Here is a 54404-nt window from a genome sequence, read left to right as displayed (position 1 = left end):
CTGGAAGGAATGCCGACGTCGCTTGCGCGATGACGGAGCGACACGCCGCGCGTCGTACCACCGCGGCGCTAGCACTAGCACTAGGTTCGTGGCCATGACCAGCACTCCGACCAGGGCACGCCGCCCTCGGGGGTCGCTTGACCCTCGCACGACGGCCGCGCTCTACGCGCGCGTCGACGAGGGCACGAAGGCTGTCTTCGACCAGATGGCAGACGCGGCCGGCGAGTCGCTTGGCGTCGTGCTCGAGCGCGTCGCTCGTCACATCGAACTTGACGATTCGGGCCTGCCCGCGTGGTGGCCCGAGCAGCCGAGCCAGCAGGAGGAGCTGCCTCTCAAGACTGCATAACCGCATAACGCAGAGCGGCCCGCCCCCGAAGGGGCGGGCCACGATACGAAGCTCATCACCCTCAAGCTTGGCGGCGACGGAGGTGATGGGCCCCGATTGACGCACCCTCAGGTGCGTCGCTGTCTGGAGACCATCATAAGCACCCAGCGGGCGCCCGCACACGAAGGCGAGCGCGACACACCGATCGACGCAACCGTGCTTGCGTCCGTTTCTGGACGTTCGTCCAGAGAGTCCCAGGCCGCCGCGGCTGCGGAGTGGGCAGCCTGCGCGCCCCTGCTAGCCGGTGCGCTTCGCGTGCGACTCGCTTCTCGCCGCGCCAGCGGGATCCAGTACCGCGACCGTGACGAGCGGGCCCTGACGGCGGTGCTGCCGTCGATGCCGGCGGCCGTGCGCGTCTACGGCGACGACGGCACCTGCCGCGCCCTGTGCTTCGACCTCGACTCCTCACGCGGTGGTGCGGCACGCGTCATGGCAGACGCGTCCCGGCTCGTGCGCGAACTCGAGTCCGCCGGCGCTCGGGTGATCACCGACGTCTCCCCCAACGGCGGCCGCCACGTCTACGTTCCACTGGCCGAGCGACTGGACTACACCAGCGCCCGCGAACTCGTCGAGGCCATCGCCACCGCCTACCCCACGATGGACCCCGGCCCGCACCAGTCTCTTCGCACCGGGTGCATCCGCGTCCCCGGTGCCGCCCACGCGAGCGGCGGGCACCAGGCGCTGACGATGAGCCTCAACATTGCCGTCGACGTCCTGCACCGGCCCAGCCCACGGGAGGTCGTCGCTGCGCTGCAGGAGACGTACCGCGCCCAGATCGGCGCCCGGCGAGCCACCCAGGCCCCTCTACAGGCCGCTGAACCCTCTACGGAACCCCGCAGCTCGGCCGCCCACGGCCGGGCCCTCTCGGCCCGCCTGACGCGCATCGCCCGCGACGGCGTCTACGACACCGACCGCTACGACTCGCCGTCCGAGGCACGCCAGGCCGTCATCGCCGGCGCCGCCGCCGCTGGCTGGCGCCTGGCCGACGTCGCAGCCCGACTCAGCGACGGACGCTGGCCCGGCCTGGCTGCGCTCTACGCGCGCTACTCCCCCACACAGCGCCACGGCGCCCTCGCCCGCGACTGGCACAACGCCCAACGCCTCGTAGCCCAGCACGCCGAACAGTCCGCCACGACGCGGAATGTCACTGTGCACAGATCCAACACAAGCGCCCAAGAGTCACAGGGGGGTGCTCCAGGCCTTGGCGACGAACACGCGTTCATCCGCACCTGGCGAGCCTGCCTGCGCACGAGCGAGCAACACCGGTTCCCCGGACGGAAGTGGTACGGGGCTCGGTTCCTCCTGCGCGCACTGGGAGAAGCCGCCCACAAGACCGGAAGTCGCTACGTCTCGTTCGGCACGCGCTCCCTCGCCATCGCATCCGGGATGGACCACTCGACTGTCTCTGTCCTGCTCCACGAGCTAAGCAAGGCCGGCTGGATCGACCGACTCGAGCAAGGGCGCGGCGAGTACGCCGACCTGTACGCGCTCACGCTGCCCTCCGACCTCATCGACCGCGCTGCGGACCTGCGCTGGGACCGCGGGCGGATCCACGCGCTGCGCCCCGTGTTCCGCGAACTCGGCCACGTGGCCGCCCTCGTGTTCGAGGCCGTCGAGAACGGCCGAGCAGAGACGGTCACGCAGCTCGTGGACACCACTGGCATCTCCCGCAGGGCGGTGCACGAGGCCGTCGACCTGCTCACGTCGTGGGGACTCCTCGACCGCGCACGCGGCGCCCTACTCCCCCGGTCTGACGCCCTGCTTCGGGTCGCCGAGCATCTCGGGGTTCTCGAGGCCGTCGCGGCCCAGCTGCGTCTCTACGCCGCACAGCGCGGGGCCTGGCGTACCTATCTCAGCCGGCACGAGTCCATCGAGCCCGGAGACCCCGCAGAGTCCTGGTGGTGGCCGCCGGACGACGCGCAGGCGAGCGAGTGGACGCTGGTCGACGGTCTCGCGACGTAGGTGCGTCGCACGCAAGACTTGTATGTATTGTAAGCAGTGCAAGTCTTGCAATACATACAAGGAATGCAAGCATTCGATTAGTTGCTATCCTGTCTGACAGCGCTGCGGCGCGCCCAGCAACGAACGCAAGCATTGCAATGCTTGCATTGCACCTGGAGGTGCCAAGATGCCCGTCACGATCCTCTTCGCCAACAACAAGGGTGGAGTCCAGAAGACCGGATGCACCGTGCAGACCGCAGCCGGTCTCGCGCGCCAGGGCCTCAACGTCCTGGTGGTGGACATGGACCCCCAGGCGAACGCAACCCGACGGCTCGGGATCGAGTGGGACCCGGCGAACCCGATCCCGAGCGTGTCAGAGGCGATCGCCGCGAACGCCGAGGGCGCGGGGGAGGGGGCCGTCGTCGAGTGCGGTTGGAGGAACGCCGCGGGCGAGCTGACAGCAGAGGCCAAGCACATCGACGTGATTCCCGCCCGCTTCGACCTAATCAACCGAGAAGCCGAAGCCGGCACCGTCGGTGCGTTCCGCCGTCTGCGCAAGGCGTTGACGGGATGGACTGACGACTACGACGTCGTCCTCATCGACTCCCGTCCCGACCTCGGCCACCTCGTGCAAATGTCGATGAGCGCGGCTGACGTCGTGATCATCCCCTCGGACACCGGGTATGACTCCGTCGAGGCGGCGATCCGCGTCAGCGACTTCGTGACGCAGCACGCGGTCGACCTCGCCAACCCTGAGTTGCGGGTCGGTGGCGTCCTCGTGACACGTCGCCGCCAGACCGCAGAGGGAGACTTCCAGATCGAGGGCCTCCGAGAGCGCTTTGGAGACCTCGTGTGGAACCTGCGCACCGTCAAGATCATCCCTGGCGACGTCGAAGTGGAGCTCACACCGCCGTACGTGCCCGAGTGGACGAGGTTCGCCGAGGCCGACGCCGCCGGCGTCTCCCTTACAGCCTGGAACGACGAGCGCGGCCGCACCACGGTGCGGATCTTCGACGAAGTCGCCCAGCGCATCATCGACCGGATTCTGCCCGCGTACGCCGAGAGGATCGCATGATGGTCGAGCGCAAGCGGCCTAGCGGAACGAGCCCCATCTCCTTGACTCCTCGCGTCGAGCCCATCGCGACCCCCGCCGCGCCAGCACCGGTCGCCGAAGCATCAGCCGGGCCCACAGCCCCGCCGACGCAGTCGCCCGAACCGGCAGCCAGTGCCGAGGGTCCGCCCGCAGCTTCCGCGAGGCGACGCCTCCCCGCGCCGCGAACGCGCTCGGCCGAACCTCCGACGCCGGCACCGGTCGGCGGAGCGATGGTCTCCCGGACCTTCCGATTCCAAGAGGACCTGATCCGCCGCGCCGAGACGGCCGTGCTGCGCACCGGCGGCCTCGAAGGCGGTCACGTCTCCATGACCGCACTCCTCAGCACCGCGCTCGAGCGCGAACTAGCCCGCCTCGAGCACGAGCTCAACGACGGCGAACCGTTCCCCGCGAACCGAGGAGAGTTCCGCAGGGGCCGGCCCATCGGATCATGACCGCCACCGACCGAAGGAGCAGCGCATGACCATCGACCTCACACACCCCCACACGGTCCAGGTGACGATCGCACCCGCGAGCCCAGGCGTCGAAGGGAGCCTGCTCAGTCTCGTGATGGACGGTCACAGCAGGCCGGTCGTCGGAGACCTGATCTGGCCCAACACTCCGGCAGGAGACCAGCGTTAGGAACCCCGCTCACCGCCCCGGTGCCCTCGGACGAGGGACACCGGGGCGATGTCGTTCCCGGGCCCGGCCGGTGGCCGGTGGGGGAGCGGTGGGGCCGGCTGTGGTCGTCGAGCTGGGCGGGTGTGTGGTTCTCCCGGCCTGCGGCCGGGACCTGAGCGGTGCCGCTGCGCGGCGCGTTGTCCGCGCTGCGCGCGGTTTTCTTCCCCTCCTGGCTCTCCATCATCGCCCGCGCGACCCTGCGCGCAACCGACCTCGCTGCGCGTCCCGGCCCGTCGAAACTCGTCGGCCTGCGGTCGCTGCGCTCCCTGAGCTCGGCCGACGAGCCCCGCCGTTCCGGGACCGGTCGGTTGCACTCCGGGCCGCTTATGCGGGCGGTGATTACGGCGCCAGGAGGGGGCGAAAAACGGTCGGGACCCCGGCCACCCACCACCTGGCGGGAAGGAGCCCTACGTGGCTCAGCAGATCACGCTCCGCGCACGATCGGTCGTCGACGTGCTCGCCTACATCCCCTACCGCATCGGCTACGCGCCGACCGAGAGCCTGGTGATCGTCGCGCGCCGGTCCAACACCGGCACGGTCGGCCTGGTCGCGCGCGTCGACCTGTCCGACGTGAAGCCCGAGACGGCCGACATGCTCGCCGTGCACATCGCGAACGACCGCGCCGCGTCGGCCGTCGTCGCCCTCTACACCGAGGACCGGGAGGAGGCCGACCGCGCCCTCGCCAGCATGACCGAAGCGCTGCACGGCCAGGCCGTCGACGTGCACGACGCCGTCCACGTGAGCACCGCCGGGTACGTCGACATGCACGCCGCCCTCGCCGTCGTGCGCCCGTTGTCGGACGTGACGACGAGCGTGCTCGCCGCCGAGATGGTCGCCCTCGGCGTCGCCCCCGCCAGCGACCGCGCCGGGCTCCTGCCCGGCGAAGCGTCGCCCGAGGCGCAGGCAACGGCCCGCCGGGCCGCCGAGAAGCACGCCGCGAAGAACGTCGACGAGCAGACCACGCACGCCCTGGCGACGTGGCGGCTCGCGCTCACCGGACTGGTCGACGGCCCGGGGATCTACGGCGAACTGGCGCAGATGCTCACGCACACCAAGGTGCGTGACGCCGCGCTGCTGTCCATGGTCCCCGGGATCGACCCGGACACCGTGACCCAGACCGCCGCAGGGAACGCCCCCGACGACGCCACCGGGCGAGCCGTCGCCGCGATCGCGGACCAGAAGGTCGGCGTGCAGCCCGGCGACGCTGCCGACGCGGCGCGCGACCTGCTCGCCCAGATCGTGGCCCACGTGCCGACCAGCGCCCCCGCGTGGACCCTGTGGGGCCTGGTCGCCTGGTGGCACGGCAACGGCGTGGCAGCGGCCGACGCGCTCGCCCGCGCGCTCGAGGCCGATGAGACCTACAGGCTCGCGCTCCTGCTCAACTCCGCCGTCCAGTTCGGGATGGCCCCCGGTTGGGTCGTGCGCGAGCGCGACACGAAGTAACCGCCCGGCGTGCGGCCCGTGGGGGAGACCCTGCGGGCCGCGCGCCGTCGCGCGTGGTGCTGCCCGTACCGGCCCATCGAGGGCCGGTACGGGCACCGGGGAGCTGCCGCCCCCCGAGCCCCCGCCTCAGTCGTCACCGACCCATGTAGCCAGGCTCGCCGCCCTGGGCCTGTCACAGACCCGGGCAACTGGAGACCTTCCCCGAGTAAGTGGCGGCACAGACGACCGGCGCGCCGAGGACGACGACAGGGGAACACGATGACGAACCGCCACGACACGAACGACGAGCTCACGCCTCGCACGAACCGGACCGAAGCCGAGTCGCGCCGCGGTCAGCGCTGGACGGTCGGGGCCTGGACGCTGCTCCTGACCGCCCTCCGGGTCGTCGTCGCCCTCGCCCAACTCCTCGTCGAAGTCACGTGATCCGGCCGGTGGCCGGTGGGGGAGCGGTGGGGCCGGCTGTGGTCGTCGAGCTGGGCGGGTGTGTGGTTCTCCCGGCCTGCGGCCGGGACCTGAGCGGTGCCGCTGCGCGGCGCGTTGTCCGCGCTGCGCGCGGTTTTCTTCCCCTCCTGGCTCTCCATCATCGCCCGCGCGACCCTGCGCGCAACCGACCTCGCTGCGCGTCCCGGCCCGTCGAAACTCGTCGGCCTGCGGTCGCTGCGCTCCCTGAGCTCGGCCGACGAGCCCCGCCGTTCCGGGACCGGTCGGTTGCACTCCGGGCCGCTTATGCGGGCGGTGATTACGGCGCCAGGAGGGGGCGAAAAACGGTCGGGACCCCGGCCACCCACCACCTGCGCAGGAAGGGTCACCATGACCACCACCACCGAAGCACCCGCTACGCAGGCCGAGGCGAGCACGGCCCCCGAGAGCGTCGAGTTCGCCCACGTCGACCCGCGCACGCTCGTCGTCGGCGTCAACGTGCGGGCCGACGCCGACCTCACGCCCGAGTTCGTCGGCTCGATCAAGCAGCACGGCGTCCTGCAGGCCGTGCGCGCCCGCCGCGCTGAGGACGGCACCCTGGTCGTCCTCGAAGGTCAGCGCCGCACGCTGGCTGCCGTGGAAGCCGCCCGGGAGACGATCCCGGTGCAGATCATCGACGGCACCGAGGACGAGGCCCGGCGTATCGTCGAGCAGTTGGCCGAGAACGACCACCGCAAGGACATGCGCGACAGCCACCGCACCGCCGCGTTCCAGCAGCTGGCCCTCATCGGCCTGAGCGCTGGGCAGATCGCCAAGCGCACCGGCACCGACAAGGGCGCCGTGGCGAGCGCACTCACGGTCGCAGGATCGAAGGTCGCCGCTGCCGTCCAGGCCAAGTACGACCTGCCGCTCGACGTCGCCGCCGCCCTGGCGGAGTTCGAGGACGACACCGAGACCGTCAAGACCTTGACGGCCGTCGCGATCAAGGACCCGGGACGCTTCGCGCACGAGGCCCAGCGGGCGCGTGACGAGCGCCAGCGCGCCGCCGAGGTCGCCGCCGCACGCGAGACGCTGGCCGCGCAGAACGTGACCGAGGTTCCCCGGCCCGACTACAACGACGCCAAGATCAAGCGTCTGGACAGCCTCAAGCCCGCCGCTGACGACGCCAACGGCACCGATCTCACCGTTGAGAAGCACGCAGCGTGCCCCGGCCACGCGGCCTACATCTTGTCGCAGTGGCAGCGGGTCGAGGTCGTCTACGTCTGCACGAACTGGCGCAAGCACGGCCACGGCGACCGGTACAGCACCGGCAGCACCCAGCGCTCCGGGCCGATGAGCGAGGCGGAGAAGGCCGAGCGCCGCCAGGTGATCGAGAACAACAAGGCGTGGAAGTCAGCCGAGGTCGTCCGGCGGAAGTTCCTCGCGGAGTTCGCCCAGCGCAAGACCGCCCCCACGGGCGCGGCAGCGTTCATCGCCGCCCAGATCGCGACCGCCACCCACACCCTCGGTCACGGGGCGGACAAGGACCACGAACTGGCCGCGCAGTGGCTCGGCATCAAGCCCGGCGCGAGCGCGTACCGGGCACGCAGCCAGGGCATCGCGCAGGCCGCCGAGAAGGCCACGGCGGGTCGGGCGCAGCACATCGCGCTCGTCCTCTGCCTGGCAGCGTGCGAGACCGGGACGGGAGTCCAGTCCTGGCGGAACCAGGGCAGCCTGCGCGAGTACCTGACCGCGCTGGAGTCCTGGGGCTACACCCTGAGCGACGTGGAGAAGATCGCCCGGGGCAAGGCGCCCAAGAAGTAGCCCGGCCCGGCGCGCGGCCCGTGGGGGAGACCCCGCGGACCGCGCGCCGTCGCGCGTGGTGCTGCCCGTACCGGCCCATCGAGGGCCGGTACGGGCACCGGGGAGCTGCCGCCCCCCGGACCCCCGCCTCCAGCTCGGGCCGGCGTCGGCGTCGACGGGCAGCGAGACGAGTTGCCGGTGGGCAGGTGGGTCGGCCGGTGGCCGGTGGGGGAGCGGTGGGGCCGGCTGTGGTCGTCGAGCTGGGCGGGTGTGTGGTTCTCCCGGCCTGCGGCCGGGACCTGAGCGGTGCCGCTGCGCGGCGCGTTGTCCGCGCTGCGCGCGGTTTTCTTCCCCTCCTGGCTCTCCATCATCGCCCGCGCGACCCTGCGCGCAACCCGCTCGACTGCGTCGCCGGCCCGCCGTCGAAACTCGCCGCCCGGCGCTCCTTCGTCGCTTCTCCCGGGCGACGAGCCCCGCCGTCGGGCCGGACCGCGGGTTGCACTCCGGGCCGCTTATGCGGGCGGTGATTACGGCGCCAGGAGGGGGCGAAAAACGGTCGGGACCCCGGCCACCCACCACCTGCGCAGGAAGGGTCACCATGGCCACCACCACCGAACAGCCAACCGTCCGCCCGGACGTCACCTGCTACCACGACCACGAGCGCTGGACGATCGTCACGGACGGGACCCCGTGGGGGATCGGCGCCGGCGTCATGGTCGTGGACGGGTGGTTCTCGCCGTCCTCGCGCCACAGCCAGCACCCCACCCTCGCGGCGGCCGACGCGTACGCCGACGCCGTGCACGCCGCCTGGACCGCCGGCGCGGCCCAGCCCAACCCCCGCAACTACGCATGAGCGCCGACGTTGACGCTCGGCCCACCACCGAAGGTGTGTTCGGCCCGCCGATCCACACGTACACCCGCGCCCAGGCCCTGGCGGACGGCGTGCTGGTCGACGCCGGGCCGCTGGCCCAGGAAGCAGGGTTCCGCTGGCCCGTCGCGCTCACCCAGGCGGCCCACGCCGAGGCCGTCGCGTGGAACCCCGAGTACGAGGCCGGGCAGGACGAGACCGGGCGACTGTGGGACGTGCTCTGGCTCGCCACGATCGCGGCCCGCGCGGGCCGCTCCCGGTTCACCGTGGCCCGAGTCCCCAACGCCCCGGACCGGGTCGAGGCCCAGGACCTCGACCTGGTGCTCCACGTCGGCCCCGGCGACACCGCCGCGCCGGTCGTGACCATCAGCCTCCCCGGCGAGGACTGAAGCCCGACCCGCGGCGGGCCGACGACCGGCCCGCCGCGGGCCACCCGAACCAGCCCGGCCCACGAAGGGAACCACCATGACCACCGAGCACCAGACCATGCGCCAGCGCGTGGCCGCCATCAACTGCCACCCCGCCCAGCTCGAGGGTGAGCAGCGCGCCGCGCTCGAGGAGCGCATCCGCCGCCGCCTGCCCGGCTACCCCGACCAGTACGTCACCCAGTACGCGAACGGAGATGCCGACTTCGCGCTCTGGCTCGCCCTGGTCGACCTCCGGCTCACGCGCCAAATCTGGCTCACCCACCGCGACATCGCGGACCGCCCCTGGCGCGACGACTACGACGCCGGCCGCGACCCCATCGACGCCGCCGACGAGGCAGCCGAGGCCGAGGCCGGCCAACTCTTCGACTGAGCCACCAGCGGGCCGGGCGTGAACCGCGCCCGGCCCGCCCCTCAACTGAGGTATACATCGCGCGAGCAATGATGTATACTTGAGTTGTTGGAAGGGCACACAACGGCCGGAGACCACCGGCCACCTGACACCAACGCAAAGGAGGGCCCCCGTGGCTCAGAACACCGCCGCAATCCCGTCTCTCGCCCGCGAGGCGTTCGACCGCAGCATCGAGCTCGCGAAGCAGCGCGCGGCCCGGACGGGCGAGAACCTGAACGACCTGCTCGACCGCATGGACCGCGCGGACCACCGGACGCTGTCCGTGACGAACATCCTTGCCAGCGGCGACCACGCCACCCGCGGCACGTGGAAGGGCCGTACCAACTTCGACGTCGTCGGCGGATTCCTGCGCCCCGTGGGGCCGGGGCAGTGGTACAGCCGGCTCGGGCAGCGGGCCGCTCTGCGCGCGTGACGTGCCCCGGTGGGCCGGAGGGGGAAACCCCCGGCCCACCGGCTGGCCCATCGGAACCACACGCGAGCAGGAGCGAACCATGCTGACCATCACCCACACCCGCGAGGCCGGAACCCTCATCGACGGCACCGAGCGCGGCGACGGCACCAACGTCGTCCTCAAGGCCCACCGCTGGCGGTTCAGCCGCAACCTCGGCACCTGGTACGTGCCGCAGTCGCGCGACCGCGTCGCCAAGGTCCGAACGATCGAGGCGACCGCGGCCGCGCTGCGCGAGGCCGGGCACGACGTCGAGGTCCTGATCGACGACGCGGCCCGCCCGGCCGCGGTCGTCGAGGCTGAAAGGACCGCCCGCCAGGCCGACCGCGCCGAGGCGCTGGCCGCCAAGGCCGAGCGCAAGAAGGGCGCCGCCGATGCCGCGTACGCGCGGCACGAGGCGGCCGTCGAGCGGCTGCCCGTGGGCGGGGAGCCGATCAAGATCGGCCACCACTCCGAGAGGCGCCACCGCCGCGACACCGAGCGCGCATGGTCCACCCTCGGCACCGCCGTGCATGCCGAGCGCGACGCCGTGACCGCCCAGGAGGCCGCGGCGACCGCCGCAGCGACGACGGGCGCCCGGTACAGCCCGGTGACCGTCGGAAACCGCATCGAGCGGCTGGCCGCGGAGATCCGCAAGTACGAGCGCGAGCTGACAGCCGACGTCTACGACCGCGAGACGAACGGCTACCGGCCCGCGACCGAGGCAGAGCGGGCCGCGCGCGCCGCACGCATGGCACCGCGGATCGCCGAGGCGCGGGACAACCTCGCGCACTGGGAGGGCGTGCGCGCCCAGCAGATCGCGGAAGGCGCCGTCACCGACTACGGGCCGCACAACGTCGCCAAGGGCGACGCCGTGAAGATCGGCCACTGGTGGCGCCGCGTGGCCCGCGTCAACGCCAAGTCCGTGAGCGTGGAGACGGACTACTCCTGGACCGACCGCGCGCCCTGGCACGAGGTCACCGACCACAAGCCCGCGACCACCGCATGAACCAGAGCCAGGGCGGGCCACGACCGGCCCGCCCGGGCCCAGCCCACACCGACACGAGGAGCCCCGCCATGACGACCGCCACCGCACCCCGAGCCCGTAGGCTCACCCGTACCCGACGCGCCGCCGTGGGGGACTTGCCGCCCCCCACACCCCCCCGCCTCCGGCGCGGCGCACCACCGCCTGCAACCCCGAGGTGCCCCACTCATGACGACCCGCCGCGTCGACGCCCTGCCCGACGAGCACGCCGGCCCGATCCTCGACCTGTTGGAGCGGGTGCGCACCGCCGCGACGGCGCCGGACGGCGATGGGGGAGCGTGGGCCGCGGCCGAGGCCGGGCAGGTCCGCGTGCGCACCGGGTACAAGGCCGCCCGGCGGACCCTGTCCGCCGGCCAGTACGCCGCGCACACCCTGCGCCTGCTCGCCCTGGCCCAGCCCGAGGCCGACCGCGAGCCCTGGACCGACGCCCTGGCCCACGCGGGCGAGCCGATCGGCTCATGGGACTGGGACGTGCGCATGCAAGGCGCCCTCGACCTGCGCCGCACGTTCAAGGACCTGCCCGACCCGCTGCCGGCGAGCGTGCGCCCGGCCCGGCTCGTAGCCGCCTGGCTCACCCACGCCGCCGGCACCGGACTCGTGCCCGTCACCGCCCGCCTCGCCTCGCACGTCCTCGAGCTCGAGCCCGGCGACGACGTCCTCGCCGCGGCCTGGTACGCCACCCACGGGGACCGGCTCCTGGCCGAGCTCACCGCCAACGGCACCCCCACCAGCGGCGCCGCCGACGTCGACGAGGCACACCGGCGCGCGCTCCTGCGCACCGCCGTCCGCGGCCTCTACAGCGCCCAGCTGCTGACCAAGGTCGACCTCGCCGCCCGCGCCGGAATCACCCGCCGCACGCTCGATGCGTGGATCGCGTGACGGCTCGGGTCGCCCGACCGGTACCGCCGGTACGGTGACGCGGTGCGATCCAAAGGCGTAGGAGTGCTGCTCGCTGCTGTGGTGGTCGGGCTGGTCGTCACCGGCTGCGGGACGAGCGAAGACGACGAACGCTACCTCGCGATCGTGGACGAGCTCTTGGGGCAGAACTCAGACATCGAGTTCCCGCGAGACGACATCCTCGCTGCAGGCCATGGCGTGTGCGCCAAGGCCGGCGACGACGACCCTGACCGGTGGCTGTCTGACGCCACCGACCACGTCGCCAAGACGCTGGACACCGATGACTTCACCGCTCAGGTGCTGGCCCTTGGCGCTGCGCAGGTCTACTGCCCGCAGAAGGTTCCGCGTGACTTGCTCTACCCGTCTGACTCCTGACTGAGCACGCTGGACGCTGACTCTGGTCACCGCTGCCGGCGAGGCCGCCCCGCGCCCCGGCGACGGTCCTCGATGCCCTCGAGCGATTCCGCGGTCCACACCGGGCCGCCGTTGAGCTCGCCGGCCGGTTTCGGTAGCCAGTCCACCCCGCGGTGTCGCGCCGTGCGCAGCGAGACCGGAGAGACGCCGAGCCGCTGAGCCAGGCGCGCGCTGTCGTACAGCCCGCGCGGCCCGGGTCCCGGATCACGCGGCCCATCGGGCCCAGATTCCTTGCTCACCTGAACCACGCTAACAGAACCAAAGCGTTCTGTTTCTGCTAAACTAGAACGCAAGCGTTCGGATATTGGAGGCATGATGAACCGTCTTCGTGGGCCCCTTGCTCGCGGCGTGTCGGCGACCCGGCCCTCGCGGGCCACGTCCGAGCCGGACGTGGCTCAGCCGGTGCCGGCCGAGAGCTACGAGTCGTTCCCGCGCTGGCCCGTCGTCGTGCTCGCCGCGGGCGCGTACGTCGCGATCTGGGGCGGCTGGGTCGACCTGGGCCGCATGGCAGGCTTCGGCCCGGTGAACCTGCTCCCCGGCATCATGGACCTGAGCGTGAACCTGGCGATCACCTTGCCGCTGGGCATGGAGGTCTACGCCGCGTTTGCCCTCGGCGCCTGGCTGACCCACCGCAACATCCCTCCCGCCGCACGATCGTTCGCGGGACGGTCGGTGCTGGCCTCCCTCGTGATCGGTGCCGCCGGCCAGATCACCTACCACCTGCTCCACGCCGCGGGCATCGAGCGCGCGCCCTGGCAGGTCGTCGTCGGCGTCGCATGCGTGCCCGTGGCCGTCATGGGCATGGGCGCCGCTCTGGCTCACCTGCTCGGCGTGCGTCGGGCGCGACCGGTCGCCGTCGCGGTAGAGGATCGACTGACCGATTCGGCGTCGACCGCGCAGCTCGACAGTGACGCCGCGGCGGAGGAGATCCCTGCGCCGGCTCTCGTGACAGACGACGTCGAGCCCGTCGACGCAGAGCCGATCCTCGAGCCGGTCGGCCTGGTCGCGAGCCAGGCTCCGGACCAGCCGCGGGCCGACCTGGACCCGCGCACCATGTCCGCCGAGCAGCGCGACGCGCTGATCCTCGAGCTCGCCCGCGAGGCGCGCTCGGAACGGGACCTCGCACAGCGCGTGCCGTGGTCGCGGTCGACAGTGAACCGGGTCCTGCGCAAGCACCACGTCGTGCTGAACCAGGCGGCGGACCACGCCCAGATGCAGTGGGCCACCGACCGCGGCGAGGCGGTCCTGACGTGAACCACGGTGCCCGGCGACGGAGCGCCGTACACGACATGACGCGGCCCTGCGGGCCGCGGCTGCACAAGCGCTTGGTGTTTCGGTCCGTCCCTGGCTCCGAGTGTGGCCGGCCGTCCCAGGGCGCAAGTCGGCTCCGCTGCGCTCCGGCCCGACCGCCCGCCAACTTCTCGGCTGCGCTCCTTCGTCGCTGAGCCCGCCGAGAACTTCCCGGCCACCCGGGCGCCCCGACTCGCTCGCTGCGCTCACGCCCTGCGGGTGCGTCCTGGGACGGCTTGCGGCCAAACGCTCCGCTTGCAGGGACGGTCCGAAAAACGACGTGGGGGAGGCATCATGACCAGCCAGCAGGTCAAGGTCACCGTGTACAGCAAGCCGGCATGCGTCCAGTGCGACGCGACGTACCGCGCGCTCGACAGAAAGGGGATCGAGTACACCGTGGTGGACATCAGCACCGACGTCGACGCGCTCGAGCAGGTGCGCGCTCTCGGATACCTCCAGGCCCCGGTCGTCGTCGCCGGCGAGGAGTCATGGAGCGGATTTCGGCCCGACCAGATCACCGCCCTCTCAGCCCGCCAGGAGGCCTGACATGAGCGTCGAGCTCACCCGTGAGCGGGTCGTGGAGATCAACGCCGCGGCGTGGGAGTACTGGCGCTGGAGTGCGAACAACGCGGACGACTGGACCCGGGAGTACCTCGCCCGGCGCGGGCTGCGCGGCCTGCAGGCCGGGTACGCGCCCGAGGGGTGGGCCCGGCTCGTGGGCCGCATGCGCGGCCGCGGCTACAGCCCCGAGGAGCTCGTGGCCGCCGGACTCGCGTTCCGGACGGAGTCCGGGTCGGTCGGGGATGTGTTCCGTGACCGCCTGGTCCTGCCGTACCGCGACGTGACGGGCGCGATCGTCGGGTTCACCGCGCGACGCAACCCCGCGACCGACGACGTCGACGACGCGCCGGCGAAGTACCTGAACACCACGACGACGGCCGCGTTCGACAAGTCGCGGGATCTGTACGGACTCGACCCGGCCGCGGTGCGCCGCATCCAGGCCGGCGCGCGCGTTGTGTTCGTCGAGGGAGCGCTGGACGTCGAGGCCATCCGCCGTACCGGGTCCGCCGTCGTACCGGTGTCAGGGTGCGGCACCGCGCTCACCACGACACACCTCGAGCGCGTGCGCGCGCTCCACCCGGGCGCCGTCGCGCTGGCGGTGTTCGCGTTCGACGCCGACACCGCCGGTCGAGCAGCCGCCGTGCGAGCGTTCGACCTGCTCACCAACGACGAGGCCGGCACCGCCGGTGCCCTGGTCCTGCCCGACGGGGCAGACCCCGCCCAGCTCGTCCAGGACGGCCACGGCCAGGCCCTCGCCGAGCGCCTGTGCCAGCCGCAGAGCCTCGTGTCCGTCGTCGTCGACGCCGTCCTGGCCCGCCACGACCTGACCACCGTCGAGGGCCGTGTGAACGCCGTGCGGGCCGCGGCCGCGCTCGTCGCGCGCATCTCGGAGGTACCGCTGTCTCGGGTCGGGGCACAGTTGCACGCCCGCCTGGCCCCGCACACCGACCTCGGCGTGATCGCCGGCGAGCTCGCCGTCGCGCACGCCGCGAACCGCCACTGACGCCCGATCGAAGGAGATCCCCGTGCCCCGCCACACGATCGACCCCGTGGGTAGCAGGTTGGACACTGACCTTGACCGACCGGGAGGAACGATGACGCACGACACGGCAGAAGGCGCAAACGCGGAGCCGTCGTTCCGGAGCCTCGTCCGCGAGCTCACGCGCGCGTAGGCGCCCCGATTCCCCACCGTCGGGCGTCGGCTGCACCCGGACCTCTTCGCGGCCCAGGACGCTGAGGAGTCGTGGGGATGGGATGTCGGCGCACGGCGAGCGTGGATGACGCACGACGGCCAGACCCGCACGGTGGACCTCACCGGGATCAAGGAGGGCCGCGGCGCGCTCGAGCGCATCCGCGTGCACCAGCCGGAGGCAATGCCGCGGGCGTTCGCGATCGCGTGGCAGGCCGCAGCGCACAGCGAGCGGCTGCGCGCGCACTACCGCGGCGGCTGCCCGGGCGGGTGCCCCGCCGGCTGCGACGTCCAGGTCACGCTTCGGGCGGCGATCGACGCCCAGATCGCCGAGCTGCTGCGCATGGCTGCGCGCGTCGTCGACGCGCCCGTGGCGGCCGCCCGGTGAGCGCGCCCGACGAGGAGCACCGTCACCTTCCCACCGTGTGGGACCGGGTCCGGACGGTCGCGCTCACCATGGCCGCCGGCCTGCTCGTTTACCGCGCCGTCGTGCTGTGGCCGCAGTCCGTACCGAGTGCGCTGATCTCCGCTCTCGTGGCCGCTTCTGCAGTGCTCTTCGGCACCTACTTCTGGCTCGCTTCGACCCGTCCAGACTTCCGCTGACCCGGGGCGCCCGCATCATCAGCCGGGTGGCATGGCTCATCGCCGGCAGCGCGGTCGTGCTCTTCGGCGTGATGCTCGCGGGCGTGGCGTAGGGAACGCTGCTGGCGCCTGTCGCGGCTAGGTTGGCATGCACCAGCGAGGAGAGGGGACGCATGCCCATCAGCGACGAGGAGCGCGCACAGCGGGCGGCGGACGCCGCCCGGATCCGGCACAGCACGGAGCTCGAGGGCGGGCGCACGGACGACGCGGCGCGCGCGATCCAGGACATGTACGTGCGCGGGGAGATCGACGGGGACGAACTGATCCGTCGGACCAAGGCGTACTTGGCAGGCGAGGGGGACTAGGTGTGAGCAGACCGTGGGAGATCGGCGACGAGTACGCCCGCTGGGACGGGTACTTGCTCGAGGACGGGCGCACCCTGCGCAACCTCGTCGGTGCCCGGACACCGGAAGAGCTGCGCCGGGCTGAGGAGCACCTGGTCGAGGCGCGGGCACTGACCCTGCGAGAGCACGGCCTGCCCGCGACGTACGACATGGCCGGCCTCCGGTCGATCCACCACCACCTGTTCCAGGACGTCTACGAGTGGGCCGGCGACGTACGCACGGTCTCGATACGCAAGGGTCGAGATGGATGGTTCGCGCCGCTCGATCGCATCGTCCCGACGATGCAGGCCGTGGGCGAGCAGATTGCGCAGACGGACAACCTGCGCTCCGTCGACTCCGACCGGATCCCCAGCACGCTGGCACAGATCTACAACCTCGCGAACCAGGCGCACCCCTTCCGCGAGGGCAACGGCCGCACCCAACGGGAGTACGTCACTGCACTGGCACGCGAGTCCGGCCACCATGTCGACTGGACCCGCGTGACGGTCGGCCGAGGGGACCGCGAATCAGAGAACGACCGCGCAAGCCGTCTCGCGGCGACCGGAGATCCAAGCGCGCTCCGCGACATGTTCCATCGCATCGTCACTCGTGCGGACCGCGACAGTTTCGACGTCGCTGCATTCGAGGCCGTGAGGATCGCGCAGACCGGACGGAGAGCACGTCGCGGTGGCCACAGTGTCGCGCACACTCCGACGCCTCAGCGCCGCACCGGAGGGCACTCTCGGGACGCCGGAACCGAGCGAGCGTAGAGCCACACCTCGACACGCGAAGGGCCCCGACGCACCGCATGCGTCGGGGCCCTTCGCGTTGGATCAGTCGCCGGATTCGGCAGCACTTTCGGCTGTCGTCACCGGGCGTGCTGCTGCACTACTCCTCCGCGGCGATCGTGCACTGCGCTCGGGGTCCTGCAACCCAAGCTTGCGTAGTTCGTCGGGCGTCCAGCCGTCACCGATTGCCGCTGCGTACGCCTTCGCGTGCTCGCGCGCCGCAGCCTGCATCTGCGCACGAACCTCTGCCTCAGCCTGCGCCGCACGAACAAGCCCGCGCACCGAGGAGATCCGCGCATCGAGCAACTCGCGAGCCTTCGATTCTGCTGCCTCAAGGTCCAGTTCTCTCGCCATACCGCCATGCTACGGACCCCACAGACGGCTCGCTAGTGCCGCGCCGTCAAGGTGCAGTTCGGTCCGGTTCATCGTCAGGAGGTGACGGGCTTGCGACGAGCCTCCGGCGGAGCAAGCTATACACTTACGTGTCGTAAGTGGCTCGATCGGCTCGACGTTGCACTGGGCCGATGGCACACTGGTCGTGTGGTCCCCGAGAGTCGGGGTCGCTGCGCTGGGCAAGGGAGGACGCAGACGATGACCGAGGCAGCGCCGCGAGCGCGCGATCGTCAGCGTCAGCGACGCGCCAACGTTCCGGGTGGCCGACGCCACTACCACCGCGTCGGCGTGACACCCGAGGAGGAGGCGCTGCTACTTCAGCGAGCGGCGGCCGCCCGTGTCACGATCCCGCGCCTTCTGGTGGAGTCTGCGCTCGCAGATCAGGGCGAGACCGCGACCGATCGAGCGACCCACCTGACGGAGCTCTTCCACGCGCGCCGGCTGCTCGCCGCGGTGTCGAACAACCTCAACCAGATCGCTCGCGCGACGAACGCGACGGGGGAGGTTCAGGCCGAGCTCATGGAGTCTCTGCGCGCTGTCCAGACGGTGAGTGAGCGGGTCGGGAGCGCGTTGCGCGCGGCGGAAGGGCTGCGCTCATGATGCCGAACATCACGCGCGGCGATCGGGTCGCCGGGGTCATGGTCTACCTCGCCGGCGACGGACGGCACAACGAGCACACCAACCCGCACGTCGTCGCGGGCCACGAGGTCGTGGTGGCGGCCGTTGGGTCCCGAGAGCTCAGCACCGATGACGCGCTCGACATCGCGAACGAGCTCGACCAGCCGCGGCGCGTCTTTGGCACTCGCGTGACCGCGCCTGTGAAGGAGTGGAGCGAGTCCGAGCAGCGGATGATCAAGGTCGGCGAGCGAGACGCACACGTGTGGCACTGCTCGCTGTCGCTCAAGTCGTCCGAGGGGCAGTTGAGCGATGAGCAGTGGGGTCGGATCGCGAGCGAGTTCGTCGAGGGCATGGGGTTCACCGGTTCGGACGACGGGGGAGCGGGGTGCCGCTGGGTTGCGGTTCGACACGGGCTCTCGAGCGCGGGCAATGACCATGTGCACGTCGTGGTGAACCTGGTCCGAGAGGACGGTACGAAGGCGCGCGTGCACAACGACATGCCGCGTGCGCAGCGGCTCGCGAACGTGCTGGAGAAGCGGCACGGGCTCGTCGTCCTGGAGTCGCGTGAGAGCGGCCGCGGTGCTCTTGCGGGTGCCAAGCCCGGCGAGCTGAACCGCGCGGAGCGGGCGTCGGTCTCTCTGCCCGCTCGCGACGAGTTGCGTCGCCGCGTGCGTGCCGCGGCGGCCGGCGCGAGCGGCGAGCGCGAGTTCCTGGACGCGCTGCGTGACGCACGCGTTCTGGTCCGGCCGAGGTACGCCGAGGGCGGCCGCGACCGCGTCGTGGGCTACTCGGTCGCGCTTGCTCCCAACGTCGCCGAAGGGCGCCGGGATCGTCCCGTGTGGTTCGGTGCGGGACGCCTTGACCGAACCCTCGCCCTGGGCCAGCTCCGGTCGCGCTGGGGCGCCGACGTCGCTGGCGATCCACGCCTCACCTCGGCGTGGACCGAGCGCTGGCGCGATGCCACGGTCGCTGCGAAGGTCACGATGAGCACGCCGCCGGCGGACGCCGCACGGGCCCTGCATGGCATGGGTGGCCGCCTCGGAGAGGCAGACCAGCGGGTCGCCGCGCTCGACGTCGCTGGCGTGTTCGCGCGAGCCTCGCTGGCCCTTGAGAAGGACCGACCGGGTGCGCTGCAGGAGGCGTCGGACGCCCTCTCTCGAGCAGCCCAGCCGCCCGCACACGACTCGGCGCACCAGGACCGTTCGAAGAGCGAGCGAGCGTCTCTCAACGCCGCCTACGCCTCGCGTCTGGTCGCGCGTGCCACGGGCCGTGACGCGAAGGTCGGGTGGATCGCCGTGCTGCGACAGGCCGAGCGCGCGGCACGCGCCATCGCTCACGCTCAGGAGTTGCGCGGTCAGGTTCAGGCAGCGGCCGGGACCCACCGCGCACTTGCTGCGGTGGCCGCCGCCGTCCCGCAGCTCGAGCGGGCGGTCCAAAGCAGCGCGAGCAGCGGTCAGCTCCCGGCGCACGCGACGCGACGGCCGTCCGATCGAGGGACGGGGCGTGACAGCGGCGCCGGCATCGAACGCGACTGACCGACGTCCTCGCCGAGGAGGGTCACGTGGTGCGAGGCGAGGTTGCCTCGGCTCTCTGGTCGGGCAGACGGGGGACGGTGAGCACCATCCGAGCGTCGTCGTGCTCGACCCGCACGAAGTGCCACTTCTCGTACGCCTCGCCCGTGCGGGTCGAGCCCGCGACGCAGCCGACCGTGGACCCGGGCGCGACGTTGTCGTGCAGGAGCGCACGTACCTCGAAGATCCGGAACGGGGGAGCGCCGGGTCGCACGGCGACGTTGGACATCGTCCACGTCGCCGGTGGCGCGTGAAGCCTCCACGGCGGCGCGCCGGGGCGGTAGCGGCGCCGGGCGAACGCGAGGCCGGCGACCATCGCGATGACGGCGGTGATGAACCCCGCGACGAGCGTGAGGGCGACCGCGGCGAGGACGCCGCCACCGAGCCTGGCGACGATGGTGAGGGCGGCGAGGCAGAGGATCACCGGCGCTGCGGTCGTGGCGCTCCGCCAACCCTGGCGTTGCAGGCAGGCCACCACGACGTCGTCGCGGCTGCGGTAGTGGTCACGGAGCTGCAGGAGGACCGTCGCCGCGAAACCGGTGACCGTCGTGCTCGCGATCGCCTTGCGCACACGAGGGGGGATCGGGGCGTCGTCCGGGTCCTCGCCCGCGAACGCCAGCGCGAGCGTCCACGCCACTCGTGGTACTTCCCATACCCGCACTCGTCGCACCCCTGCGCCCCCGCCTCTTCGTGTGGGTGGCCAACCCACCCGACCCGTTATAACCTAGGCTATAACGGAGGTGATTCCCATGACGACCACGACCGAGAACCCGGACGTCCGCGCCGTCGTTCGGCTGCGGCATCGTCAGGTCGTCGACCGGCTCGACGAGCTGCGCCTGGTGCGACGCCTCGCCGACACGATGACGCAGACCGAGATCGCGCAGGTGCTCGCGATCAGCCAGCCGGCGGTGAACAAGAAGCTCCGGGCCGCCGCGCGGGTCCCGAACCTGCCGGACGGGTTCAGCGGCGCCAGCCCGTACGAGATCGCCGAGCGATACGTCGCCGGGCAGATCGACCGGGACCGCGTGATCGATGAGCTCGCGCGCTGGCCGTACGCGAGCACGCCGAAGACCGACGGGTTCGACTGGCTGGTCGAGGACGTCGCCGGCACGTTCGAGGAGGTCGGCCGCGCGCTCGACGACGGCCTGCTCGACGGCGACACCTACGACGCAGTGCTCGCCGCGAAGACTGGACGCTCTGCGCGCTGACCGTTTAACTCGCGTGCGTGAGCGACGACCACGACCTGCACGCGGCCCACCGTGAGACCGTCCGAGAGTTCTCCCGTGCCGGGGGGCCGCTCGACAAGGACGGGCCGCACTCCACGCTGAACAACCCTGCGTGGTTCATCGACGGGCAGGTCGACCAGCCGACAGCCGGTCGGCGCGCGCTCTGGCGCCGCCTGCGTGACGAAGCCCGCGCAGAGGCGCCCGGTGCGCGCCAGGACGGCAAGGCCATCGTGCTCGCCGGTCCGCCCGGGGCGGGCAAGGGCCACATCCAGAAGAACGTCCTCGGGCTCGACAAGAGCGCCTGGCTCGTCGTCGACGCCGACAAGTTCAAGGACAAGCTGCTCCGCGAAGCCCTGGCCGACGGCAGCTACGACGCCTTCCTCAAGCCCGATGCCGTGCGTGAGCGCGAGGCCGCGGGGGAACCGTTCTACCCCCTCGAGCTCGCCGCGCTCGTGCACGAGGAGTCTTCTCACCTCGCCCGCCTGCTGCGCGACGAGGCCCTGCGCGACGGGACGAACGTCGTCATCGACTCGGTCCTCTCCAAGCCCGACGCCGCGCTCGCCCTCGGCGACCGCCTCGCGGCCGCCGGCTACGAGGTCGAGGTCGTCGACGTCGAGGTTCCCTACGAGCTGTCCCAGGCACGCATCGCCCAGCGCTGGCGCCATGCCTACGAGGGGGCCGTCCTGACGGGTGAAGGACTCGGCGGCCGATGGGTCCCGAGCGTCTATGCCCGCGACGTCTTCGACGGCCCGGACGGCCGTGCGCGCTCTCAGGCGTCCGCTACCGCGCTGGCCACCGGCTGCCCCGCCGTGCTGCGTCACCGTCGTTTCTGGACGCCGTCCGAGGGCGCTGCGATGCAAGTCGAGGTCGACGCCGGACGCATCCAGCGCGGCGGCGAGCTGCTGGACTACGCCCTGGTAGAGACGCGCCGGCGGTCGGCGACGAGCTTCCACCGAGCCCGGATGCACGGCAACGAACCCTCGCACGACGGTCCACACCGATGAGGAGTGCTCCGGGCAAGCCGTAGCGCACTCCCTGCTCAGTCGTTCCCGTACTCGGGCTCTTCGTAGACCGGTTCGTCGGTCTCGATGGTGTGTTCCTCGTCCAGCCCTGCGAGCTCGATGAGTTCGTAGCTGTCGAGGGTGAGATGGCACACGGGGCAGATGAAGTAGTCGGGGACGAACGTGACCTCAACGGTGGGGTAGCTGTCGTGCGGGTCGTTGGACCAGGTCACGTCTTTGCTCTGGGCATCGTCTGACTCCGCGGTGCCCAACCCCCCGCACGCCGGGCACTTGACCTCGACGTTGTAGGTCGCGGCGATGCGCGGACCGGTGCTGAGTTCCCAGCGTCGTGCCTCTGTCGCCGACATCTGGTCGCCCCGGTACCGGGCGAGGTTGCGCCGGGCGGCCTGGACGGCGGCCTCGTACTGTTGCTCGTTCCGCTCGGCGTTGCGCGCCAGATGCGCCTCGACCTCGGCAACTCGACTGGACCCGACGAGGTCGTCGAGCACGTTCTGATGCGCGGTGAGCAGGACGTTGACCAAGGACCAGTACCGCGACCACCAAACGTCTGCGGGTATGGCGAGGAGGGCAATCTCGGATCCGTGCAGGTACTCGTTGCGCGCGTTGGAGAACTTTGAGGCGTCCTGCGCACTGAACGGGTGATAGATCGCCTGGCAGCGCTTGAACGCGGTCGATGCTTGGACCGTGACCGAGGGGCCGCCTTCCTTCAGCCCGAGGGCCACGAACAGTTGATCGCCACCGTCCTTGGCAGGATCGGCCACCAGCGCCGGCGACGTCTCAGCCAGCGCCCACTTAGCGAGCAGCTCCAGAGCAAGTGACGCCCAGAGACGCCGTTCGTCCTCGCTCCGCTCGTCACCTGGTTCCATGGCTCGGTTGATGAACAGGCGTGCCTTGATCCAGAAGGCCTCAGCCCGAAAAGCCGTCATCGCGCGCCCGCCTTGTAGTACGCGACTCGGCCGAGCGTGCGCTCTTGGTCGCCGTCGATGACTGCGGCGCGACCATGCAGCACCTGCCGGTTGGCTAGCACCAGTACTTTCCAGGGGGTGTCCCAGCGGATCTCGTGGACTTCGTCGGGTGGCGGGTCTTGCAGAATCCGGGCCGTCCGGCGGGCGAAGGCGTCACATGGCGACATGCAGCCCGGGTCGAACCGCAGACCGCCACCGTCGTGGGCGGGGGACAGCCACGTCTCCCTCCCTGATCGGACTATGAAGACGCCCGACTGGTCGCTGCTCGATAGTGCCCGGCGGGGATGCCAAACGCGTGTCGGGGTCGAGTTGGTGGTCTCCGACCACATCACGACGTAGTCGGGCACCGTGCGAAGGTGCGCACCGTCGGTGTGTAGGGGCTGTTGCCCCAGCCCGACCTGCGCGCTGAGCGACGCGGGGTGCGCCTCTTGCGGCGTCGTGGGCCGAAGTCTGGACACGTGCGATTGCCCGCGGCGGTTCTCCACCGGGACCAGCCCCAGCTGTTCCGCTTGGAACTGCAGCCTGGACTCCAGATCCTGAAACCAGAGCGAGGCGCCCGTGGGCGGCGCGACGATGTCGTCCGCCCAACCGCGTTGCTCAGCCACGGGAATCAAGGTCTCGAGTATCGGGCTCTCCACGAGACCCGAGGGTATTGGCGGGACCGACCGAAGGACAGCCAGCCCACATTCGACACTGCGCGGACGCCGATTTCGCAGCGACGTGCGCGCTCTTGCATCTGATGCAACTCGCACTACTTCTAGGCCGATAACCTCTGTTATGACATATAACGGGCATTCAGGACGCGGCCATACTCCTCATCCCACCAGCCGGAGCCTGGGCTGGCTGTCCGTCGCGGCTCCGCGGGCCCGGCCCTCCGTCGCCGCGACAAGCGGCTCGCCGGGCGTGGGCAAGGTGAGCGTCCAACGATCGGTGCCGCTGTTGGCGGTGCGCGCGACGTCGAGTTCGCAGCGCCGCAGGTAGCCGGCGCCATGGTCGGTACCCGACCAACGGTGCGCGACGACCTCGAGGCGTACCGCAGCCTGCTCCCACGGCCTGACGGTCACCAGCCCCGTGCCGCGCTCGCGCGCGCGGGCGAGCAGCCGCCGGCGCTCGGACGCGGAGAGTCGGGCGTCCGGTCCCACGACGACGTAGGTCATGCCGTCGAGCAGGGCTGCGATGACACCACCAGGGTCCTCCCCTGCCCGTGGGACCAGGGCGACCCGCTCGAGCGCCAAGCCGGCGCCGGCGGCCGCGAGCATCCCGACGTCTGGCGCCCCGACAAACGCGAGCCAGTCCGAGGTGCCCTGCGAGGTGGCGAGCAGGGCGAGCAGGAGCGATGTCGACCCCGCCACGACGCTCGCCGCACCGCGCGGCAGGCGACCGCCGTCGAGGACCGCGCCGAGCGGCCGGGGGGTGTCGTCGAGGTCGATGGCGCCTGCCGCGGACGACCGCACGCCCATGCGCAGCTCGGCGCGACGCAAGGTTGCGCGAGCTACCTCCAGGGCTTCCAGAGCGGTCGTCGTCATACTTCCAGTATGCGTCGCGGTTCGAACTGGTGTTCGAATATGATGGGCCGGTGGGTACTCGTCGACGTCCGCCGCCCGGCGGCTGGCCGTCGGGCTTCGAGACGGTGCCGATGCGGGACTACCCCGAGGAGGCGCCGGAACTGGCGCGCCGCGGCGCCGCGATTGTGCGCCCGATCGAGGGCATCCCAGTGCGAGTGTGGGTCACCCAGCGGCAGTCCGGCGAGGCCCAGGTGGACGGCGAAGCTATCGCTTGGGCCGGCCGCCAGGTGCACGTGCGGTTCATCGACGGGCGGGGGCGCGAGGGCTGGGCGTGGCTCTGGGCGGACGCCGTCGAGCGTCGTTGACGGCGCCAAGCGTGAGCGAGGTCACGGTCCGAGCCACCGAGCAGCACGAGACGGTACGGATTCTCGGGGAGTCTCATGCGGCCATGAGTACACATGGGGTGCGTCGCACCCGGCAGATCATCAGGCTCGCCCGCAGCAGTGTCGTTCGGCGTCCGTACCCTTGCGTCGTGCCTACCAGTATGTCGGACCACTCCTTGCGAGGCGGTCACGTGTTCGTCGACGAGAGCAAAAAGCAGGACTACCTTCTCGTCGCCGCGGTGATCATCCCCGGCGAGCTCGCGCTCGCGCGCAAGACGGTGCGCGGACTGCACAAGCCCGGCCAGCGACGGCTGCACATGGTCAAGGAGTCTCCGGCCCGTCAGCACACGATCCTGTCGACGCTCGGAACGCTCAGCGCCGAGGTCACGATCTACCAGGCCGGAGCCGGATACCGCACCAACATCGAGCGGCGCGGAGCTTGCCTGGAGCGGCTCGTCGAGGACATCGCGGAGGCGGGCTGCGCCCGGCTGATGCTCGAGAGCGAACAGGGAGAGGAAGATCGTGACCGGCGCCTGCTGTACCGCGAGACGGGCCGCCGTGGGTGCCGGGACTCGTTGGCGTACGACCACGCGACCGCGGCCGTCGAGCCGTTGCTCGCGATCCCAGACGCGATCGCCTGGGCCTGGGCCCGGGGCGGTGATGCGCGCCGTCGCGCAGAGCCGCTGGTCGCCGGGGTCGTCCGGCTCTAGACAGCGCGAAACCCGAGCGCCACAACCGTCCGGAAGGGTCTCGGGTTCACTTCTCGCCGCTACTGCGGCGAGCTGACCTAATCTTAGGCACCCACGTTGCGCGCGCGCAACGAACCGCCGCTCCCGGCGAGGTGATCTTGGGCGGCCTCCCCTGCCAGTCCATCACCGTCTCACCTTCTTGCGGGTGGGATACGGTCTAGCGCTGCGCGGCCGTGGTCGGTGGTTGCCCGGGCGTGTTGACGAGGAGTGCTGCGATCGCGGCGGCGACGAACAGGATGACCGCGGCCGCGAGGTAGCCGGTGGCGTACCCGTGGCTGAGCGCCTGCTCGGCGGTGGTGACGAGGCTCGTGTCGCCTGCGGTCACACCCTCGTTCAGGGCGGTGACCGCGTCGGGTAGCCGGGTGCTGGCCGCCGTGATCGAGACGGTGGTGAGGACAGCGAGGCCGAGCGCCGCGCCGAGCTGCTGGGCGGTGTTGATGAGGGCCGAGGCGATGCCGGTCTCGCGCTCGTCGACGCCGTGCACGACGGTGAGGGTCATCGGGAGTCTCCGCGGGCCGCTGGCACGGCCCTCCGTGGAGTCGGCTGTCAGGCGATTGGGTGCCAGGTCATGCCGGGTGCCTCGAACTCGTACGCAGGAGCATCGTGGAAATCTTCGGTCACACGAGCGTCGAGGATCCAGCCGCTGTCGTCTGCGGTGAGGATGCGCCACGGTTCACCCGCTTGCCGGCTCCGGGCGGTGGTGATGCCTGCGGACCTGATGGCCGCGAAGTGCACTCGTGGTCCCTGCCCGTACTGCGGGGCTGCGCTTCCGACGTGGAACGTATGCTCGGCTGCCAGGTCCAGCAGCGTGCTCGAGTAGTCGGCACGTGGTCCCGACGTCGTGCACACGTAGATCAAGCCCCATGCGCCGCGAGCGTCGGCCCGCACTAGCACGACTGACGCGTTGTCGCGGACGTAGCGCGCGACGATGCGCTCGTCCGCTGGGGCACCGTCGACGACGGCCCGGGCATGGTCCCGAGCGCTCTCGAGGTCAATCTCCTCCCACACCGGTTCCGCCATCCAAGCAGCCTTCCATCGGGACGCCGGGACCGCTACACACCGACGTCGACGTCTGCCGACCCCGGAGCGCGGTCGGGCGGCAGCTGCTGGGGTTGCAGGACGAGGGGACGCAGAGGTTCGGGCAGTGGAGCCATCCCAGGGCCTCCAGCGCGCAGCCAGTCGTGCAGCTCGGTGGTGAGCTCGTCGCCCGCGAGGCGCTCGAACCAGACCGGGTGTTGCCTCGCTCGGACGGCAGGTGTGGGCCGGGCGACGAGGATATCTCCCCGTTCGCACGCGTCGAGGCAGTCCACGAGCGTCAGGCGAGCGTCCCCGCTCGCCGCGATCTCGCGGACCCGCTCGAGCTGGCCACCGGGGCGGGGGTCGTCTTCTCCCAGCGTCTCGCCAGCACACAGGCGGCATGCGGTCAGGCCGGGGACGGCGCGCCGCGCGCCGCCGGTGGGCGCCTGCGCGCGGGCGCCGGAAGGCTGACCGGTCACGCGTGAACGTCCTGGCGTTCGGCATCGACGGCGGGCCGCCCGAGGATGGCCCGGGCGCTCATCTCGGGGCGCAGGTCCAGACGTCGCAGGAGCTGGGCGTTGAGCGCGACGACCACGGTCGATGCGGACATGAGCAGCGCACCGACAGACATCGGCATGACGAAGCCGATGGGCGCGAGCACCCCGGCGGCGAGCGGGACGGAGATCAGGTTGTACCCCGCTGCCCACCACAGGTTCTGCTTCATCTTGCGGTAGCTCGCCCGCGACAGCTCGATGACCGACAGCACGGACCGGGGATCGTCGCTAGCGAGGATGACTCCGGCCGAGGCGATCGCGACGTCGGTGCCAGCACCGATCGCGATGCCGACATCCGCCTGGGCCAGCGCCGGGGCGTCGTTCACGCCGTCTCCGACCATCGCGACCTTGCGGCCTTCGCGCTGCAGCTGCTGGACCTTGGCGGACTTGTCCTCGGGCCGCACGCCAGCGAAGTACCGCTCGATGCCCAGCTCGTGCGCGACAGACGCCGCCACGGCCTCGGCGTCGCCGGTGATCATCACGACCTGCACGCCACGCTGGTTCAGCGCGGCGACCGCCTCGCGAGACTCGGTGCGGATCTCGTCGGCCAGGCGCAGAGCTCCCGCGACCTGCCCGTCGATGAGGACGTGCAAGATGATCGCTCCCGACTCGCGCCACCGGTCGACGACCGCCAGCTCCTGGGCGGACCGCTCGTGCAGAAGATTGGGCCCACCGACCTCCACGCTGCGACCCGACACGCTCGCGCGTACGCCCACCGCCGGGGACGACTGGAAGTCTTGAGCGGACGCCACGGGCAGGCCCCTGTCGCGGGCGGCGCGGACGATGGCTCGGGCGAGCGGGTGCTCGGAGTCGGACTCCGCGGCTGCCGCCAGCGCGAGAACGGTGTCCTGGTCGTGGTCGCCGGTCGCTTCGACCTCGGTCACCGTGGGCTCGCCCTTGGTCAGAGTGCCGGTCTTGTCGAACAGCACCGCGTCGACGGTGCGCATGCTCTCCAGCGCGAGCCGGTCCTTGATCAGGACGCCGCCGCGCGCTGCGCGCTCGGTCGCGATGGAGACCACGAGAGGGATCGCCAGGCCCAGGGCGTGAGGGCAGGCGATGACGAGGACGGTCACCGTGCGGATCACGGCGTCGTCCGGCATCCCGAGGACGGTCCACGCCGCAGCGGTGAGCACCGCGGCGCCGAGCGCGAACCAGAACAGCCACCCGGCCGCGGTGTCGGCCAGACGCTGGGCGCGTGAGCTGGAGTTCTGCGCCTCGGTAACCAGGCGCTGGATACCGGCCAGGGCCGTGTCCTGCCCGACCGCGGTGACCTGCACACGCACGCCCGAGTCGGTCGCGACGGTGCCGGCCACGACCAGGTCACCGTTGCTGCGACGCACGGTGCGCGACTCCCCCGTGATCATCGACTCGTCCATGCTCGCGGCGCCGTCCACGACCTTGCCGTCGGCCGGGACCCGGCCACCGGGGCGAACCACGACCACGTCTCCCACGCGCAGGTCGCCAGGCGCCACGGTGACGACGTCATCACCCTCGACCCGCTCCGCCTCGTCCGGCAGCAACGCGGCCAGGGAGTCCAGGGCGGAGGTCGTCTGCGCCAGGGACCGCATCTCGATCCAATGGCCGAGCAGCATGATCACGATCAGCAGCGCGAGCTCCCACCAGAAGTCGAGCTGGTGGTCGAGCAGGCCCAGGCTCGCGCCCCACGAGGCGACGAACGCGACGGTGATCGCCAGGCCGATGAGCAGCATCATCCCGGGCTTGCGCGAACGGATCTCCGAGACCGCGCCTGTCAGGAACGGGCGCCCGCCCCACACGTACATCACCGTGCCGAGCACCGGAGAGACCAGACCAAGACCTGGCACGTCGGGCAGCTCGTACCCGAGGATCATCGCGAACATGCTCGACGTCGCGACTACCGGGACCGCCAGGACGAGCATGATCCAGAACAGCCGGCGGAACTGCCCGACGTGATCACCGTGCCCGCCATGCCCACCGTGGCCCTCGTGGCCCTCGTGGCCCTCGTGGCCCTCGTGGCCCTCGTGGCCGGCGGGCTCAGGGTGCCCGCCGTGTCCGCGGTGCTGCTGCTCATGGTCGTGGCCCTGGCCGTGCCGATCGGCGTGGTCAGGATGTACCTCGCCGTGGTGGCCTGGGTCGGGTGCAGCGCGCGATGGAGCCCGGTCGTCGCCGCCGGCGTCGACGGAGGCTGGCGCGGGGTGGTGATGATGATGGGCCGTGCTCGGTCCGTGCTCGTCGTGACCGTGAGGCTTCATGATCGACCTTCCTCTCCTGACAGTGCGACCGGGTACGCAACAACACTATACCCCCTAGGGGTATTCCCGCAGGGCGGAAGGGCCCCACCTGGCTGGTGGGGCCCTTCACGCGTCAACCGACGCGGATGTAGGTCGGGTTGGCCTGCCAGATCTGCCCGTACCGGACGGTCTTGCCGGGTGAGGGCGCCTCGATCTGCATGTTGTCCCCGGCGTAGATGCCGATGTGGCCCGGGCTCCAGATCAAGTCACCGGGCTGTGCCTGGTCGCGGGAGATGACGGTGCCGGCATACCGCTGCTCGGAGGACGTGCGGGGCAGGTTGATGCCGACCTGGGCGTACACGTAGGACGTGAACCCGGAGCAGTCGAACCCTGCCGGTGTGGTGCCGCCCCACTGGTAGGGCACGCCGAGGTACTGCATCGCGACGCCGACCACGCTCGAGCCCGCCGCGGACGGCGGAGCTTCGACCGGGGCCTGGGCCGCAGCGGTGCCCGCCTGCTCTTGCGGGGCGGGAGCGCGCTCCTGGCTGCGGGACGAGCGATCCTGGCGTTCCGGCTCGGGCTCGGGCTCGGGCTCCGGTTCCGGCTCGGGTTCGGGGGCGGGGGTGACCGCGACCGGTGCCTGTTCGATCACGAACGCGGCGTCGGCTGAGACGGTGACCGCTGGGGCGGCGCTGAGCGCCTGACGGGCCGGCTCGGTCAGGGCGCTCAGGTCGACGCTGGAGACGGCCTTGGGCTGGTCGGTGCTCGGTGCGGCGCTGGCCGGTGCCGCGAACACCGACACGAGCAGGCCAGATCCCGCCGCGAGCAGGGCGCCCTTGCGGGCGGTGCTGACTGCTCCTTCCTGGGCTGCGCGGGCGATCGGGGTCAGGGGTGTGATGGGTCGGTGGGACGCGCGGTGGCGTCCCGGCTTTCGTGCGGTCATGGTGTTCTCCTTCGCGCCTGCGGGGTGAGCTGTCGGGTTCGGGTCGGAGAGTGACCCGGCCTCACCGCTGGGTGCGGTGCGGCTTCACCCCGAGGGCACCGTGGTGCCCGGTTGAGTGGTTCCCCCGTCCCTGTCATGGGTGTTGGTGGTGTGCTCCAAGAGGTGACAGGGTTCGGCGCTCTCTTGGATCCCTCGCGGATGTCCCGCAAGGAGCATGGGGTGGTCCGCCGCGCGCGACCGTGCGGGCACGGGCGGGTCGCGGCAGGTGGGCAAGGCTTGGTCTGTCGGTGCGCGGCCGGCTGGTGTCTCACCCGGTCTCCTGGCCGAGCACCGGGTCCCAGCTCGCGCCGAGGTCGCGGCTGGTGAACAGGCCGATGTCCGTGACGATGAGGATCCACGGCTGGTTGCCGGGGCTGTCGTCGGGCACGTAGGTCATGGCCTGCACCTGGCCGGGAGCGGCTCCGTGCGCGGTCCAACGATCCAGGCCAGGGGTGCTGGTCCATACGGTGCCGTTGGTGTCCAGGCCGATCAGCTCGGAGCCGAGCCCTGCCTCGACGAGCACGAGGGCGGGCGCGTCTCGGTCCGGGGTGAACGTCTGTCCCGCGTCGTGGCTGAGCTGCAGGCCTGTTGGCGTGGTGGCCACGACGGTGTCCGGGTCGGCGTCCATGACGTGCACGTCGCGAGCCGGCACGGTTGCCCCTGGTGTCCAGGTCGCTCCGGAGTCGTCGCTGATCAGCAGGCGGGACGTCGCGGAGTCCAGGCCGACGACGCGCAGGGCACCGGTGTCCGTGGTCGCGGTGCTCAGCGCGTGGAAGTCGACCTCCCCGGCCAGGGAGACCTGCTCCCAGGTCGCGGCACCGTCGGTGCTGCGGACCAGGCCCAGGTTGGGCGCCTTCAGGTCGGTCTGCTCCCCGGGCGCGGGGTGGCCGGAGGCGTAGACGGTGCCGTCGACCGCGAGGGTCATGCCCATCGTGTCCTGACGGCCCGTCCCGGCGCGTTGCGGCTGCACTGGTTCGTCGCCGAACGGGCCCGGCATGGTCCACACCCCGGTGTGGGTCGCGACCAGGATGGTGTGGTCGACCGGGTCGACCTGTACGTCGTGCACGTGGCCGAACTCGGCCACGTCCTGCGGCTCTTGGCTTGTGGGGGTGTTCGCAGGTGGCGGGGTAGGGGTGCAGGCAGCCAGCAGCAGCACGATTCCTGCTGCTGCCCACCGGCTCGCCCGCCCCTTCAGGGCAGGGTTCATCAAGGCAGTCCTTCGGCAAGGACCCGCGGTGCGTGCGCGACGCAGCACGCCTCCGCGGGGCGAGGGTCACATCGAGGCGAGCAGGTCTTCCATGGTGGAGATCTCGGCCTGCTGGGTGTCGACGATCTGCTGCGCCATCGCGACAGCGTCCTCGTTCTTGCCCTCGTCCACCTCGATCTGGGCCATCTCGATGGCGCCCTGGTGGTGGACGATCATCTGCTCGAGGAACAGGCGGCCTGCCTCGGCGCCCTGCGCGCCCTGCAGGGCCTGCATGTCCTCTTCGCTCATCATCCCGTCCATGGACCCGTGGTCCATGGAGTCCATCGAGTCGGACTCCGGCAGCGGCGAGCCCCACTCCTCGAGCCAGGTCGTCAGCTGCTCGATCTCGGGTCCCTGGGCGTCCTTGATCTGGTTCGCCAGGTCGGTGATCTGAGGGTCGACACCCTCCTTGGCCAAGATGACGTCGGACATCTCGATCGCCTGCTCGTGGTGGGGAATCATCATCCGGGCGAACATCACATCCTGCTGGTTGAACCAGTCGCCCTCTGCCGGGCTCTCCTGCTCCCCGGCCTCGGCCGAGGAGGACATCGACGCCATGTCGTGCCCGGGCTCGTCGTCGTTCGAGCACGCCGCAAGACTTGCGGCGGTCACCAGCGCGATCGCTGGAACAAGCACACGCTTGAAGTTCATGGGAAAGGACCTCTCAAACTCAGCACTCAGAAACCACACGGGGCCCCGAAGCGGGGCGTGAAACGGTCGACTCGTGCGTCGACGGCGTGTGGTTCCTACGTTCGAGAGATCCCCAGGACATGAAGTGACGGTGCGGCGCCGGCGACAGTCGGAGTCCGCCCGGCCTCGACCAGGCGCGACCACACCGGAGCAAGCCGCGCCAGCAGGCTCGCTCCCGGGCGTGTGAAGGCCAGCAGTGCGACCAGCACCATCAGGCACATGGCCGACGCCATCTCGTGGCCCCCGCAGTCGGTGCACCCGCCCGGCGCGTCGTGCCCGTGCGCCCCGGCCTCCTGCGTCCCGACCTCGGGGGCGGGGGCATCGTGGTGGTCGGGGCTGGCCATGATCGCCGCCGCCGGGCCCACGTGGGCGTTGGCCGACCCGCTCATCGCGTGCATCGTCACCACGCCCAGCAGGAGCGCCGCGATCAGCAGGGCGCCCGAAAGCCCTCGCCGGCGACCGGCGAGCAGCGAACGGAACGTGGCCATGAGGTTCATGTCCCGGTCAGCCTAACCACTGCCCCCGCAGTTCTTCCAAGACCGGCTCTCGGCTCGGGCTCATCCGAGGGCGGAAAGCAGCTCTCGGCACGCCTGCTCGCACGCGCGGCACGAGCGTGCGCACACCGCGCAGTGCTCGTGCATCTGCGCGTGCTCCTCGCACTCGGCCCCGCACGCGGCACACGCCGCCACGCACGCCTGCAGCACTGCGCGCAGGACCTGCACGTCCGCTGCCGTCTGACGAGTCAGCACCGCCGCGGTCGTGGCGCACACGTCGGCGCAGTCGGCGTTCAGCCGGATGCACCGGCGCAGCTCGCCCACGTGCTCCTCGCTCAAGCACGCGTCGGCGCAGGCGGTACACGCCTGGGCGCACTCGACACACGCGTCGATGCAGGTCACCAGCTCCGTTATCGAAGCGGCCCCTTGGCCCGGGAACGTCTCGATCATCTCTCGCGTCACGCTCATGACGACCTCCTCGACCCACCGCGGCCGGCCTGCCCGACCCTGGACGGTGAGCATCGATCCACCGTACGAACGGTGCGCGTCACTCGCCCTTCGCGTCCTCGGTGTCTGTCGACGGCGGGGTACGGCGGGAAGGCGTGGTGCGGCCGCCCGTGCCCGGATCCGTCCACGACCTGACTCCGCACCGCCGCACGAGGGTGGCCGTGCGTCGGTCAAGGCCGCCGCAGGTCCGGCCGTAGGGCGGACACCTCGCGCGTCGCGCCGACCCCGGTGACCGCGACCAGGTCGCCGTCGAGCCGGAACTCGGTCATGACCCCTCCCCCGTCGAGGCGGCGGTGCTGCTCGACCGCGCCGGGCACCGGCACCCCGAGACCGGTGACCTGGATGCCATACAGGCTCAGGGAGAACCCGGCGTCGGGCACGTAGGGCCCCGGGTCCGGGGCGCCGACGAGGTCGCGCAGCACGACGCGCGCCACATGGGCTCCCTGCGCGACGGCCGCGTCCCAGTGGTCGGTCCGGTACGCACCACCGTGCCGATCCGTGTGGAGCGCGACCGCTCCCGCGGCGTAGCGGCCCGGGGCCGCGACGACGCCGAGCCGGTCGTCGACCGCGAGCCCGTCCGGCTGGGCCCCGGCCCACGCGGCGTCCGGGACGGTGCCGTGCGCCACGACGGCGAGGTCGGACTCCAGGCCCGTGCCGTCGTCGAGCCGTACCGTGACCGACTCGCGGTGCTCGGTCACCGACTCGACGTGGTGGCCGAAGAAGGTCGCGATGCGGTCCCCCTGCTGGTGTGCGACGGCGGCGGCGACCGCGGAGCCCAGGGCCCGGGCCAACGGCAGGCGCGATCGCGCGACCAGATGGACGCTCGCGCCGACGTCGGCGAGCCATGCCGCGGTCTCGGACCCGACGAACCCGGCACCGAGCACCGTGACCGTCCGCCCCGAGGGTTCCGGCCCGAGGAGCGCGCGCAGGTGGTCGGCGTCCTGAGGCGTGTGCAGGTGCACGACACGCGGCGCCCCGGCCGCGCCGACCCGCGCGGGCGGGCGGGCACCACGGTCGGCGGGGGCTGGGCGGGGCATCGCGCCCGTGGCCAGGACCAGTGCGCCGGCCTCGAGCTCGCGCCCGTCGTCGAGGACGAGGCCCGGCCGCGCCGGATGCAGACCGACCGCACGTCCGCGCACGACCTCGACGCCCTCGTGCGACGGCAGCGCCGCCTGCTCCGCGGTGAGCAGGCCCTGCACGATCGCCTTGCTCACGAGGGTGCGCAGGTAGGGCTGCCCGTCCTCACCGTGCACGAGCACCACACGCCCGTCGAACCCCTGCGCCCGCAGCGTCCTCGCCGCCGCGTTCCCGGCCGCCCCGCCACCCACGACCACCACGTCCGCCCGTTCTCCCACGTCCTTCACCGCTCCCTCTTGACCTGCATACCCCCTCTGGGTATATTCGCCACCCTAGTCATACCCCGTTGGGGTATCCAAGTCGAGGAGGAGTGCGATGAGCATCTTCGAGATCGAGTACCAGGTGACCGGCATGACGTGCGGCCACTGCGAGATGTCGGTGCGCGAGGAGGTCGGGCAGGTGCCCGGCGTGACCGCGATCGACGTCAGCGCCAGCACCGGTCGGCTCGTCGTGGCGGCCGACCAGCCCCTCGACGACGCCGCGGTCGTGGCCGCCGTCGACGAGGCCGGCTACCAGGCGGTGCGGGTGCCATGAGAGCCCCCGCCCGGATCGGGCTGTACGCCGCGGGGCTCGGTGTCGTGTTCGTCGCCTCCGCCGCGATCGCCGGGGCCGTCGCCCCGGACGACGCCGCGCCGGACCCCGCCGCCTCGCACCCCGCGGAGCAGCACGCCGCCCCGGTCGGCGTCCCCGAGCAGGAGAGCACGGAAGGAACGGACATGACGCGCGGGCTGTCCCTCGAGCAGGACGGGTACACGCTGGGCGAGGTCGAGGCCCCCGGGACGGTGGGCGAGGCCGGAGAGCTGGCCTTCACCGTCACGGATCCTGCGGGCGAGCCCGTCACGGAGTTCGACGTCTCGCACGAGGAGCGCCTGCATCTGATCGTCGTGCGCTCCGACGGCGCGCATTTCCGCCACGTCCACCCCGTGATGGACGCGGACGGGCGCTGGTCGCTGCCCTGGGCCTGGGACGCCGCCGGGACCTACCGCGTCTACGCGGACGCCGCGCCCAGCGCGGGCGGCGCCGTCACGCTGACCCGCACGGTCGACGTCGCGGGCGAGCTCGCCCCGGCCCGCGACACCGAGGTCTCCACCACGGCGACGGTCGACGGGTACGACGTCGCGCTTGACGGGCAGCTCCAGGCCGGGACGACGTCCCGGCTGACCGTGAAGGTCACGCGCGACGGAGCACCGGTCACCACGCTCGAGCCGTACCTCGGCGCCTACGGGCACCTCGTCGCGCTGCGCGACGGCGACCTCGCCTACCTGCACGTGCACCCCGAGGGCGCCGAGCCAGAGGCCGGGCAGGTCTCCGGCCCGACCGTGACGTTCGGCGTCGAGGCACCGACCCCGGGCCGCTACCTGCTCTACCTCGACTTCCAGGTAGAGGGCCAGGTGCGCACCGCGGCGTTCGTCGTCGAGGCGACGCCCGACGGCACCCCCGCCCCGGCTCCCGCCCCTGCGCCCGAGGACTCCCCCGGGGCCGGTCACGACCCGGCGACGCACGACCACTGATCACACCCGCACGCCCGGCAGTGCGCTGCCGGGCCGGAAGGAGGACCTCATGACGGCACCGGCCGCCCCGCCACCGGGGACGTTCGTCGAGCTCGAGATCGGCGGGATGACCTGCGCCTCGTGCGCCATGCGGATCGAGAAGAAGCTCAACCGGCTCGACGGCGTCACCGCCACCGTGAACTACGCGACGGAGAAGGCGAAGGTCACCGTCCCGGAGGGCGTCGACGCCGCCACGCTCATCGCCGAGGTCGAGAAGACCGGCTACACCGCCGCGCTCCCGCGCGTCGAGGACCCCGACGCCCCGGCGACGGCCGAGGCGGACGACACCGACCCCGAGCTCACCGCGCTGCGCCACCGTCTGATCGGTGCCGTGGTGCTCTCGGTGCCCGTCATCGCGATGGCGATGGTCCCCGCGCTGCAGTTCACGTACTGGCAGTGGGCCAGCCTCGCACTCGCCGCGCCCGTCGTGGTGTGGGCGGCCTGGCCGTTCCACCGCGCCGCGTGGACCAACCTGCGCCACGGCGCCGCGACGATGGACACCCTCATCTCGGTGGGGACCAGCGCCGCGTTCCTGTGGTCCCTGTACGCGCTGTTCCTCGGCACCGCGGGCGAGCCGGGCATGACCCACCCGTTCACGCTGTCCGTCGCGCCCACCGACGGCGCCGGGAACATCTACCTGGAGGTCGCGGCCGGCGTCACGACCTTCATCCTCGCCGGCCGCTACTTCGAGAAGCGGTCCAAGCGGCAGGCCGGCGCCGCCCTGCGGGCGCTGCTCGAGCTCGGCGCCAAGGACGTGGCCGTGCTGCGCGACGGCGCCGAGACCCGCATCCCGATCTCCGAGCTCGCCGTGGGCGATGAGTTCGTCGTGCGCCCCGGCGAGAAGATCGCCACCGACGGCACCATCGTCACCGGCACCTCCGCCGTCGACGCGTCCATGCTCACGGGCGAGTCCGTGCCCGTCGAGGTGGGCGAGGGCGACGCCGTCACGGGCGCGACCGTCAACGCGGGCGGGCGGCTGGTCGTGCGCGCGACGCGCGTCGGCGGCGACACCCAGCTCGCGCAGATGGCGCGGCTCGTCGAGGACGCCCAGTCCGGCAAGGCCCGCGTCCAGCGCCTCGCCGACCGCGTCTCCGCGATCTTCGTCCCGATCGCCATCGCGATCGCCATCGGCACTCTGGGCGCCTGGCTCGGCGCCGGCGCGCCAGCCTCCGCCGCGTTCACCGCCGCCGTCGCGGTGCTCATCATCGCGTGCCCGTGCGCGCTCGGCCTGGCCACCCCGACCGCGCTGCTGGTCGGCACGGGCAGGGGCGCGCAGATGGGCGTCCTCATCAAGGGCCCCGAGGTGCTGGAGTCCACGCGCGCCGTGGACACGGTCGTGCTCGACAAGACCGGCACCGTGACCACGGGCGTGATGACCCTGACCGACGTCGTCACCGGCACCGGGGTCGACCGCACCGAGCTCCTTCGCCTCGCGGGCGCGCTCGAGGACGCGTCCGAGCACCCCGTCGCCCGGGCGATCGCCCGCGGCGCTGCCCAGGAGGTCGGCACGCTGCCCGTGCCCGAGGACTTCACCAACGTCGAGGGCAAGGGCGTGCAGGGCGTCGTCGACGGGCACGCCGTGCTCGTCGGGCGCGAGTCGCTCCTGGCCGAGTGGGCACAGCACCTCCCCCACGACCTCGCCGATGCCAAGGCCCGCGCCGAGGAGCAGGGCCGCACGGCTGTCGTCGTCGGCTGGGACGGGCGCGCCCGCGGTGTGCTCGTCATCGCCGACGCCGTGAAGCCCACGAGCGCCCAGGCCATCGCCCAGCTCCGCGGGCTCGGCCTGACCCCGGTCCTGCTCACCGGCGACAACGCCACGGTCGCGCACCAGATCGCGGCCGAGGTCGGCATCGAGCAGGTGATCGCCGAGGTCATGCCCCGGGACAAGGTCGACGTCGTTGCCCGGCTGCAGGCCGAGGGCAAGGTCGTCGCGATGGTCGGTGACGGCGTCAACGACGCCGCTGCCCTGGCCCAGGCCGACCTCGGCCTGGCCATGGGCACCGGCACCGACGTCGCGATCGAGGCCGCTGACATCACCCTGGTTCGGGGCGACCTGCGCTCCGCGGCCGACGCGATCCGCCTGTCCCGACGCACCCTCGGCACGATCAAGGTGAACCTGTTCTGGGCGTTCGCCTACAACGTCGCCGCGATCCCGCTGGCCGCCCTGGGCCTGCTCAACCCCATGCTCGCCGGCGCGGCGATGGCGTTCTCCAGCGTCTTCGTCGTGGGCAACAGCCTGCGCCTGCGGTCGTTCACCAGCCGGGCAACCAGCCCGAACCCGTCCACCACCACGTCAACCGCGCCAGCCGGGCAGCTCGCCGGCGTCTGACCAGACCACCAGCTCCAACGATCTCCAGGAGGACCACCATGTGCCATCAGCACGACCACGACGACGCCCACCAGCACCAGCACCACCACGAGGCCCACAACGGTCACGGCGACAACGACCAGCACCACGGGACGCACCACGCCCACGCCGCACCCGCGGCCCCGAGCGGTACCTCGCAGGAGGCCGACCTCGCGGAGTGCCCGGTCATGCCCGGCAGCATGAGCGTCAAGGCCGACGCGGAAGCGGCCGGACTCGTCCGTGACTACGAGGGCCAGCGCTACTGGCTGTGCTGCTCCTCCTGCGGCCCGCTCTTCGACGCCAACCCCCAGCAGTACGCCCGCACCGCCTAGACCCCTGCCCGGTGCCGTTCTCGTGCACGATGTGCACAGCGCGGCACCGGGCACCAGCGGTCGACCGCACCATCACCGAGAGGACGACCATGACGGACACCCCCGAGCTCGCAACGCCACAGGACGCACCCCACGGGTACATCACCGACAAGGCCCGCTACCTCGCACGCCTCAAGCGCATCGAAGGACAAGTGCGCGGCCTGCACCGCATGGTCGACGAGGAGCAGTACTGCATCGACATCCTCACCCAGGTCAGCGCCCTGACCAGCGCCCTGCAAGGGGTCGCGCTCGGACTGCTGGACGACCACCTCAAGCACTGCGTCGTCGACGCCGCCAAGACCGACGGCGCCGACGCAGACATCAAGATCAAGGAAGCCTCCGACGCCATCGCCCGCCTCGTCCGCTCCTAGCGACCACCCACGGCCGATGCGCATCACCAGAACCGCTCGGGCAGCGCTCAGGTGTCCTCGACGTCGACCGCGCGGCGTACCGCCTCCCGCGCCGGCTCGCTGACGCGTCGAAGATCCTCCACACCCACCTCGTCAGTGCCGGAGAGAAGCTCGGCGAGCACCGGGGCAAACTCGAGCATCTGCGGCGAAGGACTCGAACGCGCGTCAGCGAAGAGTTCACCGTGCGGCCGGGCCTGAACCAGCGCGAACGCGAGCGCGATATCGAGCGTCGTCACCTGCGGAGCACCTCGGAACCGAGTGATTTCGGTACCGACCACGACCAGCGCCCGAGCTTCCTCGGACATCCGCATCTGCTACCCCCGGTCACCGTCGATCAGGCGAACAACCGAGACGCGCTCGCCCCGCTCCTACGGTCCACCCTCCCTCGCTCCAACGCCGCACGACCGCCGGACACGCCATGTTCAGTGAAGGTAGCCGTCCCACTTGGGTTCGTAGCGGCACCCGACCTCGAGCGCGCCCGGCGTGGGTATCTGCTCGACGACGCGCGCGAGGGCGACGTCGTACGGCATCGCCCTCGCGCCGGCCATGGTTCAGCCTGGCACGTTGCACGGGACAGTGACCGCCTGGGGCGGCGGCCGCGCCGGGCTATCGTCGACGTGGCTCAGCGCGCCTTTCGGCGTGGGGCCGGGCCACCGATCTTGCGGATACGACGGACGTTCTGCGGCCCTCCGTGTCCCTCCGTATTGCCTATGGAGCTTGGTATAGGGCTGTCGTCCGGGAGCCCGAGTGCTGCACGGTACTGACTGTCCCTGATCTGCTGCTTCGTCTGCCGTCGCGGTCGCGCTGGTGGGTTGCCGCGTGGAACTCCGGGAGGCGTTGTTCCGGCGGAGGCAGGCGGTTTCTGTAGGCCCGTCCCACGGCAGGACGCGCAGCGATTGACCCGCTCCTTCTCAAGCCAGCCGCGACCGACGCACGTTCCGCACAACAGCGTGAGGCCCTTGGCCTTCGACGTTTTCTTCTTGCGGGCCGCCACGATGCCCTCCTCTGTCCTCAGACCGTCACTAGAGCATGGCAGTCAGCTACCCACACCAGTTGGCGGACGGTGTATTTCACCCGCAGGCGCGCGCCGCCTGTTCAGTCGACGGGTCCGATTGAGTGGGCACGACGATCTACTCTGCGATCGTGACCGAAACCCTCCTCCGCTCGCTGCGTGAACGCTTGCTCGATGAGTCCGAGCCGCTCGCCGGGCTGCTCCGCAAGTGCCTGCTGCTCGGCGCGGAGACCGGATCGACCGCACTCCGAGATTGGGCGCGCAAGGAACTCAACGGATACGGCGAGGATGACGAGGTCCCCGAGTACCGCAAGGTCGGGACGGTTCTCTCGGTGGACTCCATGAACGCGCACGCCTTGACGAGGGGACAGATCGTCGACCGCATCCACATGCCGTCGGAGTGCTGGGACTACGTACACGACTCGCTCGCGTTGAAGCAGCCCATCGAAGAGTTGGAGCAACTAGCGGCCCGCGAACAGGTGTCGTTCACCAATCCAAGACTGGCGTACGCGCAGGCTGTCTGGGACAGGTCGCTCGGCGAGTTCCAGAGCATCGTGAGCCTGTCGTACGTGACGAGTGGTTCCGCTTTGACGGGAATCCTCGGGCAGATCCGGACTCAGCTCGTCGACCTCGTCGCTGACCTCACTGCCGACACGCCGCTGACCGCGCTGCCCCGCAAGGAGCAGGTCGACGCCGCCGTCCAGCACCGGCTCGGTCAGGGCGGCGACGTGTACAACACGACGATCCATCAGGCGGACGGACCGCTCGCGATCGGAGCTAAGGCGAAGGCCAGCACGGAAGGTCTTACCGTCGAGGACGCCATGAAGCTCCTGGATCGGGTCCAGCAGATGGCCGGCGAGGTAGAGGCAGGCCAGCGCTCCGAACTGATGGACGCAGTCGCGGAACTTCGGGGCGCTATCGAGCAGGGCTCGCCCGACACGGGCGACGTCGTCAAGAAGGTCGGGCGGCTCCGCAGGCTTGCCGACCGCATCGGCGTTCCCTCCGTATCCGCGGCGATCGGCGGCGCCTCTCAAGCACTCACTGAACTGGCCGTAAACGGTGCATTCAACTGACGTAGAACGCCCTCCGGGATCCAACTACCTCGCGCGGCAGGCACGGCAACGTCGGCGGCCGTCCGACGGGTAAACGACCGTGTTCTCCGGCGTGTACTCGTGCCCGCGCGGGCAGTGCGTCTTGGCCCGCTGGTGCGCGCCGCCACCGATGCCGACCGTGCTCCCGGTGCGGTACCACCGGTCATAGTGCATCTTGCACAGCCTCCTCCCGTGCGCGGGCCGGTCACACCCGTCGACCGAGCACGGCCCCGGCAGGTGCTCCCGGATCGGCGCCGTCGCGGCGAACCGTTCGCGCACGCGCGCGGCCATGTCCTCGTCGAGCAGCCACCGGCGGTCGACCGGGCGCGGGAACGTCACACGCAGCCACGCGTACACCGCGGCTCGCGAGACCCCGACCTCGGTCGCGAGCTCCGTCGGTGTCCATAGCGACTTCATGACGACGTTCCGACCTGCTGGGCGCCACGGCCGCGGCGCGGCGTGCCCGTGCGATCGAGGCTCCGCCGCACCGCAGTCTGCGTGCGCCCCGTCAGCTCCCCCACCTCGCGCAGCGACCGGCCGGCCGCGTACTGCTCGGCCACGAACCGGTCGAACCTGTCCCGCTGGAACAGGTTGTACCCGTTCTTGAGGTCGCCGCGGAACTGCGGCAGCACCTCGAGCACGGGACGCGACGGGTACGGCACGATGCGACCGTAGCCGAGGACCCGCGCGTACGTCGCCGTGGCGCACACCGGGTATCGGATACCCTCGTCGCACCGGTAATCGGCGATGTACGGGTGTTGGCCGCGATGGTCACCGAGAGGGACGGCCAGGTGCCTGAACCTCAGCTCGTGCACCGAAGTGCGCCGGGTACCCCCGACGCGGCATCCCCACTCCTAGGTGGGTGGGGGCTCTCAGCAGGGTTGTAGCTGAGTTGGAGTCGTCGCTCTCCCGCAGGAGCAACCCGCAACGGGCCTGCGGGAGAGTCAGGGCCGGCCCGCCCTTGTGATCACACGTCCTTCCGCACACGACCGCTCACCCGCAGGCCGTGCGCGCGCAAGGTCCGGGCGAACGGGCGCAGTCCACGCCTGGCGGCCCTCGTGCTGTCCGGAATGGAGAAGGTGTGCTTCCGCTTGTGGCGGTCCACCAGGCGAAGTACCTCACGGGTCCTGGTCTTGACCTGCCACCCCTGTGCTTCCGCCGCGCGGCAGATGTAGTCGATCTCATCTTCGAGACGCTTCGCATCACCGGCGGGGTTTGCGAACGTGAGTGAGCTGCCGGCACCGCCGCGCGCAGCCTTCTCCGCCGACTTCCGCTGCCTGGCGCTCTGGCCAGCCACTCGCTGCGTCGTCGCCGGAGGCGTGGCCTCGGTAGCTTGGCGTGGCCCAAGCTTCTTGATCTGCTCCACGGCGTCGAGTAGCCCGCCGGTCAGGGAGGCTCTGACGTTGCTGTCCTCGCGCACCGCGTACGGCGAGAGCAGCGTGAATCCACCGAGGTCCGACGGCAGCTTGACCCCCTCCTTGGGGGGCAGGATGAAGACCCGTTCGGTCCCGATCACTCCCATGAAGAGGCCCAGCTCAAAGACGACGTTGTCTCGCGGTGCCTTACCGACGACGTGCCGAGACTCGACCATGTCGTCTGCCGACAACACCAGGACGGCAAAGTCGGACTTGTTCGCCTCTTCGACGAGCGACTGCAAGGTCGTCTGAGAGGCACCGAAGGTCCCCTGGTCCCACACCGTGGACTCGATGTTTGCCTCGTGCTCGCGGTCCAGAACGACCTGGAAGTGTCGGGCAACAGTGAGCGCCTCGGACGACGACCCGATGAAGACGTGCAACTTACTCAACCTGAGCACCTCCGGGGCGCGACTATGCAGACTTCTCCGGCGCCCCGTCCGACGCCGCACCGCCGTGCTGGTGAGGGAGAGCGCCCCTTCTGGCCGAGCCAGCCTATGTCCCGATCGCGTCCATGTGCCGGTAGAGCGTGTCGCGCGAGACGCCGAGCGCGCGCGCGACGGCGGCTCGGGACTGCCCGCCGGCTAGCGCGACACGCGCGGCCGCTACACGGTCGGGTGTCATGACGCTCGGGCGGCCGCCGACACGGCCGCGGGCGCGGGCGGCCGCCAGGCCGTCGAGGGTGCGTTCGCGGGCGAGGTCGGCCTCCATCTGCGCGACGGCGGCGAGGACATGCACCATGAGCCGCCCGGTCGCGCTCGAGGTGTCGATCGTCTCCGTGAGCGACCGGAGCGTGACGCCGCGCTCGTCGAGGTCGCGCACCAGACGCGCGACGTGCGCGGCGGACCGGCCAAGCCGGTCGAGCTTGGTCACGACGAGCGTGTCCCCCTCCCGCAGCCCGGCGAGGAGCCGGCCGAGCTCGGGCCGGTCCTCGCGGCGCCCTGAGGCCTTCTCCACGACGACGTCGCGCTCGTCGACGCCGCCGGCGCCGGTAAGCGCGTCGATCTGGGCGTCGAGGTTCTGCGCCGTCGTGGAGACCCGGGCGTACCCGTAGGTGTGCGTCATGCGGTGACCGTAGCGAAAACCCCGGGGTCGCGTTCTGCGACACCGGGGGTTTTCGGACACTAGTTCTGCGACATATTTGTGGCCTTGGCCGTTATGTGGCGGGGTTCTGTCGCCGCTTCGTGAGTTCCCTGATGATCGGGCGAATCGTCCCGTGGGTCGATCCCCAACTGACACAGCCTCGTTCGCACGCTTAGCGACTCCGGGCTGCGTAAAACCACTTCAGTCCTCGCTGTATAGTTCAGCGCATGCTGACCATTGCTTCTCGCCTGGACGTGATGAACCGGTTGGGCCGCGCGCTGGCCGACCCGACCAGGTCCCGGATCATCCTGACGCTGCTCGACCGGCCGGCCTACCCGGCAGAGCTGGCCCGCGATCTGGACCTCACACGCTCCAACGTGTCCAATCATCTGGCGTGCCTGCGCGACTGCGGCATCGTTGCTGCCGAACCCGAGGGCCGCAAGACGCGCTACGAGATCGCCGATCCCCACCTGACGCAGGCGCTGACCGCCCTGGTTGACGTCACCCTCGCGGTTGACGAGAACGCCCCGTGCATCGATCCTGCCTGCTCGGTGCACGGATGCGACGCAGCAGAGGCGGGCGCGTGATCCTGGCTGCGGTCCTGCAGGCAATCGGCCTGTTCATCGCGACCAACATCGACGACATCATCGTGCTCTCCTTGTTCTTCGCCCGCGGCGCGGGCCAACGCGGGACGACCACCCGCATCTTGGTCGGCCAGTACGTGGGGTTCGCCTGCATCCTCGGTGCCGCTGTGCTGGTGACTATCGGAGCCGGAGCATTCCTGCCCTCAGCAGCTATCCCGTACTTCGGGCTCATCCCCCTGGCCCTCGGTCTCTGGGCTGCATGGCAAGCCTGGCGCGGAGACGATGACGACGATGACGCCAAGGTCACGGGCACGAAGGTCAGCGCGTGGACCGTCGCAGGAGTCACCTTCGCCAACGGCGGAGACAACATCGGCGTCTATGTCCCCGTCTTCCTCAGCGTGGAACCCATCGCAGTGGTCGCCTACTGCCTCGTCTTCCTCGCGCTCGTCGCGGTCCTGGTCGTAGTCGCCAAGTTCGTTGCCACCCGGCCGCCGATCGCTGAAGTCCTCGAGCGCTGGGAACACATCCTGTTCCCCATCGTCCTGATCGGCCTCGGCATCGTCATCCTCGTCAGCGGAGGAGCGTTCGGTCTCTGACGGAGCCAAAGCGAACGAGAGAGGTCGCCAGGCTCGACGCTCCGGTATAGGGATCCCTGTGCGGGTTCATGCTGCGCAGCAGGAGAGTTTGGTGATGTCGGTGGTGAAGGTTTGGGCGGTGAGTTTGAGGCCTTCGGCCATGGTCAGGTAGGGGCTCCAGAGGTTGGCGACCTGGTCGGTGGTCATGCCGGCCTCGAGGATGTAGACGCCGGCGGCGGCGAGGTCACCGGCGTCCTGGGCGAGGGCGGTGATGCCGATGATGCGGCCGGTGTCGGCGTCGGTGACGATCTTGATGAGCCCGCGGGTGTCACGGTTGACGATGGCGCGCGGGACGTGCGCCAGGGGCAGGATGCGGCTGTCGCAGCGGATCCCGGCAGTGCGGGCCTGCTGGTCGGTCATTCCGACGGAGGCCAGGGCGGGGCTGGTGAACACGACCCGGGGCAGGTGGCGGTAGTCGACCTCCCGGCCGGCTCCGGTGAGGGCGTTGTCGGCGACCAGGGCGCCGTGGGCCGCGGCGACGTACACGAACTGCGGGTGGGCGGTGACGTCACCCGCGGCCCAGATCCGCGGGTTCGTGGTGCGCAGGTGGCTGTCGATGATGACCTCGCCGCGCTTGCCGGCGCGCACGCCGATGGTGTCGAGGCCGAGCGTGCCGGTGACCGGGCGGCGGCCGGTGGCAACGAGGAGCTCGGCCGCGCGGAGCTCGTGTGAGCCGTCGGCGGTGGTGGCGGTGACCGTGACCTCGCCGGTGGCCGGGTCGCGGCGCACCGCGGTGGGCACCGCGCCGCGGATGATCTCGATGCCTTCGTCGGCGAGGATTTCTTCCAGGGCGGTGGCGGCCTCGGGTTCCTCGTGGGAGGCCAGCCGTGAGCGGACGAGCATGGTGACCTGGGCACCGAGGCGGGAGAAGAGCTGGGCCTGCTCCATGGCGACGTAGCCGCCGCCGATGACCAGCAGCGACTCCGGGACGTGGTCCAGCTCCATCGCGGTCGTCGAGGTCAGATAACCGGCCTCCTGCAGGCCGGGGACCGGCGGCGCCCAGGGCGTGGAGCCGGTAGCGATGAGGTGGTGCGCGGCCCGGACGGTTTCCGCCGTGCCGTCCGGGCCGGTCACGCGGAGTGCCGGCTCAGTCGGTGTGCCGACGAAGGTGGCCTCGCCGGGGTGGAGGGCCCACCCGTACTCGGCGGCCAGGGCCGCGTACTTCTCGCTGCGCAGCGATCCGACGAGCTTGTCCTTGCCGGCGACCATGGCGGGCATGTCGACCGGTGGGGCGTCGGGGAGTGGCAGACCGGGGAACCGGGCGGCGTCGAGTGTGACGTGGCGGGCCTCGGCGGCCGCGAGCAGGGCTTTGGAGGGCACACACCCGGTGTTCACGCAGGTACCGCCGATGGTGCCGCGCTCGATCATCACCACCCGCTTGCCCAGGGTGGTGGCGCGGATCGCGGCCGCGAACGCCGCCCCACCGGACCCGATCACTGCCAGGTCATACGACCTGCCCTTGTCCGTTGCCGTCATAAGTCCTCCCTTGTTGCCGCGCCTCAGGACCAGGATCGACCTTCCAGTGCACTGGAAGGTCAAGGCAGAATGAGTGGCATGCGGATCGGTGAGGTGGCTCAGGCGTCGGGCACGACAGCTAAGACCCTGCGGTACTACGAGGACGTCGGACTCCTCCCCGACCCCGACCGCAGCCCGGCGGGGTACCGGGACTACGGCCCCGAGGTGCTCGACCGGCTGCACTTCATCCGCCGGGGCCAAGCCGCCGGGCTGACCCTGGCCCAGATCGGCCAGGTGCTGGCCATCCGAGACCGGGGCCAGGCCCCCTGCCAGCACGTCACCGACCTGCTCGACACCCGCCTCGCGGTCATCGACCGGCAGCTCGCCGAGCTCGCGCAGCTACGCACCACGATCGCCATCCTGCGCGAGCACGCCACCACCGGCGACCCGGCCACATGCTCCCCCGAGGACGTCTGCCGCTACCTGTGACCCGCGAAGGTCACCGGCCCGTGGCACCATCGCGACATGGCCGATGACACCCAGCAACGATGCTCGTGCTGCGGCCGCCAGCGGCCACGAAGGTCGCTCCACGCACTCGGGAGCGAACCGGCCTACATCTGCCGAAGGTGCGCGCTCTGGGTCGCCCTTCGCATCGCTCGCGACTGAACGACTCCGCCCGCAACGCGGGCACGCCGCCGGCCGCCGGCGAACATCGTCGGATGGTGCGCGAAGGAACCAAAGGGCGCGAATGACGACCAATCATCACGCCGCCAGCGCGATCGCGGGCGCCCGTTGCCGCACTCCTCATCCGACGGTCTGAGCTCCACCGCCTGGCAGCGGTCCGAAGCCTGGAGAGGGCATCGGAGCCGGACGGGACCCCCTAACGCTCAGTGGTCCGCCCTCGCAGCGGTTGCGGTCGGTCCAGTTGTCCGTCCCGTAGGAGGAACCCGTTGCGGAGGCGGTGCAGGTCATCGGCGGAAACCCACGCCCGAATGTTCGCAAGACCGCCCGAGAAGGGTTGTCCGGTGACGGTGCGTCATATGGGACGGCCTGTCGTCCCGTAAACGAACGATTCCGCTACAGCGATGACGAGGGTGCGTTGCCCTGTCCAGGATTGTGGCTTGCGCCATGTCAGGCGTGCGGCGGGAACGGCGCCTCGAAGGGAGTGACGCTTCTCGGTGCACCAGTAGTCGGTCTGCTCGCGTTCAGGTGGGATCGGTGCACCGAACGGTATCGGCCAGAACCGACAACGCCGCCCCTCCGCGAGGGCGGAGGGGCGGCGTTGTCGGGCCGGTTCAGCGGGCGAGCTCGTGAGCCCGCTCGCGCGTCTGGCTGGAGCGGCGGGTCAGGGCTCGGGGTGAGTTCCGACGGCTGGACTCGCGCAGTGTCGCGTTCGCCGAACGGGGGAAGCTCGGGGACGACTCACGTCGTGCGGCGGCCGCCGCGGCGGGGACCTGCCGTAGCTCGGCGTCCGTCGTTCGCGCGTACGCCGGCACGGTCGCCTTCTGCGGACCGAGGTTCGCCGCGCGCCCGGCCTCGTGCTCGGCTGAGTCGTGCAGCCGGTCGTGCTCGGCCAGGTGCTCGCGCGCGTCGGCGTGAGCGTCGTCCGCGCGCTCTTCGTCGGCCGTGGCCGTGGGATCGCCCTGGCCGTGCTTCTCCTCCGCCCGGTCCTCGAGGTTGTCTGCCTCGCGCAGGTCCTCGCGGGCTTCCTCGTCCTGTCGGTGCGCGGCCTCCGCGTCGTCGATCGCGTGCAGGAGGGCGTTGCGCCGGTCTGCCTCGCTGTCCGGGTGGGCGGACCGGACCTTGGTGAGGTCGATCCCGAACCGGGCTTGGAGGCCTTGCTGCGCCTGGTTCAGGGAGTGTCGAGCGCCCTCGTCGCGCTCGGTGCGCGCCGCGGCGTACGTGACGACGTCTGCGAGCTCGTCGCGAGATCCCTCCTTCCAGAACTTCCCGGTCGTGGCGTGGCGGTAGACGTTCTGCGCCTGCGCCTGGTCCACGGCTCCGTCCAGAGCCACCCTGCGCGCGTCCTGGTCCTGCGGGTGGGCGCGGTGGATGGCGTCCAGGTCGACGCCGTAGCGGTTGCGCAGCTGCTCTCCGATGACCAGGTGCGTCTCACGACCGCGGGCGTCATGCGGCGCCACGGCCGCCGCGTACGCCTCGACCTCGGCGACCTGCGCCGGCGTCGCGCGGTCCCAGAAGTCTGGGCGGCGCACGCGGTCGTAGACCAGCGACGTCTGCTCGCGCGCCTCGCTCGCGACGCGCGCGAGCTCGCGCTGCTCGGTCATCGACCGGCCGGCCTGCTGCCGCGCCGCGCGCTCCCGGATCTGGCCCACGGCCATGAGCGTGGACCGCACGAAGCGGTCGAGCTCCTGGCCGATCTCGTCCTCGTTGCTCATCGTCATCCCTCCCCTGTCGGTTCCTCGGTCACTGCTCGGCTGGGTGGTCGGCCGACCGGAAGAGCCCCGCCGGCGGGGTCTCGCTCGGCCACCGGTCGGGCAACTGGCGGTCCTCGACCTCGCTCAACCGCCAGAACGGCCCGTCGGGGGCCGTGAGCTCGCGCATCTCGGGGCCGAAGTAGTCCCGGAAGAACACGGTCATGCCGGTCATGCCTTCGTTGCGCAGGAACTCCCACGACTGCCACAGCGCTTCTAGCCTGGCCACGACCTCGGTGTACTCCCACCAGCGCGGGTCCCACCGAAACGCCTTCGGGCTGCGCTTGTAGTGCGGCAGCAACCACTCCTGCACCCACTCCGCGACGTTCGGGTAGAACGTCGTCGGCGCCGCATCCTCGTCGTCCAGGTCGACCGTGACCTCGTCGTCGAACTCGCTCATGCCACCCCGGTCCTCTCTCGCTCGTCGTGGCCCACCTGGGCGCGGGCCTTCTCGTAGTGCGCAAAGCTCGCGCTGACCTTGTCGGCGTACGGCCGGGCGCTGAAGTGGTCCAGTCGCAGCAGCGCTGCCGGGGTGCCCGAGGCCATGAGGACCGCCCGACCGCGCGGGAGGGCGGTCAGGTCCGACACGTCGAAGATCCGTTGCCGCTGCACCGACGTGGAGACCGTGCGGCCGCCCTTGTGCTGAGACGTCGAGCGCTTGAGCACGTCGTGATCCCCGACGAGGTTGGAGACGAAGGGCAAGAACTTGTCCTCCGAGAGCCCGGACCCGACGACGCGCACGTTCGCCGCGCTCCACAGCTTCTGCATCCCCGTCTCGCCGAACGCCTCGACGCCCTGCGACCAGGACTGGAAGAACGCGCTCACGACGATCCCGCGCGAGCCGTAGTGGGAGTACACGTCGGGCAGCTCTCGCCAGCGGCACACGTTGGCGACCTCGTCGAGGACCGCGGTGAGCGGAGGTGTCAGGCGGCCGCCACGGGAGCGCGAGCCCGCCTTCTCGGCCGCGGTGAGGATCGCCATCGTCAGCGCCGCGGTGATCGCGCGCGCCGATCCGCCACCCTCCTTGGAGACCAGGTAGACGGTGTCGGAGGACGCCAGGAACGACGCGGGGTCGAAGTGCGGGCGACGCCGACCCGGGTCGGTGACCCACTCGGCAATCTTCCGGTTGCCGAGGACGCCGATCCACGGCCGGATCGTGCCGTAGACGCCGTCGCGCTGCTTGTCCGTGAGCTTCTGCGTCTTCTCCAGCGCCACGGCCTGCCCCTGCTCCCCGTGCTGCTTGAGCAACGTCGCGGGGTTGTCGCTGCGGGTCGCGTCCGGGTCGTTGGCCCACTCGAACACGGCGGTGATCGGACGTCCGGCGAGCGCGGCCGCCAGGAACAGCCGTGACAAGAGCTCCTTGCCCGCGGACTCGAAGTAGGCGTCCTGCTTCGCCCCTGCCGACGTCGCCGAGGAGATGAACACGTCCGCCAGCTTCTCGGCCGTCTCGAGGTCCTCGACGAACGACAGCGGGTTCCACCACCACGACGACGGTTCGCCGATGATCCCCTGGACGTCGTGCACCCACGTGACACCGAGCTCGCTGCGCGGCCCACGGGTCGCGTCGACGATGTCCGGCTTGTTCGACGTCGCGACGACGGGCCCCTGCGTCTCGAGGATCTGCGGGATGCACACGCACGAGGTCTTGCCGGCACGCGGGCCCATGAGCCAGATCTGCACCCACTCCCAGGACGCATAGAGCCGCTGGCGGGAGGGCAGGTGCGTGCCCAGGGTGACCCCGGCGCCGGCGCCGGCGGCGCCGAGCCGGAGGCTGTCCTTCGCAGCCGCCTTCTCCGCGAGTTCGTCGACGTCGCGCCCGCTCGCCAGGTAGCGAGCCTTTTCGTCCACGCGCGAGCGGCCGCGAGCGTTGCGCCATGCCGCCACGCCGACGAGCCCACCGACGACGGCGAGGAGCCCCAAGACGCCGAACGTCACGGCCCCTTGCGCCCCGGTGAAAGGAATCTGCCCTGTCACGACCTGGCCAACGACGACGACCGGGTTCGTCCCACTCTCGACGGCGGGGTTGGTCTGCGCCCCCGCCCAGATCGCGGCGGCGACGACGACGAGCGTCGCCAGGACCCCGAGCAGGACCAGGTAGCCGAGCTCGTTGGCGCCCGGCTCCGCGCGGCGGTTGCGCTGGCGCGCCATCAGACACGCACCTCCTCGTCGTCCTCGAGCACGACCCCAGCGCGCAGCGCGCGCTCCATGGCCGCTTCCCACGCGCGGTTGGTGTTGTTCACGTCCAGCTCCGCGGGAACCATCCGCATGATGAACGGGACGCCGGCCTTCTTGCCGGTCTTGAGCAGGAACTTTCCGCGCCCGGGAGGCGCCGCGGCCTGCGAGGTCTCGGGGTTGACGCTGCCCTCGGTCGACCAGTCGGTGATCATCGACCGCTCGCGCCCGGAGAGCGCGAACACCTCGGCGAGGTTGCCCATCTCCTTCTCGGCGAGGCCGCCGAGGAACACCATCGCGGACCGCTCGACGAATCCCCACGCGATGTCGGTCAGGTGCGCGCTGGCGAGCTTGAGGTCGTTCATGGTGTGCGTGATCATCGCCTGCCCGATCGCCCGGTTTCGGTTGAGCCGGGTGAGCGCGTCCAGGAAGTAGACCATCGAGTCGCTGGCGCGCAGCATCCGCCACAGCTCGTCCATGACCAGGAAGTAGTGACGCTGCGGGCGCAGGCCCGCGGCCGCCAGGTGCTTGTCTGCCGAGACCATCGCGGACCCGACCGACCAGCACACGGACTGCACCGCGGCCTGCAGCTGCAGGTCGGCGTCGTCGATACCGGACAGGTCGTAGACCATCGGACGCCCGAGCTCGATGTACTCCGACGTCGGGGTGGCGAACACGTCCCCGAACGGCCCCGACTGCCCCAGCGCGAGAAGCGCGTCCAGGAGATCCTGCACGCGCTCGTCGTAGTGGGCGAGGTCGCCCCGACTGCTGGCCACCCGAACGAGGCGGGGGTGGTGGGCGCGCACCAGGTTCGTCAGGTCGTCGATGACGGGCACGCCCTGGTGCTCCTCGTCGAGGACTCGCAGCCCCTCGGACACCAACGACTGCTCGTAGTCGCGAAGACGCGACCCGCGGACCAGGTCCAGCAGGCCCAGCACCGTCGTGCGGCGCCGCGCACGCATCTCCTCCAGCGCCTTGCGCCGCGCCTCGTCGTCGGCAATCTGCTCGAGCTCACGCACGACCGGACCGAGGTCGAGCGGGTTGATCGACCCCACCCCCGGCCCGAGCGCGATGACCTGTCCGTCCAGCGCGCGGATCAGGTCCACGTAGTCAGGCTTCGTGTCCGACAGGACCATCGGGACGATGCCCCACGACTGCAGGATCGTCACCATGCGACGGATCAGCGAGGACTTGCCCAGACCCGGCCGCCCGAGCACGAAGCACGACGGGTTCAGCACGAGGTTCGCCAGGAACCAGTGAATCGGGTCCGCGCAGACCGTCGAGCCGTTCAGGAGGTTCGGCCCCAGCGGTACGCCGCGCACCGGGTTGCCGGACCCCGCGATGAAGGGCCACAGCCCGCACACCTGCACCGTGGTGCCCTGCCACTCCGGGGCCGGCTCGATGTACCGCTCGCGCCCCGCACCGGGTCCGGCCCAACCGCGGCGCCCCGCACGCTCCGCCGCGGCCGCGCGCCCGGCGGCCGCGGAGTCGAGGAGACGGCCCAGCGGACCGCGCCGGGGCGTGCGCCGCGCGCGGTTGAGCGAGCGCCGGGTGCGAGCTGCCAGCTGCCGCTGCTCGCGACGGCTCAGCGTCAGCTGGACCGGCTGGTCGATGGCCTGGTTCTTCGTCGTCATCACAGGTACTCCCTCAGCTGGCTCGGGATGATCGAGTGTTCGGGCAGGACCACGCCGAGGGGCAGCGCTGCCTGGAAGGCGACGGCCTGGTTGCCCAGCGCGGGGCGCAGGCGCAGACGTGCCTGGTTGCCGAGGGAGGGGATCACCTTCTCCAGGCGCGGCAGGTCGTCCGATCGAGCACACGTCACGGTGACGATCAGCCCGAACCTGACGAGCCCGGCTCCCTGTGCCTCCTCCTGCGCTGCCTTCTTGGCGAAGTCCAGCCGCTGCTGCTGGCGGGCCGAGGCCCGCTGCTTGGACGAGGCCCCGAACGTCGCGTTGTTGATGTCCGACTCGACGACGTCGGTCGCCTCCCCGGCCGGGATCGGCCGGTAGAGGATCGTCACCCGCTTGCGGAGCACGCCGGGCGTCGGCTCAACGAGCCGGCGCAGGGAGTTGGAGAAGAACATCCCGTTGGGGCCGCGGTACATCTGCCACGACTTCGACACTGCGCGGTCGTGGTAGTAGACCTCGAGCTCGCCGTCGTTGTGCCACGTCGGTCCCGCCTCTGCCCACGACAGGCCGGTTCCGCCGTCCGCCCGCGCCTGTTCGATCTGGGCGGCGACGGTCGGGTCGTAGGCGGTGCGGGTGAAGTCGATGATGTCCTGCGCGGTGCACGCGCGGACCGACGTGCCCGCCCCGGTCTCCCACAGCGATGAAAGCAGCACCGGCAGTCGGTTGCCGATCTCTTCCGCCATCGCCGACAGACCACGGTCGACGGTCTTGCCTTCGACGCTCTTCCCCGAGAACGTCAGGGCGAGCCGGGTGACGATCGTGGGCGAGCCGGTCGCGAGCTCTCCCACGAGCTCGTTCGCGACGTTCACCGCGAACGGGTGGGCAACGTCCTTCGCGATGTTGCCGTTGACCATCCTCGTCAGACGCACGCCGGAGTCCGGCGCCGTCTCCACGGTCACGCTGGCTCCGACGATCCCCTCGTCGACGCCCAGCTGCGCGAGCCACGCACCCCAGTGCGCCACCTGCGAGTCGATGGTGCTCTGGTCCACCAGAGCATCACCGTCGGGGTACGCCTCGAAGACGACGGTGTAGTGCCGCGCAGCACGCAGGCGGATCAGTCCGAACCGGTTGCCGAACGCGTCCTGGTGCTCGCTCAGCGAGCTCGGTGCCATGAGGCCGGGGAGCGTGAACGAACCGTCGCGCACCTTGCCCGCCGGACCAGCGACGTACAGGCTCTCACCGCGACGTACCTTGGCCCGGTTGGCGCGCACGAGGGCCCGGCGGGCATAGAACGTCCGGCCCTGCTTCTTCAAGCCGACCAGCAACACGACCGTCACGATTCCCACAGCCACGACACCGACAGCCGCGAAGAACATCCCTCGGGCCACCATGAGGACCACCACGAGAACGAAGGGGATTCCCAGGAGCATCACGCCCATCGGCAGACCGAAGATGCCGGTCCGCCTGGGCTCGATGAGGTTGCCGTAGGTGTTCGGAACTACCGTCGTGTTGCTCATCGCTGCTCCCCTGTCGTGTCATCGATCGCGCTCGGCCCGTGAGCGCTGGCGTTTGCCAGGTCCCCGAGCACCTGGGCGCCTACCTGCGCCCTCGACGGGCCGCTCGTGCTGCCTGCGCTGGCCGTGCTGCCGGCCGTGGTCGCGGACGACCCGGCGCCGGCCTGTGTCGAGGACGATCCCGCGCCCGACGGCGTCGTGCTCGTCCCGGCGGCCGCCCCACTTGGGCCACCGCTTCCCGCCCCGGTCGGGTTCTCGCTGGACCCGCTGCCGGACGGACCCGTACCCGCCGGGCCGGAGCCAGAGCCGCCGCCACCGGTCGGCCCGCCCGACGCACCTCCGCCGGCCGCGCCGCCGGACGCGGACCCGCCTCCGCTCGCGCCGGCACCGGCACCGGCACCGGCGCCGGCACCGGC

General features: G+C 71.1%; 63 protein-coding genes and 1 riboswitch. Of the genes, 37 read left to right on the top strand and 26 right to left on the bottom strand.

Features of this window, described 5'->3' with window-relative positions:
• Positions 1-94: 94 nt before the first annotated feature.
• The 22 genes from CCE02nite_RS16750 to CCE02nite_RS16655 all read left to right on the top strand — a co-directional run bounded on the left by CCE02nite_RS16750 (position 95) and on the right by CCE02nite_RS16655 (position 17005).
• Entirely contained in the window at positions 95-346 is a 252-nt protein-coding gene (locus CCE02nite_RS16750) for a hypothetical protein (RefSeq protein ID WP_141390757.1), read from the top strand.
• A gap of 294 nt (positions 347-640) precedes the next feature.
• Complete coding sequence (locus CCE02nite_RS16745; protein WP_141390756.1) at positions 641-2347, top strand: bifunctional DNA primase/polymerase; 1707 nt, start codon at positions 641-643, stop codon at positions 2345-2347.
• A gap of 166 nt (positions 2348-2513) precedes the next feature.
• Positions 2514-3401, top strand: coding sequence for a ParA family protein (locus tag CCE02nite_RS16740; protein ID WP_141390755.1), 888 nt, complete (start codon positions 2514-2516; stop codon positions 3399-3401).
• Between the two features lie 248 nt (positions 3402-3649).
• Positions 3650-3871, top strand: coding sequence for a ParB family protein (locus tag CCE02nite_RS16735; protein WP_141390754.1), 222 nt, complete (start codon positions 3650-3652; stop codon positions 3869-3871).
• A 25-nt stretch (positions 3872-3896) separates the two neighbouring features.
• Positions 3897-4058, top strand: coding sequence for a hypothetical protein (locus CCE02nite_RS20550; RefSeq protein WP_170227356.1), 162 nt, complete (start codon positions 3897-3899; stop codon positions 4056-4058).
• 450 nt (positions 4059-4508) lie between these two features.
• Positions 4509-5540 carry a DUF4192 family protein gene (locus CCE02nite_RS16730; RefSeq protein WP_141390753.1) on the top strand — a complete coding sequence of 344 codons (1032 nt, stop codon included), beginning with the start codon at positions 4509-4511 and terminating at the stop codon, positions 5538-5540.
• Between the two features lie 258 nt (positions 5541-5798).
• Positions 5799-5963, top strand: a complete 165-nt coding sequence (locus CCE02nite_RS20545; RefSeq protein ID WP_170227355.1) for a hypothetical protein — start codon at positions 5799-5801, stop codon at positions 5961-5963.
• A gap of 387 nt (positions 5964-6350) precedes the next feature.
• On the top strand, positions 6351-7763 hold the full coding sequence (locus tag CCE02nite_RS16725) for a ParB/RepB/Spo0J family partition protein (RefSeq protein WP_170227354.1): 1413 nt from the start codon (positions 6351-6353) through the stop codon (positions 7761-7763).
• Positions 7764-8340: 577 nt separating this feature from the next.
• Positions 8341-8595: a hypothetical protein gene (locus CCE02nite_RS16720; protein WP_141390751.1), complete on the top strand. Its 255-nt coding sequence runs from the start codon at positions 8341-8343 to the stop codon at positions 8593-8595.
• Positions 8592-8999 carry a DUF6573 family protein gene (locus CCE02nite_RS16715; RefSeq protein ID WP_141390750.1) on the top strand — a complete coding sequence of 136 codons (408 nt, stop codon included), beginning with the start codon at positions 8592-8594 and terminating at the stop codon, positions 8997-8999. Before CCE02nite_RS16720 ends, CCE02nite_RS16715 begins: the two co-directional genes overlap by 4 nt.
• Positions 9000-9075: 76 nt before the next feature.
• Positions 9076-9408 (top strand): hypothetical protein, encoded by a 333-nt coding sequence (locus CCE02nite_RS16710; protein ID WP_141390749.1) that lies wholly within the window; start codon positions 9076-9078, stop codon positions 9406-9408.
• A gap of 151 nt (positions 9409-9559) precedes the next feature.
• Entirely contained in the window at positions 9560-9859 is a 300-nt protein-coding gene (locus tag CCE02nite_RS16705) for a hypothetical protein (RefSeq protein ID WP_141390748.1), read from the top strand.
• Positions 9860-9938: 79 nt separating this feature from the next.
• Positions 9939-10883 carry a DUF3560 domain-containing protein gene (locus CCE02nite_RS16700; RefSeq protein ID WP_141390747.1) on the top strand — a complete coding sequence of 315 codons (945 nt, stop codon included), beginning with the start codon at positions 9939-9941 and terminating at the stop codon, positions 10881-10883.
• Positions 10884-11087: 204 nt separating this feature from the next.
• A complete protein-coding gene (locus tag CCE02nite_RS16695) occupies positions 11088-11798 on the top strand; it encodes a hypothetical protein (protein ID WP_141390746.1) in 711 nt (236 codons plus the stop codon).
• A gap of 63 nt (positions 11799-11861) precedes the next feature.
• Positions 11862-12191: a DUF732 domain-containing protein gene (locus tag CCE02nite_RS16690; RefSeq protein ID WP_170227353.1), complete on the top strand. Its 330-nt coding sequence runs from the start codon at positions 11862-11864 to the stop codon at positions 12189-12191.
• A 429-nt stretch (positions 12192-12620) separates the two neighbouring features.
• Positions 12621-13484, top strand: a complete 864-nt coding sequence (locus CCE02nite_RS16685) for a hypothetical protein (RefSeq protein WP_141390744.1) — start codon at positions 12621-12623, stop codon at positions 13482-13484.
• Between the two features lie 330 nt (positions 13485-13814).
• Positions 13815-14066 (top strand): glutaredoxin-like protein NrdH, encoded by a 252-nt coding sequence (gene nrdH / locus CCE02nite_RS16680; RefSeq protein WP_141390743.1) that lies wholly within the window; start codon positions 13815-13817, stop codon positions 14064-14066.
• 1 nt (position 14067) lies between these two features.
• Complete coding sequence (locus CCE02nite_RS16675) at positions 14068-15084, top strand: toprim domain-containing protein (RefSeq protein WP_141390742.1); 1017 nt, start codon at positions 14068-14070, stop codon at positions 15082-15084.
• A 274-nt stretch (positions 15085-15358) separates the two neighbouring features.
• A complete protein-coding gene (locus tag CCE02nite_RS16670; protein WP_141390741.1) occupies positions 15359-15658 on the top strand; it encodes a hypothetical protein in 300 nt (99 codons plus the stop codon).
• Entirely contained in the window at positions 15655-15873 is a 219-nt protein-coding gene (locus CCE02nite_RS16665) for a hypothetical protein (RefSeq protein ID WP_141390740.1), read from the top strand. Before CCE02nite_RS16670 ends, CCE02nite_RS16665 begins: the two co-directional genes overlap by 4 nt.
• Before the next feature lie 152 nt (positions 15874-16025).
• A complete protein-coding gene (locus CCE02nite_RS16660; RefSeq protein WP_141390739.1) occupies positions 16026-16217 on the top strand; it encodes an antitoxin VbhA family protein in 192 nt (63 codons plus the stop codon).
• A 2-nt stretch (positions 16218-16219) separates the two neighbouring features.
• Entirely contained in the window at positions 16220-17005 is a 786-nt protein-coding gene (locus tag CCE02nite_RS16655) for a Fic/DOC family protein (RefSeq protein WP_141390738.1), read from the top strand.
• Between the two features lie 63 nt (positions 17006-17068).
• On the opposite strand, the gene CCE02nite_RS16650 is transcribed toward CCE02nite_RS16655, so the two are convergent.
• Positions 17069-17377 (bottom strand): hypothetical protein, encoded by a 309-nt coding sequence (locus tag CCE02nite_RS16650; RefSeq protein ID WP_141390737.1) that lies wholly within the window; start codon positions 17375-17377, stop codon positions 17069-17071.
• A 237-nt stretch (positions 17378-17614) separates the two neighbouring features.
• Here CCE02nite_RS16650 and mobC point away from each other — a divergent pair, with 237 nt between their 5' ends.
• Together mobC and CCE02nite_RS16640 are read left to right on the top strand one after the other, a co-directional pair.
• Positions 17615-18016 (top strand): plasmid mobilization relaxosome protein MobC, encoded by a 402-nt coding sequence (mobC, locus tag CCE02nite_RS16645; protein ID WP_141390736.1) that lies wholly within the window; start codon positions 17615-17617, stop codon positions 18014-18016.
• The gene (locus CCE02nite_RS16640; protein ID WP_141390735.1) at positions 18013-19569 is read left to right on the top strand and encodes a relaxase/mobilization nuclease domain-containing protein; all 1557 of its coding nucleotides are present in this window, start codon (positions 18013-18015) and stop codon (positions 19567-19569) included. Before mobC ends, CCE02nite_RS16640 begins: the two co-directional genes overlap by 4 nt.
• Before the next feature lie 22 nt (positions 19570-19591).
• Here CCE02nite_RS16640 and CCE02nite_RS16635 read toward each other — a convergent pair whose 3' ends face one another.
• Positions 19592-20242: a hypothetical protein gene (locus tag CCE02nite_RS16635; protein WP_141390734.1), complete on the bottom strand. Its 651-nt coding sequence runs from the start codon at positions 20240-20242 to the stop codon at positions 19592-19594.
• A 112-nt stretch (positions 20243-20354) separates the two neighbouring features.
• Here CCE02nite_RS16635 and CCE02nite_RS16630 point away from each other — a divergent pair, with 112 nt between their 5' ends.
• Both CCE02nite_RS16630 and CCE02nite_RS16625 read left to right on the top strand, forming a co-directional pair.
• Positions 20355-20813, top strand: a complete 459-nt coding sequence (locus CCE02nite_RS16630; protein ID WP_043652402.1) for a hypothetical protein — start codon at positions 20355-20357, stop codon at positions 20811-20813.
• A gap of 17 nt (positions 20814-20830) precedes the next feature.
• A complete protein-coding gene (locus CCE02nite_RS16625; RefSeq protein ID WP_141390733.1) occupies positions 20831-21835 on the top strand; it encodes a zeta toxin family protein in 1005 nt (334 codons plus the stop codon).
• A 35-nt stretch (positions 21836-21870) separates the two neighbouring features.
• On the opposite strand, the gene CCE02nite_RS16620 is transcribed toward CCE02nite_RS16625, so the two are convergent.
• The 3 genes from CCE02nite_RS16620 to imuA' all read right to left on the bottom strand — a co-directional run bounded on the left by CCE02nite_RS16620 (position 21871) and on the right by imuA' (position 24344).
• Positions 21871-22779, bottom strand: a complete 909-nt coding sequence (locus CCE02nite_RS16620) for a hypothetical protein (RefSeq protein WP_141390732.1) — start codon at positions 22777-22779, stop codon at positions 21871-21873.
• Positions 22776-23423, bottom strand: a complete 648-nt coding sequence (locus tag CCE02nite_RS16615; protein WP_141390731.1) for a Fe(II)-2OG oxygenase family protein — start codon at positions 23421-23423, stop codon at positions 22776-22778. Before CCE02nite_RS16615 ends, CCE02nite_RS16620 begins: the two co-directional genes overlap by 4 nt.
• 210 nt (positions 23424-23633) lie before the next feature.
• On the bottom strand, positions 23634-24344 hold the full coding sequence (gene imuA' / locus CCE02nite_RS16610; RefSeq protein ID WP_141390730.1) for a DnaE2-dependent mutagenesis accessory factor ImuA': 711 nt from the start codon (positions 24342-24344) through the stop codon (positions 23634-23636).
• A gap of 50 nt (positions 24345-24394) precedes the next feature.
• Between imuA' and CCE02nite_RS16605 the strand changes: the two genes are divergently transcribed.
• Together CCE02nite_RS16605 and CCE02nite_RS16600 are read left to right on the top strand one after the other, a co-directional pair.
• Positions 24395-24688, top strand: a complete 294-nt coding sequence (locus CCE02nite_RS16605) for a hypothetical protein (RefSeq protein WP_141390729.1) — start codon at positions 24395-24397, stop codon at positions 24686-24688.
• Between the two features lie 209 nt (positions 24689-24897).
• The gene (locus CCE02nite_RS16600; protein ID WP_255318924.1) at positions 24898-25416 is read left to right on the top strand and encodes a hypothetical protein; all 519 of its coding nucleotides are present in this window, start codon (positions 24898-24900) and stop codon (positions 25414-25416) included.
• Positions 25417-25612: 196 nt separating this feature from the next.
• Here the strand turns inward: CCE02nite_RS16600 and CCE02nite_RS16595 are convergent, their stop codons facing one another.
• The 9 genes from CCE02nite_RS16595 to CCE02nite_RS16550 all read right to left on the bottom strand — a co-directional run bounded on the left by CCE02nite_RS16595 (position 25613) and on the right by CCE02nite_RS16550 (position 34519).
• Positions 25613-25954: an MFS transporter gene (locus CCE02nite_RS16595; protein WP_141390728.1), complete on the bottom strand. Its 342-nt coding sequence runs from the start codon at positions 25952-25954 to the stop codon at positions 25613-25615.
• Between the two features lie 47 nt (positions 25955-26001).
• Entirely contained in the window at positions 26002-26475 is a 474-nt protein-coding gene (locus tag CCE02nite_RS16590; RefSeq protein WP_141390727.1) for a hypothetical protein, read from the bottom strand.
• Positions 26476-26947: 472 nt separating this feature from the next.
• Entirely contained in the window at positions 26948-29257 is a 2310-nt protein-coding gene (locus tag CCE02nite_RS16580; RefSeq protein ID WP_170227352.1) for a heavy metal translocating P-type ATPase, read from the bottom strand.
• A gap of 112 nt (positions 29258-29369) precedes the next feature.
• Positions 29370-30179 carry a C40 family peptidase gene (locus CCE02nite_RS16575; protein WP_141390726.1) on the bottom strand — a complete coding sequence of 270 codons (810 nt, stop codon included), beginning with the start codon at positions 30177-30179 and terminating at the stop codon, positions 29370-29372.
• Positions 30179-30337: riboswitch (cyclic di-AMP (ydaO/yuaA leader) on the bottom strand. (Overlaps the previous gene by 1 nt.)
• 149 nt (positions 30338-30486) lie before the next feature.
• Positions 30487-31302, bottom strand: a complete 816-nt coding sequence (locus CCE02nite_RS16570) for a F510_1955 family glycosylhydrolase (RefSeq protein ID WP_141390725.1) — start codon at positions 31300-31302, stop codon at positions 30487-30489.
• A 189-nt stretch (positions 31303-31491) separates the two neighbouring features.
• Positions 31492-32115 carry a DUF305 domain-containing protein gene (locus CCE02nite_RS16565; protein WP_141390724.1) on the bottom strand — a complete coding sequence of 208 codons (624 nt, stop codon included), beginning with the start codon at positions 32113-32115 and terminating at the stop codon, positions 31492-31494.
• A gap of 95 nt (positions 32116-32210) precedes the next feature.
• On the bottom strand, positions 32211-32651 hold the full coding sequence (locus CCE02nite_RS16560) for a DUF6153 family protein (RefSeq protein WP_141390723.1): 441 nt from the start codon (positions 32649-32651) through the stop codon (positions 32211-32213).
• Between the two features lie 60 nt (positions 32652-32711).
• Entirely contained in the window at positions 32712-33116 is a 405-nt protein-coding gene (locus tag CCE02nite_RS16555) for a four-helix bundle copper-binding protein (RefSeq protein ID WP_141390765.1), read from the bottom strand.
• A 209-nt stretch (positions 33117-33325) separates the two neighbouring features.
• On the bottom strand, positions 33326-34519 hold the full coding sequence (locus tag CCE02nite_RS16550) for an FAD-dependent oxidoreductase (RefSeq protein WP_141390722.1): 1194 nt from the start codon (positions 34517-34519) through the stop codon (positions 33326-33328).
• A gap of 88 nt (positions 34520-34607) precedes the next feature.
• On the opposite strand from CCE02nite_RS16550, the gene CCE02nite_RS16545 reads away from it, so the two are divergent.
• The 5 genes from CCE02nite_RS16545 (at position 34608) to CCE02nite_RS16525 (ending at position 38931) form a co-directional block, all read left to right on the top strand.
• Positions 34608-34826 (top strand): heavy-metal-associated domain-containing protein, encoded by a 219-nt coding sequence (locus CCE02nite_RS16545; protein ID WP_141390721.1) that lies wholly within the window; start codon positions 34608-34610, stop codon positions 34824-34826.
• Positions 34823-35803 (top strand): DUF8832 domain-containing protein, encoded by a 981-nt coding sequence (locus CCE02nite_RS16540; protein WP_141390720.1) that lies wholly within the window; start codon positions 34823-34825, stop codon positions 35801-35803. Before CCE02nite_RS16545 ends, CCE02nite_RS16540 begins: the two co-directional genes overlap by 4 nt.
• A gap of 49 nt (positions 35804-35852) precedes the next feature.
• Complete coding sequence (locus tag CCE02nite_RS16535) at positions 35853-38171, top strand: heavy metal translocating P-type ATPase (RefSeq protein ID WP_141390719.1); 2319 nt, start codon at positions 35853-35855, stop codon at positions 38169-38171.
• Between the two features lie 38 nt (positions 38172-38209).
• Entirely contained in the window at positions 38210-38521 is a 312-nt protein-coding gene (locus CCE02nite_RS16530) for a hypothetical protein (protein ID WP_141390718.1), read from the top strand.
• Between the two features lie 89 nt (positions 38522-38610).
• The gene (locus CCE02nite_RS16525) at positions 38611-38931 is read left to right on the top strand and encodes a metal-sensitive transcriptional regulator (protein WP_141390717.1); all 321 of its coding nucleotides are present in this window, start codon (positions 38611-38613) and stop codon (positions 38929-38931) included.
• Positions 38932-38978: 47 nt separating this feature from the next.
• Here the strand turns inward: CCE02nite_RS16525 and CCE02nite_RS16520 are convergent, their stop codons facing one another.
• Both CCE02nite_RS16520 and CCE02nite_RS21085 read right to left on the bottom strand, forming a co-directional pair.
• Positions 38979-39206, bottom strand: coding sequence for a hypothetical protein (locus CCE02nite_RS16520; RefSeq protein WP_170227351.1), 228 nt, complete (start codon positions 39204-39206; stop codon positions 38979-38981).
• Between the two features lie 186 nt (positions 39207-39392).
• On the bottom strand, positions 39393-39518 hold the full coding sequence (locus CCE02nite_RS21085; RefSeq protein ID WP_255318922.1) for a hypothetical protein: 126 nt from the start codon (positions 39516-39518) through the stop codon (positions 39393-39395).
• Between the two features lie 595 nt (positions 39519-40113).
• On the opposite strand from CCE02nite_RS21085, the gene CCE02nite_RS16510 reads away from it, so the two are divergent.
• The gene (locus CCE02nite_RS16510) at positions 40114-41055 is read left to right on the top strand and encodes an AbiTii domain-containing protein (protein ID WP_141390715.1); all 942 of its coding nucleotides are present in this window, start codon (positions 40114-40116) and stop codon (positions 41053-41055) included.
• Between the two features lie 24 nt (positions 41056-41079).
• Here the strand turns inward: CCE02nite_RS16510 and CCE02nite_RS16505 are convergent, their stop codons facing one another.
• The 4 genes from CCE02nite_RS16505 to CCE02nite_RS16490 form a co-directional block, all read right to left on the bottom strand.
• Positions 41080-41490: a hypothetical protein gene (locus CCE02nite_RS16505; RefSeq protein WP_141390714.1), complete on the bottom strand. Its 411-nt coding sequence runs from the start codon at positions 41488-41490 to the stop codon at positions 41080-41082.
• A complete protein-coding gene (locus CCE02nite_RS16500; protein ID WP_141390713.1) occupies positions 41487-41735 on the bottom strand; it encodes a helix-turn-helix domain-containing protein in 249 nt (82 codons plus the stop codon). The genes CCE02nite_RS16505 and CCE02nite_RS16500 overlap by 4 nt, the downstream gene beginning before the upstream one ends.
• A gap of 305 nt (positions 41736-42040) precedes the next feature.
• Positions 42041-42868 (bottom strand): nucleotide-binding protein, encoded by an 828-nt coding sequence (locus tag CCE02nite_RS16495; protein WP_170227350.1) that lies wholly within the window; start codon positions 42866-42868, stop codon positions 42041-42043.
• 112 nt (positions 42869-42980) lie between these two features.
• Positions 42981-43550 (bottom strand): recombinase family protein, encoded by a 570-nt coding sequence (locus CCE02nite_RS16490; RefSeq protein WP_141390711.1) that lies wholly within the window; start codon positions 43548-43550, stop codon positions 42981-42983.
• A gap of 245 nt (positions 43551-43795) precedes the next feature.
• Here CCE02nite_RS16490 and cmtR point away from each other — a divergent pair, with 245 nt between their 5' ends.
• Positions 43796-44155: a Cd(II)/Pb(II)-sensing metalloregulatory transcriptional regulator CmtR gene (cmtR, locus tag CCE02nite_RS16485; protein WP_028708027.1), complete on the top strand. Its 360-nt coding sequence runs from the start codon at positions 43796-43798 to the stop codon at positions 44153-44155.
• Entirely contained in the window at positions 44152-44748 is a 597-nt protein-coding gene (locus CCE02nite_RS16480) for a cadmium resistance transporter (RefSeq protein ID WP_030153505.1), read from the top strand. Before cmtR ends, CCE02nite_RS16480 begins: the two co-directional genes overlap by 4 nt.
• A gap of 66 nt (positions 44749-44814) precedes the next feature.
• Here the strand turns inward: CCE02nite_RS16480 and merA are convergent, their stop codons facing one another.
• Entirely contained in the window at positions 44815-46263 is a 1449-nt protein-coding gene (gene merA, locus CCE02nite_RS16475) for a mercury(II) reductase (protein ID WP_141390710.1), read from the bottom strand.
• A 78-nt stretch (positions 46264-46341) separates the two neighbouring features.
• Here merA and CCE02nite_RS16470 point away from each other — a divergent pair, with 78 nt between their 5' ends.
• On the top strand, positions 46342-46731 hold the full coding sequence (locus tag CCE02nite_RS16470) for a heavy metal-responsive transcriptional regulator (RefSeq protein ID WP_028708020.1): 390 nt from the start codon (positions 46342-46344) through the stop codon (positions 46729-46731).
• An 806-nt stretch (positions 46732-47537) separates the two neighbouring features.
• On the opposite strand, the gene CCE02nite_RS16465 is transcribed toward CCE02nite_RS16470, so the two are convergent.
• Genes CCE02nite_RS16465 through CCE02nite_RS16445 form a run of 5 tightly spaced genes read right to left on the bottom strand, consistent with a single transcriptional unit; the run spans position 47538 to position 53991 of the window.
• Entirely contained in the window at positions 47538-48638 is a 1101-nt protein-coding gene (locus CCE02nite_RS16465; RefSeq protein ID WP_141390709.1) for a hypothetical protein, read from the bottom strand.
• A gap of 28 nt (positions 48639-48666) precedes the next feature.
• Positions 48667-49074 carry a DUF4913 domain-containing protein gene (locus CCE02nite_RS16460; RefSeq protein ID WP_141390708.1) on the bottom strand — a complete coding sequence of 136 codons (408 nt, stop codon included), beginning with the start codon at positions 49072-49074 and terminating at the stop codon, positions 48667-48669.
• The gene (locus tag CCE02nite_RS16455) at positions 49071-50822 is read right to left on the bottom strand and encodes a type IV secretory system conjugative DNA transfer family protein (protein ID WP_141390707.1); all 1752 of its coding nucleotides are present in this window, start codon (positions 50820-50822) and stop codon (positions 49071-49073) included. The genes CCE02nite_RS16460 and CCE02nite_RS16455 overlap by 4 nt, the downstream gene beginning before the upstream one ends.
• Complete coding sequence (locus CCE02nite_RS16450) at positions 50822-52480, bottom strand: putative type IV secretion/conjugal transfer ATPase (protein WP_141390706.1); 1659 nt, start codon at positions 52478-52480, stop codon at positions 50822-50824. Before CCE02nite_RS16450 ends, CCE02nite_RS16455 begins: the two co-directional genes overlap by 1 nt.
• Positions 52480-53991, bottom strand: coding sequence for an SCO6880 family protein (locus CCE02nite_RS16445; RefSeq protein WP_141390705.1), 1512 nt, complete (start codon positions 53989-53991; stop codon positions 52480-52482). Before CCE02nite_RS16445 ends, CCE02nite_RS16450 begins: the two co-directional genes overlap by 1 nt.
• Positions 53992-54404: the final 413 nt, after the last annotated feature.

This window comes from Cellulosimicrobium cellulans, assembly GCF_006539945.1.
Lineage (GTDB): Bacteria > Actinomycetota > Actinomycetes > Actinomycetales > Cellulomonadaceae > Cellulosimicrobium > Cellulosimicrobium cellulans.
Note: the sequence above shows the minus strand (reverse complement) of the source record. Positions and strands in the feature narration are given on the sequence as shown.

Excerpts from the sequence above, each read along its gene's own strand:
- CCE02nite_RS16595 (WP_141390728.1), bottom strand. The coding sequence starts at position 25,954 with ATGACCCTCACCGTCGTGCACGGCGTCGACGAGCGCGAGACCGGCATC.
- CCE02nite_RS16575 (WP_141390726.1), bottom strand. The coding sequence starts at position 30,179 with ATGACCGCACGAAAGCCGGGACGCCACCGCGCGTCCCACCGACCCATC.
- CCE02nite_RS21085 (WP_255318922.1), bottom strand. The coding sequence starts at position 39,518 with ATGGCCGGCGCGAGGGCGATGCCGTACGACGTCGCCCTCGCGCGCGTC.
- CCE02nite_RS16700 (WP_141390747.1), top strand. The coding sequence starts at position 9,939 with ATGCTGACCATCACCCACACCCGCGAGGCCGGAACCCTCATCGACGGC.
- nrdH (WP_141390743.1), top strand. The coding sequence starts at position 13,815 with ATGACCAGCCAGCAGGTCAAGGTCACCGTGTACAGCAAGCCGGCATGC.
- CCE02nite_RS16620 (WP_141390732.1), bottom strand. The coding sequence starts at position 22,779 with ATGACGGCTTTTCGGGCTGAGGCCTTCTGGATCAAGGCACGCCTGTTC.
- CCE02nite_RS16725 (WP_170227354.1), top strand. The coding sequence starts at position 6,351 with ATGACCACCACCACCGAAGCACCCGCTACGCAGGCCGAGGCGAGCACG.
- CCE02nite_RS16715 (WP_141390750.1), top strand. The coding sequence starts at position 8,592 with ATGAGCGCCGACGTTGACGCTCGGCCCACCACCGAAGGTGTGTTCGGC.
- CCE02nite_RS16535 (WP_141390719.1), top strand. The coding sequence starts at position 35,853 with ATGACGGCACCGGCCGCCCCGCCACCGGGGACGTTCGTCGAGCTCGAG.
- CCE02nite_RS16695 (WP_141390746.1), top strand. The coding sequence starts at position 11,088 with ATGACGACCCGCCGCGTCGACGCCCTGCCCGACGAGCACGCCGGCCCG.
- CCE02nite_RS16640 (WP_141390735.1), top strand. The coding sequence starts at position 18,013 with ATGATGCCGAACATCACGCGCGGCGATCGGGTCGCCGGGGTCATGGTC.
- CCE02nite_RS16735 (WP_141390754.1), top strand. The coding sequence starts at position 3,650 with ATGGTCTCCCGGACCTTCCGATTCCAAGAGGACCTGATCCGCCGCGCC.
- CCE02nite_RS16455 (WP_141390707.1), bottom strand. The coding sequence starts at position 50,822 with ATGGCGCGCCAGCGCAACCGCCGCGCGGAGCCGGGCGCCAACGAGCTC.
- CCE02nite_RS16505 (WP_141390714.1), bottom strand. The coding sequence starts at position 41,490 with ATGAAGTCGCTATGGACACCGACGGAGCTCGCGACCGAGGTCGGGGTC.
- CCE02nite_RS16530 (WP_141390718.1), top strand. The coding sequence starts at position 38,210 with ATGTGCCATCAGCACGACCACGACGACGCCCACCAGCACCAGCACCAC.
- CCE02nite_RS16740 (WP_141390755.1), top strand. The coding sequence starts at position 2,514 with ATGCCCGTCACGATCCTCTTCGCCAACAACAAGGGTGGAGTCCAGAAG.
- CCE02nite_RS16445 (WP_141390705.1), bottom strand. The coding sequence starts at position 53,991 with ATGAGCAACACGACGGTAGTTCCGAACACCTACGGCAACCTCATCGAG.
- CCE02nite_RS16465 (WP_141390709.1), bottom strand. The coding sequence starts at position 48,638 with ATGAGCAACGAGGACGAGATCGGCCAGGAGCTCGACCGCTTCGTGCGG.
- imuA' (WP_141390730.1), bottom strand. The coding sequence starts at position 24,344 with ATGACGACGACCGCTCTGGAAGCCCTGGAGGTAGCTCGCGCAACCTTG.
- CCE02nite_RS16545 (WP_141390721.1), top strand. The coding sequence starts at position 34,608 with ATGAGCATCTTCGAGATCGAGTACCAGGTGACCGGCATGACGTGCGGC.
- CCE02nite_RS20550 (WP_170227356.1), top strand. The coding sequence starts at position 3,897 with ATGACCATCGACCTCACACACCCCCACACGGTCCAGGTGACGATCGCA.
- CCE02nite_RS16555 (WP_141390765.1), bottom strand. The coding sequence starts at position 33,116 with ATGAGCGTGACGCGAGAGATGATCGAGACGTTCCCGGGCCAAGGGGCC.
- CCE02nite_RS16450 (WP_141390706.1), bottom strand. The coding sequence starts at position 52,480 with ATGACGACGAAGAACCAGGCCATCGACCAGCCGGTCCAGCTGACGCTG.
- CCE02nite_RS16650 (WP_141390737.1), bottom strand. The coding sequence starts at position 17,377 with ATGGCGAGAGAACTGGACCTTGAGGCAGCAGAATCGAAGGCTCGCGAG.
- CCE02nite_RS16675 (WP_141390742.1), top strand. The coding sequence starts at position 14,068 with ATGAGCGTCGAGCTCACCCGTGAGCGGGTCGTGGAGATCAACGCCGCG.
- CCE02nite_RS16460 (WP_141390708.1), bottom strand. The coding sequence starts at position 49,074 with ATGAGCGAGTTCGACGACGAGGTCACGGTCGACCTGGACGACGAGGAT.
- CCE02nite_RS16490 (WP_141390711.1), bottom strand. The coding sequence starts at position 43,550 with ATGACGCACACCTACGGGTACGCCCGGGTCTCCACGACGGCGCAGAAC.
- mobC (WP_141390736.1), top strand. The coding sequence starts at position 17,615 with ATGACCGAGGCAGCGCCGCGAGCGCGCGATCGTCAGCGTCAGCGACGC.
- CCE02nite_RS20545 (WP_170227355.1), top strand. The coding sequence starts at position 5,799 with ATGACGAACCGCCACGACACGAACGACGAGCTCACGCCTCGCACGAAC.
- CCE02nite_RS16565 (WP_141390724.1), bottom strand. The coding sequence starts at position 32,115 with ATGAACTTCAAGCGTGTGCTTGTTCCAGCGATCGCGCTGGTGACCGCC.
- CCE02nite_RS16580 (WP_170227352.1), bottom strand. The coding sequence starts at position 29,257 with ATGAAGCCTCACGGTCACGACGAGCACGGACCGAGCACGGCCCATCAT.
- CCE02nite_RS16590 (WP_141390727.1), bottom strand. The coding sequence starts at position 26,475 with ATGGCGGAACCGGTGTGGGAGGAGATTGACCTCGAGAGCGCTCGGGAC.
- CCE02nite_RS16540 (WP_141390720.1), top strand. The coding sequence starts at position 34,823 with ATGAGAGCCCCCGCCCGGATCGGGCTGTACGCCGCGGGGCTCGGTGTC.
- CCE02nite_RS16710 (WP_141390749.1), top strand. The coding sequence starts at position 9,076 with ATGACCACCGAGCACCAGACCATGCGCCAGCGCGTGGCCGCCATCAAC.
- CCE02nite_RS16660 (WP_141390739.1), top strand. The coding sequence starts at position 16,026 with ATGCCCATCAGCGACGAGGAGCGCGCACAGCGGGCGGCGGACGCCGCC.
- CCE02nite_RS16670 (WP_141390741.1), top strand. The coding sequence starts at position 15,359 with ATGACGCACGACGGCCAGACCCGCACGGTGGACCTCACCGGGATCAAG.
- CCE02nite_RS16750 (WP_141390757.1), top strand. The coding sequence starts at position 95 with ATGACCAGCACTCCGACCAGGGCACGCCGCCCTCGGGGGTCGCTTGAC.
- merA (WP_141390710.1), bottom strand. The coding sequence starts at position 46,263 with ATGACGGCAACGGACAAGGGCAGGTCGTATGACCTGGCAGTGATCGGG.
- CCE02nite_RS16720 (WP_141390751.1), top strand. The coding sequence starts at position 8,341 with ATGGCCACCACCACCGAACAGCCAACCGTCCGCCCGGACGTCACCTGC.
- CCE02nite_RS16470 (WP_028708020.1), top strand. The coding sequence starts at position 46,342 with ATGCGGATCGGTGAGGTGGCTCAGGCGTCGGGCACGACAGCTAAGACC.
- CCE02nite_RS16630 (WP_043652402.1), top strand. The coding sequence starts at position 20,355 with ATGACGACCACGACCGAGAACCCGGACGTCCGCGCCGTCGTTCGGCTG.
- cmtR (WP_028708027.1), top strand. The coding sequence starts at position 43,796 with ATGCTGACCATTGCTTCTCGCCTGGACGTGATGAACCGGTTGGGCCGC.
- CCE02nite_RS16525 (WP_141390717.1), top strand. The coding sequence starts at position 38,611 with ATGACGGACACCCCCGAGCTCGCAACGCCACAGGACGCACCCCACGGG.
- CCE02nite_RS16560 (WP_141390723.1), bottom strand. The coding sequence starts at position 32,651 with ATGAACCTCATGGCCACGTTCCGTTCGCTGCTCGCCGGTCGCCGGCGA.